We start from the raw sequence: 55,901 nt of genomic DNA on the forward strand, positions 1-55,901 counted from the left end.
CCCACCGATCCCGCCGTCGCCGACCAACGGCCTCGACTTCGCCCGCTGAGGAGGTTGACATGGGTTCTCACACCTTCACGGTCAACGGTGAGAAGGTCACCGTCGACGTCGAGGACGACGTCCGGGTGCTCTGGGTCCTGCGGGACCTGCTGGGGGTGACCGGGCCGAAGTACGGCTGTGGCATCAACGTCTGCAAGGCCTGTACGAGCCACATCAACGGCAAGGCGTTCAACCCGTGCTCGGTACCGGTGGGCGCGCTGTCGGAGTCGGACGAGATCACCACGATCGAAGGTCTGGCCACGGGCGACGAACTGCACCCGATGCAGCAGGCCTGGATCGACAAGGACGTGGCGCAGTGCGGGTACTGCCAGCCCGGCCAGATCATGGCGGCGATCGACCTGGTGAAGCGCTGTTCGGCGGAGGGCCGTTCGATCGACGACGAGGCGCTCGACGGGATCCGCAACATCTGCCGGTGCGGGACCTACCGCCGTATCCGTGAGGCGATCAAGGCCGGCGCCGACGGCATGTGAGGGCACGCGCCCGCCGCACGGAGTCCGGGCGGCGGGCGCGGTCACTTCGGGAGACAGCGGCCTTCGGTTCGGTCGGCGTCGACTGAATCACTCGGACGAGTGGCATCGCCTTCGCTGGAGTAGCCGCATCCTGCGGTCTTTGTGACGGCGAGTCATCCGCATCTGCGGGTAAGGGGACCCTGAACGCCAAGTCGTTGACCTGCGAAACAACGGATGTCCAACAGTCCGGCCCGCGGAGTTCGCACGACATCTGGCGCGCGTGCCGACGCGTAACCGTCGAATCAGGCACGTCGTTGATCGCCCGAATGCCCGCGGACGTCCCCGCTCCCCGCACCGGACGTCGCCGCCGGGTCGTGCACCGCAGCACAGTCGGAGAGGACAACGATGCCCGCTCATAGCGCCACCGCCCCCGAGCGCCCGGCGTCCGGAGACAACCGCAAGAACGTCAGCCGCCGGCGGTTCCTCGGCTATCTCGTCGCCGCCCCCACGCTGGTCGTCGCCGCCGAGATCGGACGCCAGACCTGGCTCCCCGGTGTTCCGCAGGCCAACGCGGCCGCGATCCCGTCGCCGCCCCTGCCCGCCGAGCTCTACGACCTGCTCGACCTCATCCGTGACTCCGCGCGCCCGACCGCGAACCTCATCCGCATCGAGGTCAACCGCGCCGGCACCGTCTCGTTCGCCCTGCCCCGGTCGGACAACGGCCAGGGCATCATCACCTCGACGCAGATGATCATCGCCGAGGAGATGAACCTGGACCCGGACCAGGTGATCGTGACCCTGGCCGACGCCCGCCCGGAGCTGGTGTTCAACCAGCTCACCGGCGGCTCGACGACGACGTTCTCCACCTACACCCCGATCCGGGTCGCGGCGGCGCTCGCGCAGAAGCGGCTGCTCGACGCGGCCGCGAACGAGCTCCGCCAGGACGTCAACGTGCTGCGCAGCCGGCAGGGGCTGATCACCGGCGCCAACGGCGAGGAGCTGCCCTTCGGGGAGCTGACCGAGCTGGCCTCCAGCTCGGTGAACGAGGCGGTCGACGTGGTCCTCAAGGACCGCGAGGAGTTCACCGTCATCGGCACCCCCCGGACCAAGTCCGACGCGCGTGCGATCGTCACCGGCAAGAAGAAGTTCCTCGCCGACCTGCAGATCCCCGACGCCCTCCCGACCGTCATCTGCCGCGGGCCGAACCTCAACTCGGCTCCGCTCGGCGTCAACAACATCGACGAGGTCCGCCGCATGCCCGGCGTCACCGACGTCGAGCAGGTCCCGAGCGGTGTCGCCGTGCGGGCGAAGACCTTCGGCCAGGCCGTCGACGCGGTCAACGCACTCGACGTCGACTGGGACGGCGGAACCGTCGAGGGCGAGAACGACGAGTCGGTGCTGGCGGCGCTGCGCCGTGGCGAGCTGCCGCTGGCCGTCCCGCAGGCGCTCGGTGAGACCGTCGAGGGCGACTTCACCTTCTACTTCCGCAGCAACTCCGCGCTGGAGACCAATTGCGCGATCGCCGACGTCCGTGACGGCTCCGCCGAGATCTGGGGGCCGTCGAAGTCCCCGATCGCCGCGCAGGCCGAGATCGCCAAGAAGCTCGGGATCGCCCAGAACGCGGTGACGGTGCACGTCACCGAGGGCGGTGGCTCGTTCGGCCGCCGGCTGTTCTTCGACGGTCTGGAGGAGGCCGCCGAGTGCTCGAAGGCGTTCGGCAAGCCGGTCAAGCTCATCTGGACCCGCGCCGACGACTCCCGTCAGGGACGGACCCACCCGATGGCCACCTGCCGGGTGCGCGCCCAGGTCAGCGGGGACGCGGTCAGCAGCTTCGAGATCCGGCACACGAGCGTCGCGACGGAGATCAACCCGGGCCTGTCCGAGGCGATCACCGCGGCGGCGAACAAGGCGCCCGGCGGCAACCTGACCGTCTCGGAGAGCATCTACCTCACGACGCAGACCAACCCGTACAACGTGGGCGTCGCGACCTCGCTGCTCAACGAGGTCGACATGCGCTTCAACACCTGCTCCATGCGCAACATCTACTCGCCGGACACGGCGACGGCACGCGAGCTGATGATCGACCAGGTCGCGGCGAAGATGGGCAAGGACCCGTACGAGTTCCGGTCGGCCTACACGAAGCTCACCCGCTGGAAGAACGTCGTCGACCGGGCCGCGAAGGAGGCGGACTGGGGCAAGTCGATGCCGAAGGGCACGGCCCAGGGCATCGCGATGCACGTCGAGTACAAGGGCGTCGCCTGCGCGGTCGTCGAGCTCGACTGCCGGCCGGAGACCGTCGACCGGAAGATCCGTTCGGCCCGCACCGGCCCGCGTGTCACCAAGGTGACCTATGTCGTCGACGGCGGACTGATCATCAACCCGCGTGGCTTCGAGGCCCAGATGATGGGCGGCATCAACGACGGCATCGCGATGACGCTGACCGCGGGCCTGCACCTGGTCGACGGGCACTTCGTCGAGGCGAGCTGGGACAACTACTTCTACACCCGGCAGTGGAACACCCCGCCCGAGATGAACATCGTGCTCATCGAGGACTCGGAGGCCCCCGAGCCCGGCGGTGCCGGCGAGTTCGGCGTCGCCGCGACCTGCGGCGCGATCGCCTGCGCCTACGCGCGCGCCACCGGCACGGTGCCGACGCAGTTCCCGATCCTGCACAACGAGCCGCTGCCGTTCGAGCCCTACCCGACGATCCCGCCCGTGCCGCCGTCGCCGACCAACGGCCTCGCCTTCGCCCGCTGAGGAGACTGACATGCCTTCCCACACCTTCACGGTCAACGGCGAGAAGGTCACCGTCGACGTCGAGGACGACGTCCGGGTCCTCTGGGTCCTGCGGGACCTGCTGGGCGTGACCGGGCCGAAGTACGGCTGCGGGATCAACGTCTGCAAGGCCTGTACGAGCCACATCAACGGCAAGGCCTTCAACCCGTGCTCGGTCCCGGTCGGGGCGATCTCGGAGTCCGACGAGATCACCACGATCGAGGGGATCGCCGACGGCGAGAAGCTGCACCCGATGCAGCAGGCCTGGATCGACCACGACGTCGCCCAGTGCGGGTACTGCCAGCCCGGCCAGATCATGGCGGCGATCGACCTGGTCAAGCGCTGCTCGGCCGAGGGGCGCTCGATCGACGACGAGGCGCTCGACGACATCCGCAACATCTGCCGGTGCGGGACCTACAACCGCATCCGGAAGGCGATCAAGGCCGGCGCCGACAACATGTGACGCCGCCGCGGCGAGTGCCTACGCCGCACCACTCTAGGCCGTTAGTGTGAACGGCCAGCTCCCCACACCGAAGGACGGATTCGATGCAGAACCGGATGCGACGCTCCCTCATCGCCGTCGGCGCGCTCGCCGCGGTGGCCTTCCCGCTGGCCGGGATCGCCTCGGCCGACACGGACACCGACGCCGAGCACGGCTACCCCAGCACGCAGAGCCCGACCCAGGGCCTGGACGCGGTGCTGGAGACCACCGACACCCTCGGTTACGGCTTCTTCGACTCGGCCGACGCCGTCTCGTCGAGCAACCGGCCCGACGGCGTCAACGGCACCGACACCGAGATCCCGCAGGCCGACCCCCGCTTCGTCGAGGGGCCGGCCGGTGGGCTGCTGAAGGACGGACCCTTCGAGTAAGGGGCTCCCACGGCGGCGGGGCCGGTACTCCTCACGGGGTGCCGGCCCCGCCGTCGTTCCCGGGTCGGTGCAGGCCCGTCAGTGCAGGACCTTCAGCCCCACCACACCCGCGACGATCGCGAGCAGGCACAGCAGCCGCGCCGTCGTCGCCGGCTCGCCGAGGGCCGCCATGCCGTAGAGCGCGGTGCCGACCGCGCCGATGCCGACCCACACGGCGTACGCGGTGCCGACGGGCAGGTCGCGCAACGCCAGGGCCAGCCCGGTCATGCTCAGAGCCAGCGCGCCCGCGAACAGCAGCGACGCGCCGAGCCTGCTGAACCCGCGGCTCTGCGACAGCGCCGCGGCCCACACCGTCTCCAGCACACCGGAGACCACGAGGTAGATCCATGCCATGACGAGCTCCCTTCCGGAGGGGATGCGTCGTCTTGGCGTTCCGGGTACGGCGCGTCTCGTCCGGGGAGCCGCCGGGGGGCGGTCCGGTACCAGGATGGCGGAGCGCCGCGCCCGGGTCGAGCGATGGTGACCGGTCGGACCGGGACCTACGCTCGCCGGGTGCGTCTGCTCGCCGTCGTCGCAGGGTTGTGTCTGTTCACCGGCGGGATGATCATGCTGCCTCCGTGGCTCCAGTACGCTCTTCCCGATCCGGACGCCCAGCCCTACGTGTACTACCTCCCGCCCGGGGCCCCCGATCCGCCCGGTCCGGACCTCACGTGGCCGATCCTGGGCTCGGTGCTGTTGGGCGTCGGTCTCCTCTGTGGGGTGACGGCGTTGCTGTGGTGGGTCTTCCGGCTGATCGCCCGTCTGCGCTGACCGCCGGGGCGTCGGGGAGGACGGGCCGACACGGCCACCAGGAGCGGACCCACCGCGCCATCCTGCCCGGGAGCCCGCTGTGGCCTACGGTCGCCGGCATGCTGGTCGTGGGATCGGTCGTCATCCGGGTCGACGATCTGGCGGAGCAGATCCGGTTCTGGACCGCGGCCCTGGACTACGAGCTGCGCACCCCCGTCGACGACGACTTCGCGCTCCTGCGCCCCCGCGACGGCCGCCCCGGCCCGAACGTGTCGCTCGACGTCGCGCCGTCCGAGCGGGTCCTGCCGCCGCGCATCCACCTGGACCTGTACGCCGAGGACCAGCAGGCCGAGGTCAGGCGCCTGGTCGCACTCGGCGCACAGGAGGTCCCGTGGCGCCACCGGCCCGCCGACGCCGACTACGTGATCATGCAGGATCCGGAGGGCAACCGGTTCTGCGTCGTCGACGGCGGGGGCGGGCCCGCGTCGTCGGGAGCCTGATCGGGAAAGGGGTCGACGTCGGTGGCCGGTCGGCGGAGGCTCTCGTCGTGGACCATCGACTGCTCGCCTTCGCCGCCGCCGCGGCGGTCGTCATCGCCATCCCCGGACCCAGCGTCGTGTTCACCGTCGGTCGTGCGCTCGCGGCCGGCCGGTCCGCCGCGCTCGCGACGGTCCTCGGCAACGCCGTCGGTGTCTTCCTGCAGGTGGTCGCGGTGGCCGTCGGCCTCGGGCAGCTCGTCGCACAGTCCGCTGCCGCGTTCACCGTCCTCAAGCTGGTGGGGGCCGCCTACCTCGTGTACCTGGGGATCGCGGCGTTCCGGCACCGGCACGACGTCGTCCGCGCGATGCATCGCTCCGCTGAGGGCCGGCGCATCGGCGCGGCCCGCAGCGTCGTCGACGGCCTGGTGGTGGGTGTGCTGAACCCGAAGTCCGTCGTCTTCTTCGTCGCGTTCCTGCCCCAGTTCGTCGACGTGCGTGGGCCGGTCGGCACGCAGATCCTGCTGCTGGGGGCGCTCTTCGTCGCCATCGGCCTGGTGCTCGACAGCGTGTGGGCCCTCGCCGCGGGATCGGCCAGGGACTGGTTCGCGTCGTCGCCGAGGCGGATCGCGGCGGTGGGCGGTGCCGGTGGGCTCGCGATGATCGGTCTCGGCGTCGGGGTGGCGGCGACGGGGTCGTCGCAGTAGGGCGGCTACCGGCCGAGGCCGACCACGACCCCGAGCACGACCAGCGCGAGACAGATCGCGGCGTTCAGGACCGGGTGCTCGGCCAGGATCGCGACGAACTCGCGCAGGGTGGCGCTGGGCCGGTAGTAGCGGGCGGTCGGCGCGCCGACGACCTGGCCGTTCACCCCGACCCGGCGGGCGGTGAGCGCGGCCCGGAACGCATGGAAGTCGTTGGTGACGATGACGCAGCGATGGTCGGGCAGCCGTTCGGTCATGAGCGCCCGGCTGAACTCGAGGTTCTCCTGCGTCGTCCTCGACCGGTCCTCCCGCAGGATCTTCTCCGACGGCACGCCGCGGGCGACCAGGTAGTCGGCCATCGCGACGGCCTCGGCGACCGGCTCGTCGGGACCGCGGCCACCGGAGGTCACCAGCATCGGGTTCCCGCCCCGCTCCCGCTCCTGGTCCCACAGGGCGGCCCCGCGGTCCAGACGGGCGGCGAGCAGCGGCGGCACCGCACCGCGGATGAGCCCCGACCCGAGCACGACGACGAAGTCGACGCCCGGGCGGACCCCCAGCCGCCCGTAGACGAAGGCGTAGGCCAGCAGGCTGCACAGCAGGAACCCGAGGTAGGCCGCGAGCAGCAGCGCCGCGAAGGTCAGCGCCGTCAGGAACCGGTTCTCGACGCGCACCATGATCGGGACGAGGACGACGACCGCGAGGCAGGCGAGCCCCGCGAGCAGGGACAACAGGTTCGCCGGCCGCCGCCCCTCCCGCCGCATCATCACGACGCCGTTGACGAGCAGGAAGCCCGTCAGCACGAGCACGCCCACGATCAGCAGCGCCGCGACCACCACCGTCACGGGCTCGATGACGCCGATGTCGAGCCGGAGGAGCTGGGCGAACACCGCCATCAGGAGCAGGACCGTCGCCGTCCCGCCGAGCAGCGCGTTGCGGAACCGTCGTCGCTCGACGAGCACCCCGACCACGCACAACGTCGCCGACAGCGCGGCCAGGGTGAACAGGACACCGGCGACCGTCACCGGGCCACCCCCAGCCGCATCCCGTCGGACGGGCGGTCCGTTCTCCGCACGTGCTCCTCGCCGGTCACCGGTCCTCCTCGTCGCGACGGCTCTGCACCCGAGCCGTGGCTCATCCGATCATGACGCCCGGCCGTCCGACTGGAGGGAGCTCCGCGCGTCCGGGTGGCCGCCGTCGGCCTGTGTCATCCGTACCGGGGTCCACCAGGAGATGCTGCGCAGCACCCACTCCACCGGCCCGTACCGGAAGCGCCGCAGCCACCAGCGGCTCGCGACCACCTGGACCACCAGGATCGCCGCGGCGAACGGCAGCAGGACGCGGTAGCCGCCCGGGCCGGAGAACGCCGGGACCATGGTCAGCAGCAGGACCAGCAGTGTCGCCGAGAGGTAGTTCGTCAGCGCGAGCCGCCCGAGCGGGGCGAGGACGGAGGAGACCCACGGCCCGACCGGGGACGCCGTCAGCAGGACGAGGGCGCTCGCGTAGCCGACGGCCATGACGAGCCCGGCGGTCGAGGACACCTGGTCGAAGCCGCTGTTCTCGATCGTGTCGACCTGGATGCTCAGCAACGGCACCGCAGCGACGACGGCCCCGGCCAGCACAGCCGTCCACGCGGCCCGGTTCGGTGCCGCGATCTGGCGGTGCAGGCCGTAGCGGGCGGCGGCGAGGCCGAGCAGGAACAGGCCGGGGATGAGTAGCAACCCACCGCTGGTGAACGTGAGCGCCACGCCGATCGCGACGGCTCCGCCGAGCGCGATCACCGGCCGCGGCAGCCAGGAGGCCGGGAGGAGCACGACGAGGCCGACGATCGCGTACGGGAGCAGTGCCTCACCGGGCTGCAGGAGCTGGTGTGCGGCGCCCAGCACACCGAGCGCGAGCAGCCGGCGCAGCAGCACGAGCCACGGCCGGGCGGTCCGCCCGGCCGCTCCGTCCAGGATCAGGGCGGTGCTGAGTCCGAACAGGAACGAGAACAGCGGGAAGAAGCGTTGGTGCGCCGTGACCTCGAGCCACTGGGGCAACGCGCCCTGCCAGGAGCCCGGAAGGGACGGCAGCCCGGCGATCGCGATCATGTTGACGGGGAGGATTCCGCACAGGGCCAGCCCGCGGAGGGCGTCGAGGGCCTCGACCCGGTCGGTCGAGGTCGGGGGTGCTGGGGCGCTCAGGTCTGGTCGGTGCACCCGTCCAGCATGGCGACCGCGCGACGCGGGCGGATCGGCCCGGAGACCGGTTCCGCCCGCGGGGAATCGTCCTTTCGGCCGGGTCACTGCGGTGGGAGCCTCGGACGATGTCGGCATCCCGCGTTCCGCTCCTGCGCTGGCAGTTCGACCTGACGTGGGTCCTGTTCGAGTACCACCTCGAGCGGCTCGACGACGACGAGACCCTGTGGCGGCCGGCGCGTGTCTGCTGGACGGTGCACCCGTCCGACGACGGGACGTGGCGGCCCGACTGGGCGGACTCCGAACCCGACCCGATCCCCGTCCCGACGATCGCGTGGCTCACCTGGCACATCGGCTGGTGGTGGTCGGTGACGACGGACCATCTGCGTGGTCGCACGCCGCCCGACCGCGCCGACGTGGTGTGGCCGGGTGACGCCGCCGCCACCGTCACCTGGATGCGCGCTCTGCGTGACGAGTGGACGCAGGTCCTGGACGGACTGTCCGACGACGACCTGGCCGCGGAGGCCCCGTTCCCGTGGCAGGGGGATCCGGCGATGACGGTCGGTCACACGCTGGCCTGGGTGAACACCGAGCTCGCGAAGAACGCCGCGGAGATCGGGCAGCTGCGGCTGGTGCGCGCGGCCGGCCGCTGAGGCGATCCGTGCGGTCAGGCCCTGCGGCCGCGGAATCGTGCCGACGTCGGCCCGTGTTCATCACAGCGGTGCCTGGTGGCCGGTAACGGGCAATGAGGTGTTCTCAGTAGCGGGGTGGCAGGTCGTGGCGACACGCCGAGGGTGGTGAGATGAGCGGGAACGGGGCAGGACCCCGGTAGATCGGTTCGGTCCAGCACAGATCGACACCGTCACCGAGGTCCTGCATGTCTGATCCTGTCACCTACACCGCTGTCCTCCCGATCGGGGAGCGCACCGTGGCCTATCTGGCGCGGCTCCTGGTCCTTCAACGCCGTCGACGTGGCACCCGGCGGCGGGCGTTGACCCCGTTCGCCCAGGCAGTGCTGGTGATCCGCTGGTTCTGTGATGCTACCCGGGTCCGATGTTCGGCCGGTGACAACGCGATCAGCACTGCAACGGCCTACCGTTACCTGCACGAAGGCATCGACGTCCTCGCCGCGGCCGCACCCGGCCTGCACGGAGCCCTGCTCGCCGCCCGCACAGCCGGGCACACCCACGTGAATCTCGACGGCACCCTGATCGCCACCGACCGGTGCCGCGCGCTCGGCCTCACCCCCGGGGTCGACCTGTGGTGGTCGGGCAAGCACCGCCGCCACGGCGGGAACATCCAGGTCCTCACCGCACCTGATGGATGGCCGCTATGGACCAGCGACGTGCGGCCGGGCCGCGAGCACGACACCCGCTGCGCCCGTACCCACCCCGGGCTGCTCGAGGGCCTGGCCGCGTTCACCGACGACACCCACGCCGCGCTGGGCGATCTGGGCTACGAAGGCGAAGCCGACCGGCTCACCGTGCCCATCAAACTCGCCCCCGGCCGCGGGCAGACGGTCAACCAGCGCACCGTCAACACCCTGCACTCAGCCCTTCGTGCTCTGGCCGAACGCGGAAACGCCCTGCTCAAGACCACCTTCGCCGCGTTGCGGCGAGTCACGCTATGTCCCTGGCGCACCGGCGCGATCACCGCAGCTGCGCTCGTACTACTCCACACCGAGTACGACCGCACGACATGATCAACCCGCTACTGAGAACACCTCACTGTCCTCCACGCACCCGGCCCGCTGGTGATCTCCTCGCGGCGCAGGCTCGTCCCTGCCGGGCCGAGGGGTGGGGTGCAAGGTACGGGGTCCAGCCTTGCACCCCACCCCTCGGGCTGGCTGCCGTCTCGGTGCGCCGCGAGGAGATCACCAGCCCCGCCGCCCCCCCCTGATCTCCGAGCGGTGCCGGGTTCGGGCGGAGCCCGGCCGCCGGAGGCGCTGTCTGGGGTCACTCCTGGATGTAGCCGGTTTCGGGGTCGATCATGCTGAGGAAGCCGCGGATGGCGTCGTGGAGTTCCTCGGTCGTCGCTGGTCTGCGCCCCGATCCGAACTGGGAGAAGCCGTAGTCCGGGTTCGGTCCGGTCTCCCAGGCGAAGTCGTAGGTGCCTGGCGCGGCGGGGCGTGGTCGGACGGTGAACCGCTCGCCGTCGACGACGAGGGCCCTCGGTCGCTCCTGCTCCCAGATCCGTCGAGCGTCTGCGTCTGTCATGACCGGATCGTCTCGGATAGGCGCTGCTCGGTGGGGAGGGGCCGGGTAGCCGAGCCACGGCGCCGCGAACGGGCCGGAGGTGTAGTGAGCGAGCGACGGGGCCGGCGTGGCCGGCCCCGCGCCGCCGGAGGCGGCGCCTTGATCCCCTAAAGGCAAATTCGGCAGTCGAGGTGTGCGGTTGCGAGTCGAGGTGACCGTGATGCCTCCCGAGTGGTTACCGGCAGGCCGAACCCTCGCTTGCCGCACTTTGAATGATAGGCAGTACCATAGGTCCTAGATGGTCTGCAAGAGTGGAGGCCCAGGGCTCCTGGCGGGGACAGGGTCTCTGTCAACTTCGCGGGAGGTGTTGGATGCTTGGTCTGATAGTGCGCTTTAACTTGAAGGATGCCGAGGCCGCGCAAAAGTTTGATGCCCTGGTGGCGGAAATAAGCAGACAGGTCGAGTCCTCGGAGCCGGGCACTCTGCTCTACGTGGTCAACACCGTAGAAGGCGCACCTCTCTCGCGCATCTTTTACGAGGTGTACGCAGACGGCGACGCGTTCGAAGCGCATGAGGCGACCGAGCACATCAAGTATTTTCTCAACGAGCGGGAGCGGTACATTACAGACTTGCGGGTGGAATTCGTCACTCCGGTGAGCGGAAAGAATCGTCCCGATGTCCGGTGAAGAATCTAAGAGTTTTGGACGCCGGGTTGCCTTTCTTCGCAAGAAGCTCGGCTATTCGCAGTTGGAGTTCGCCCGGAAGGTGGATCGATCGGAGACCTGGCTGAGCCAGGTTGAGCGGGGCGTGCGACAGATCGACCGCCTGTCGGTGCTGGAACGGCTCGCGGCCGCCCTAGAAGTCTCAGTGGCGGAGTTGGCGCCGGAGAAACCGGCTGTGACTGCCGTCGCCGAGAAGTCCTCGGCTGCATCCACACTGGCTTTGACACTTGCTTCCAGCCCCGCGCTGCGCGCGATGGTTAACCTGCCAGGCATAGTGGACCTGGCTGAGGTCGAGCGGCGAGCGGCGCAGGCGTGGGAGCTGACTCACGCTGCGAGGTATGATGCGTTAGCTGATCTGCTCAGTGGCTTGGTGGCGGATGTTGAGGCTGTCGAGAGACAGACTGCGGGCGACGAGCTGGCGCGTGCCCGTCGGACACGGACGCGAGTTTACCTCGCTGCCGGTGGTGCGTTGGTCAAGCTCGGCGAATTCGGGGCCGCTTGGGTAGCGATTGACCGTGCCGCGACGGCGGCGGGCCTGGCCGGGGACCTTCTCCTTCTCGTGGAATGCAGGTTTCGCCTCGCTATCGCTTTCCTGGCTGCGCGACGTTTCGATATGGCCTTCCAGGTCGCGGACACAGCAATCACCGCCTTGTCGGACCGTGTGGCCGTTGACACCCCCGACGTTGCCGCGCTCTCTTTGTTGGGAGCTCTGCACCTCCAGCTAGCGGTGACTGCAGCCCGGACCGGCGATGGTGACAGCGCGTACAGCTACCTGACCGTCGCTCGTGCGACGGCGGAGCGCGTCGGGGAGGGACGCAACGACTACAACACGGAGTTCAGCCCGACGAACGTCGAGCTACACGAGGTTGCCGTGGCCGTTGAGCTAGGAGACGCGGGCCGCGCGTTGAGAGCGGCAAGCGGACTTGACGCTACTTGTCTCTCGGTCGAGCGCCAGGGGCGACTCTTGATCGATGTCGCCGCGGCGAACGCACAGCTTCGCCGCCCCGACGCCGTGATAGCGGCCCTGATGCAGGGCCTTGCGGTCTCGCCCGAACAGGTTTCATCGCATGCCCGTGCACGGACCCTGGTGGCTGACCTCCTGCGCGATCACGGCAATAACTCCAGCGTGAAGGCCTTGGCGAGGCAGATCACCGCGAGCTGACCCAAACCCCGACAGCGACCCGCACTTAAGGTGTTGACTCGTACTATTAGTGTCGGTACCGTGTGCCTGGTGACGGGAGATGCCTGTCATCCTGACGAGGGAGCCCGACATGGCACGGAGTAACAGGTTTGTGGTGGCGATGGGTGATGTGTTCCCGCGCGGCGCGTTCGTTGTGTCGGAGGTGGAGGCGGTGCGGGACTTCGACAAGTCTTCGCCGGGGCGTCCGGTGCAGCAGGTGGATCGGGAGTCGGGGTTGCCGGTGTGGTCTGTGTCGGTGCTGGATGCTGATCCGGAGGCGCGGCGGTCGGAGAAGACGGTGGTGGTGAAGATCGCGGCGGCGCATCAGCCGGTGCCGCCGGAGGCGGCTGGGGGGTTGCCGTTCCGGCCGGTGGAGTTCGACGGCCTGACGGTGACTCCGTATGTGCAGGAGTCGGGTGGTCGTCCGGGTGTGGCCTACAGCTTCCGCGCGGCGGGGATGCGTTCCCCTGGTCCGCAGCGTGGGCAGGCGGGCAAGAACCAGGACGCGGCCTGACCGGGTGTGGTGTGGAGGAGCCCGTTAGTGGCGGGCTCCTCCACGAGGTCTTCCTCGTCTCATGTTGTGGCCGTAGCAGGCACTCGATCGACTCGGAAGGACACCGAGCATAGATGAACGTTGAGTTTTCTCCATCCCCTGCCGTTCGGCTCGGGGGTGTGACCGGTGCTGGCGAACGCAGCTGGGTTGCTGGGGCGGCGTGTCGGGGGATGGACACGGGGTTGTTCTTCCCCGTCGATGATCGTCCGGGGGCTGCCGAGTCTGCGTTGGCGGTGTGCCGTCGCTGCCGGGTTCGTGGGATCTGTCTGGTGGAGGCGTTGCTGGTGGAGGACCCGGCCCGCCGTTTCGGTGTGGTTGGTGCCACGACTCCGGCGGAGCGGGATCGTCTGCATCGCACCGCACGTGTCGCCGCCCGCCGCGAGGCTGCCGCTGTCACCTCGATGTCGGGGAGGGCTGCGGCATGAGCCCCGACGCGACCACGGAGATCGATGGCGGGGAGCGTGCGGTGTGGTGTGAGGTGTGTCTGACCCCGCTGGGCGAGGTGTCTCCGGAGAGCGGGCGGCGGTGTGGTGATCATCGCGGGCAGCTCGCGTTGGTCCCGGCGCCGGTGGTGTGTGGGCCGCGTCGTTCCCCGGGGTGGGACGGGGACCGGCGATGACAACGACGACGGCGGGTGCTCTGGTCCTGGCCGGGTTGGTGGCGCTGGTGGCGCTGGCTGGTCTGCACTGGTTGGGGCAGTTCTTCGGTCGGATCGCTGAGGGGGTGGCGACGATCGCGGTCGTGTTCGTCACCGTGTGGCTGGTGGGCAAGGCCACGGTGATCGTCGCGGTGTGGGTGGTCCGGCATTGGCGTACCACGATCACGACGGTCGGGGTCGTCGGGTGGTGCTGGTTGTGGGGCTGGCCGTCGCTGCTGGTCAGCTGTGTTGCGGCGGTGCTGGTGCTGTCGGTGTGGTGGTGGGTCTCGGTGGTGTCGTTCGACCGCGGGGCCGGACGCCACCTGCGGGCGTGGTGGCTGCGCTGGGCGGTCTATGCCCCTCGGATGCCCCGCTGGCTGCGTTCGTGCAACCTCACGGTCCCTGATCGGGTGGGGCCGGCGGTGGCGCAGGTGAATCCGTTGCGTCGGAATCCGTTGCGTCGGACCCCGGTGGTGTCGCGGTCGCGGCCGGTGGCTGATCAGCTCCCCCGGATCGTGGGGGTCCGGTCGGGGCCGTCGTGGGACGAGGTCCGGGTCCGGCTGGTGGCGGGGCAGACCCCCGAAGAGTTCGACACCGCGACCCGCGCTCTGGCGGTGGCCCGGGGTGTGCGCCGCTGCCAGGTCCGGGAGGTCGCCCCGAATGTGGTGTCGATCGATTTCCAACGCCGCAACCTCCTCGATGTCCTGGTTCGTTCGCCAGGGGTCGAGACGCTGTCCGGGATCGACGGGGCTGCGGTTGATCTGGGGAAGGTCTGGTCGGGGCGCACCGAGTACGGCACGGATTGGTGGCAGTCGTTGATCGGCGGTCACACCCTGGTTGCGGGGGCTACGGGGGCGGGGAAGGGGTCGTTGATGTGGGCGCCGCTGGTCTCGGTCGCCCCCGCGATCCGTGACGGTCTGGTGCGGGTCAACGGGATCGACCCCAAGGGGATGGAGCTGGCCTACGGACGCGGGGTGTTCCACCGCTACGCGGTCACCTCGAAAGACGCACTCGCCCTGCTCGATGACCTCGTCGAGCAGATGGAAGCCCGTAAACGCGCCTACGCCGGTGCGACCCGCCTGGTCCCGATCACGACGGAGACGCCGTTGGAGATTGTAGAGTTCGACGAGATCGGTGCGCTGCTGCGTTACGGCGGGGACCGCAAGACCCGCGAGGCGATCACCGACCGCGTCGCCCTGTTGACGACCCAAGGCCGCGCTCTGGGGTTCACGGTGCGCGGGTATGTGCAGGAACCGACGAAGGACACCGTCCCGGTGCGGGAGTTGTTCCCCCGCCGGATCTGCCTGCGCGTGGCGTCGAAGTCCCACGTGTCGATGGTGCTGGGGGACCAGGCCTACGAGCGGGGTGCGTGGGCGAACCGGATCGGTGAAGACGAACCCGGCGTGGGTTATCTGTTCGGCGACGGCATCCGTGAACCCCTTCGTGTCCGGGCCGGGTGGGTGTCCGACGGCGCGGTGAAAGACCTCGAAACGTTCGTCACCCGCACCGCCCCGCCCGCAGATATGGCGGCACCGGCGCTCACCCTGCCCGCGCCCACCGACACCCTGCCCGATGCCCGCCGCAAGATCGGAGACGCCGCATGACCCCCACCGACACGGCGAGCCGGGAGCCGGTCGATCAGGACACGCTCAGCCGGGCGCAGAAGGCGATGCTCGCGCTGTCCGACGATGTCGCGGTCCAGCTCGCCGCAGACCACGGGGTGTGTGTCCGTCCTCTGGCGATGCGGCGGATCGACCAGTCCAGCGGCCGGGTCGAGGTCGTCCCGGTGCCGTGTGGCTCGACCCGGGAAGACCAGTGTGGACCGTGCGCGGACAAAGCCCGACGGCTACGCATGGTCCAGTGCCGCGAAGGCTGGCACCTCGACAACGAACCCATCGTGAAACCGGCCGACCCGACCGACACGCAGAAAGAGTTGATGGCCGCCCGCGCGGACTTCCACGCCGCCTACACCGACTGTCTCGCCGCAGGTGCCGAAGCCGAGTGCGCTGAGATCCGCGAGATCGTCGAGGACATCGACACCGAACTCCGCGCTCTCGGTGTCCGGGGCCGCCTCGCCCCGCTCGACCCGACACCCCAGACCGTGCGCCGCTCCACCCGCCGCCGCCAGGACGCACCCAACCTCCCACGCCGCCCGGTGGAGGACCGCACCGTGGGCCGGGTGTTCGGCGGGAAGTACCGGCCCTCCACGTTCCTCACCCTCACCCTCGACACCTACGGCCGCGTCGACGGCCACGGCGCCGCCCTCGACCCGGACTCCTATGACTACCGCCGCGCCGCCCGCGACGCGATCCACTTCCCGAAGCTGCTGGACCGGTTCTGGCAGAACACCCGCCGTTGCGTGGGTTGGGACGTGCAGTACTTCGGCACCGTCGAACCACAGAAGCGCGGGGCACCGCACTTCCACGCCGCCATCCGCGGCACCATCCCCCGCTCCGAACTCCGAGCGATCACCGCTGCGACCTATCACCAGGTGTGGTGGCCGGCCCACGACGAGATCGTCTACAGCGGGGACCGGCTTCCCCGCTGGGACCACCACCACAAAGCGTTCGTCGACCCCGACACCCGGGCACCGCTGCCGACCTGGGACGAGGCCACCGACCCCGACGCCCTCGCGGCTCCGGCGCACACGGTGGTGTTCGGGCCGCAGGTCCACGTCAAGGGCATCCTCGGCGGTTCTGAGGAGGCCGGGCGCCACATCGGCTACCTGACCAAGTACCTCACCAAGTCCGTCGGGCAGGCCGCCGGCCTCGACGACACCGCCACGTCACGGCAGCGCGAGCACGCCCGCCGCCTCGCCGCCGAACTCGCGATCACGCCGTGCTCGCCGCGCTGCCCGATCTGGCTGCTCTACGGGATCGAACCCAAGGGCGCCCGGCCGGGGACGACGCCAGGGCATTGCAAGGGCAAGGCACACAAGCCCGAGCACCTCGGGATCGCCGGGCGCCGCGTCCTCGTCTCCCGCAAGTGGTCCAACAAGTCCCTGTCCGACCACCGCGCGGAACGGACGGCGTTCGTTCGGCAACTGCTCGACCGGGCCGGGGTGCAGCCCGCCTACGCCGTTGACGACGGCCCGTTCACCTGGGAGGCCACCAAGCCCGGGGACTCGGACGTGCCACCCCGCACCGTGCTGCTGCTCCATGCGATCAACCAACGCTCCCGATGGCGCGCCGACTACGACGCCGCCGTCCTGGCCACCACCGACGCACCACCCGACGCACCACCCGACGACCGTTCGGTAACCGAGGGAGCAGCGGCATGACGAAGATCAGCGAGGCTCGGATCGTGCTGACCGTCGAGGAGGCCGCCGAACTGCTGGGCATCGGCCGGACGCTCATGTACGCCTTGGTCGCTGCCGGGGAGGTCGAGTCGGTCCGGATCGGGCGGCTCCGGCGCATCCCGCGCGACGCCCTGGTCGTCTATGTCGAGGGACTGCGGGGGCGTGTCGCGTGACGGAGAAGAAGCGCACCCGACAGCCGAACGGCACGTCGAGCGTCTACGAGGGCAAGGACGGCTACTGGCACGGTCGGGTCACCGTCGGGGTTCGTGACGACGGCAAGTCAGACCGCCGTCACGTCATGCGGAAGTCCAAGGCGGACGCCATCCGCGCGGTCCGCAAGCTCGAACGCGACCGCGATTCGGCAACCGTCCAGGCGCTTGGCCGGGTCGGCACGGTGGGGGAGTGGTTGGAGCACTGGGTGGAGAACATCGCCGCCGCCGTGGTCCGGGAGAACACGCTCGCCGGGTACCGGGTCGCGATCCGCACGCACCTGATCCCTGGGATCGGCGCCCACCGGCTCGACCGGCTGCAGCCCGAGCACCTGGAGAAGCTCTACGCGCGGATGATCCGCAACGGCAGCTCGCCCGGTACCGCCCACCAGGCGCACCGCACCCTCCGGACCGCACTTGGTGAGGCCGAACGACGCGGACGGATCACCAGGAACCCGGCCGCGCTCGCGAAGGCGCCCCGGGTCAGCGAGTCGGAGGTGGAGCCGTACTCGGTCGACGAGGTCCGACGGCTGCTTACCACCGCCGCCGAGGGGCGGAACCACGCCCGCTGGGCCATCGCCCTCGCGCTCGGGCTCCGTCAGGGGGAGGTCCTGGGGCTGCGCTGGACCGACGTCGATCTGGACACCGGGACGCTCCTCGTCCGCCGGGGGCGACTACGTCCTCGCTACCGGCACGGCTGCGGCGGCTCGTGCGGCAAGAAGGCCGGCTACTGCCCGAACCGGGTCGCGGACCGGCCGGAGACCGACGAGACGAAGTCGCGCGCCGGACGCCGAGCCATCGGCCTCCCCGACGAGCTGGTCGCGCTCCTGAAGTCCCACCGCGAGGAGCAGGACTGTGAGCGAGACACGGCTGCGCAGCTCTGGCGGGACTCCGGCTACGTCTTCACCGATGAGCGCGGTGAACCGCTCAACCCGAACACCGACTACCACCACTGGAAGAAGCTCCTGTGCGACGCCGGGGTCCGTGACGGACGACTGCACGACGCCCGCCACACCGCCGCGACGGTGCTGCTGATCCTCGGCGTCCCGGAGCGCGCGGTCATGGGACTGATGGGCTGGTCGACGACCGCGATGGCGGCCCGCTACCAGCACGTCACCGGGGTCGTGCGCACCGACGTCGCCCAGCGTGTGGGTGGTCTGATCTGGGGCCGACCGGATGACAAGTGAGACTGGAAATGAGACTGAACGCCGAACGCCGGGGGCTCCGCGTGGGAGCCGCCCGGCGTTCTGCCTGTTCAGGCTGGCGGAGGATACGGGATTTGAACCCGTGAGGGATTGCTCCCAACACGCTTTCCAAGCGTGCGCCCTAGGCCACTAGGCGAATCCTCCGCGAAGAAGGTTACGCGACGCCCTCGGCGATCCGACGCGGCCCCCTCGTCGCCCGACGGCGCCGTCCGTGGCACACTGTCCGCGGACCCCGTGCGGCGTCCATCCTGTGAACTCCCCCAGGGCCGGAAGGCAGCAAGGGTCAACAGGCTCTGGCGGGTGCGCGGGGTCCCCTTCTGTCTCCGAGCGGGTCCCCGAAGTGTCGGACCCCCTGGGTAGCCTTCCCCTCGTGGCTCTGGCTCTGTACCGCAAGTACCGCCCGGCCAAGCTGGCCGACGTCGTGGGGCAGGAGCACGTCACCGAGCCCCTGGCCACCGCCCTCACCGCGGGGCGGATCAACCACGCGTACCTGTTCTCGGGGCCGCGGGGCTGTGGCAAGACGTCCTCGGCCCGCATCCTGGCGCGGTCGCTGAACTGCGAGCAGGGGCCGACCCCGGACCCGTGCGGCGTCTGCAACTCGTGCATCGCGCTCGCCCCCGAGGGATCGGGCAGCATCGACGTCGTCGAGCTCGACGCGGCGTCCCACGGTGGTGTGGAGGACGCGCGCGAGCTGCGTGACCGGGCGTTCTACGCGCCGGCCGAGTCGCGCTACCGCGTGTTCGTCGTCGACGAGGCGCACATGGTCACCACCCAGGGCTTCAACGCGTTGCTCAAGATCGTCGAAGAGCCCCCGGAGCACCTGGTCTTCGTGTTCGCGACGACGGAGCCGGAGAAGGTGCTCCCGACGATCCGGTCGCGGACCCACCACTACCCGTTCCGGCTGATCCCGCCCGGGACGATGCGCTCGCTGCTGGAGAAGATCTGCGGCGAGGAGCAGGTGACCGTCGCGCCGCCGGTGTTCCCGCTGGTCATCCGGGCCGGGGGTGGTTCGGCCCGGGACACGCTGTCGGTGCTGGACCAGCTGCTCGCCGGCGCCGGGCCGCAGGGCGTCACCTACGAGCGCGCGGTCGCGTTGCTCGGGGTGACCGACTCCGGCCTGATCGACGACACCGTCGACGCGCTCGCCGCGGCCGACGGCGCCGCCGTCTACGGCGCGGTCGACCGGCTCGTCGAGGCCGGGCACGACCCGCGGCGTTTCGCCTCGGACCTGCTGCAGCGCTTCCGTGACCTGATGCTCGTGCAGGCCGTGCCGGACGCCGCGGAGCAGGGCCTGGTCGACGGCGCCGAGGACGAGCTGGCCCGGATGGCGGACCAGGCCGCCCGGCTCGGTCCGGCGACCCTGACCCGCTACGGCGAGATCCTGCACCAGGGCCTGATCGAGATGCGCGGGGCCACCGCGCCGCGGCTGCTGCTGGAACTGCTGGTCGCCCGGATGCTGCTCCCCGCGGCCACGACCTCCGACGGCGGCCTGCTCGAACGCCTGGAGCGCATCGAGCGGCGCAACGCGATCGCCCCCGACCCCGCCGGCCCGTCCGACGACGGCGCCGCCAAGCGGTTCGTGCGGCCCAGCGAGCGCCCGCCGGCGCCCACCTCCGACGGCGCCGCCCCGGGTGCGGGCGGCGGCGCGCCGGCGCGTTCCGCGGAACGCGACGCCGGGGCCCCGGCCGCCGTGCCCGCCCCGGCGCCGGCGCGACCGGACGAGCCGGCACCGCGGCCCGCGGTGACCAGGGCTGCGGACGTGCCGCGTTCCGCGGAACGCGACGACGAGGACGGCTCCGCGGCCACGCCGGCCGCCGGTCCGGCCGCACCGGCACGCTCCGGAGACCGGGCCGAGGCCGACCCGCGTTCCGCGGAACGCGCTCCGGCCTCCGTCCCCGATGCCCCTGTGCCTGATGTCCCTGTGCCCGACGACTCCGTCCCCGACGCGTCCGTCCCCGCCGTGTCGGCGCCTGCCGAGTCCGACCCTGTCGCCCCCGGGGCGGGCGACGGCCCGGTCCCGGCGGACGGCCCCGCAGCGGACGCTCCCGCCACCGGTACCGGGCACACGGACGGCGAGCCCGCCCGGCAGGCCGACGGCCCCGGTGACGGCGCCCGGCGGGCGGACGATCCCGGCCCGGGCGGCGCTGGTGCCGAAGACATCGAGGAACCGGCAGGGCAGGCGGCTCCGTCCCGGAGCCCCGCTCCGCCCCGCGACGGCGCGCCCCCCGACGCCGTGCCGCCGGAGTCGGCGCAGCCGGTGTCGTCGGCGTCGTCGCTGGACGCGACCGCGGTCCGCCGGGTCTGGCCGGAGATCCTCGCCGCCGTCCGTCAGCGCAGCCGCAGCACGGAGGCACTGCTGGTCAACGCCACCGTCCGGGCGGTCGACGGCGACACCCTGGTCCTCGCGATCGGCGCTCCGCCGCTGGCCCGGCGACTGTCCGAGGCACGCAACACCGACGTGATCGCCGACGCCCTGCGCGCCGTCCTCGGGGTCCAGTGGCGGGTCCACTGCGACACCGGGGAGGCCGCGACCGCGCGTCGCGCCGCCGCACCGGACCGCGCCCAGCGGGCGGTACCGCAACGTCCCTCGCAGCGTGACGCACCGCAGCGTGAGCAGGGCGGGCGCCCCGCTCGCCGACCTGCGGGGGACTCCGACGTCCCGCTGCCGCCGGAACCGCCGCCGGAGGATGCACCGCCGGACCCTCGTGATGCCGGACCGCAGGGGGGCGACGGTCCGGGCGCACGACCGGCCCCGGTGCGGAACCAGGCCGCCGAGGAGGAGGACATGCTCGCCGAGGCCGCGGCCGAGGCGGCGTCGCCGGGCGCCCGTCGCGACCCCGAGGCCGCCGCGCTGGAGATCCTCACCTCGCACCTGGGAGCACGCAAACTCGACCCACGCTGACCCCGGCCCGGACGGAGCGCGGTCAGCGGCGCAGCTGTGCCAGCACCGCCTCGGCCACCGCCGCCGCGATCCGGTCCCGCCCGGCCGGGTCGGTCAGCACGGCGGCGTCGCCGGCGTTGCGCATGTTGCCTGCCTCCACCAGCGCCGTCGGGACTGTCGAGGAGTTCAGGCCGGCCAGGTCCGGGCGGCCGTCGAGCCCGTCGCGGCCGATGTAGCCGGCCGGGGCGAACCCGGCCGAGCGCAGCGCGTCCCGCAGCCCGGTGGCCAGGCGCAGCGACGCCGGTCCCGTCCCGTGCACGGCGGGCTCGGCGTAGGCGACGTGGAACCCGTGGGCCGAGGCCGCCGCGCCGTCCGCGTGCAGCGACACGGCCAGCGCCGCGCCGGCCCGGCCGCCCGCCGCCCCACGGGCGTCGACACACGGGCCGACGCCGACGTCGTCGGAACGGGTGAGGACCACCCGCACACCGGCGGCCTCCAGCCGGGACCGCACGCGCCCGGCCAGGTCCCAGGTGAAGGCGTGCTCGGCGTAGCCGGCGTTCGTGGAGGTGCCGGTCGTGTTGCACGGTTTGGTCCCGCCGCGCCCGTCGGGGACCGGCCGGTTCACCGCGGCCTTGTTCGCGGCGTTGCCGCCGTTGTGACCGGGGTCGAGCAGCACGACCGGGCGGGGGACCGGTGCCGGCGTGGTGGGCGGCGGTGCCGGCGTGGTCGGCAGCGAACGGGTCGTCGCGGCCGGTCGCGGGGCCGCGTCGACGGGAGGCGGGACCGGCGCCGGCGCACCGCAGCCGGCGCACACCAATGCGACGACGAGCGGGAGGACGGCCGTGGCGGAACGGATCAGGGCGCGCACGGTCGGTCAGCCTGACACGTCTACCCTGGAGAACGACACGTCCGCGCCGGTTGCGCCGGGGAAGCCCCCGATCGCGCGAGCCGGACCCGACAGCGAGGGGTACGCGTGCAACCCGGTCAGCCCGACATGCAGATGATCCTGCAGCAGGCCCAGAAGATGCAGCAGCAGCTCCAGCAGGCGCAGGCCGAGCTCGCGACCGCCGAGGTCACCGGCCAGGCCGGGAACGGGCTCGTCGAGGTCACCGTCACCGCGGGTCTGGAGCCGCGCTCGGTGCGGATCGATCCGAAGGTCGTCGACCCCGACGACGTCGAGACCCTGCAGGACCTCGTCGCCGGCGCGCTCGCCGACGCGGTCCGCCGTGCGCAGGAGCTGCAGCAGGAGAAGATGGGCCCGCTCGCCGGAGGCCTCGACATGGGCGGCCTGGGCCTCCCGGGCGCCTGAGGTGTTCGAAGGACCGGTCCAGGACCTGATCGACGAGCTGGGACGCCTGCCCGGGGTCGGTCCGAAGAGCGCCCAGCGCATCGCGTTCCACCTGCTCGCCGCGGACCCGGCCGACATCAACCGGCTCCAGGAGGTCCTGCAGACGGTCAAGCAGGGCGTCGCGTTCTGCGACGTGTGCGGCAACGTCGCGTCGGACACCCGCTGCCGCTACTGCTCCGACGCACGGCGCGACCCGACGCTGGTGTGCGTGGTCGAGGAGCCCAAGGACGTCCTGGCCGTCGAGCGGACCCGGGAGTTCAAGGGCCGCTACCACGTGCTCGGCGGTGCGCTCGACCCGCTGGCCGGGATCGGCCCGGACAGTCTGCGGATCCGTGAGCTGCTCGCCCGCCTCGGCGGCACCGGTCCGGCGACCGACGAGACCGAGATCTCCGAGGTCATCATCGCGACCGACCCCAACACCGAGGGTGAGGCCACCGCGACCTACCTGGTGCGGCTGCTGCGCGACTTCCCCGGTCTGAGCGTCACGCGACTCGCGTCCGGCCTGCCGATGGGTGGCGACCTGGAGTTCGCCGACGAGATGACGCTCGGCCGCGCGCTCGCCGGCCGACGGGCCCTGTAGGCCCGGACACGGAACGGCCGGTCCGTACCGGGCGCGACGCCCCGGTCGTGACCGGCCACCCGGCGCAGCAACCCCCCGCCGCTGCGCCTCCTTCCTGGTGAGATCCCGACTGCGGAGCCCCAGTGGGGCTGATGCTCCTTCGGCGAGCCTCAGCGGGGCTGATGCTCCTTCGGCGAGCCTCAGCGGGGCTGATGCTCCTTCGGCGAGCCTCAGTCGGTGTCCTCGTCGCCCCACGCGTCCACGTGGTGCGACCGGCCGTGGAGCTGGCGCTGCCTGCGCTCCCACTCCCGGCGGCGCTGCTCGGCGATCCGACGCCACGCCTCGCTCTGGCGCCGGTCGGTCACCCCGATCACGATCGCCGAGAGGACCAGCGTGGCCAGCCCGGCCAGGGCCACCGCCACCAGCGCGATCACGGCGACCACCGCCCGGTACGGGCGCGGTGGTACGTGCCTGCGTGCGGCACCTGCGTCCTGCGGATCATGTCCATCTCCCTTCGTGTGTCGCGGTCGGTCCGTGGTCCCCGTCCGCCACGGTCGGTGTGGCTGCCGTCACGTCCGGGTGATGTCAGCATGCCCGATGGAGCGCTCCCGTGCAATTGCAGACTCAGGGAATTGCACGGAGCTGTAGATTGCACGGCAGGACCGGGGAGGAGTGCGGGGTGGAGCAGGAGCCGACCGGCGCACGACGACGGCTGGGTGCCGAGCTGCGCCGGCTGCGCGTCAACGCCGGGCTGAAGCTGGAGGACGCCGCGGCCGGGGTGGGCTGCTCGGCGTCGAAGATCAGCAGGCTGGAGAACGGCAAGGGGGTGCCGCGCCCGGCCGACGTCGCCGCGCTGGTCGAGGTCTACGGCGGGGTCGCCGGGGTCGAGGCGGAGATGCTTGAACGGCTGGTCACCGAGAGCCGTACCCGTGGCTGGTGGGAGCCGTTCACCGAGGGCCTGCGCACCGACCCGCACTTCCTGCCGTCGCCGGGTCGGTACGCGGCCGCCGAGACCGACGCGACCGCCGTCGCCGCGTTCGACCTGACCGTGCTGCACGGGCTGCTCCAGACGCCCGCCTACGCCCACGCCGCGCTGCGCGCCCGGCTCCCGGGTCGCCCGGACTGGGAGATCGACCAGCTCGTGCGGCTGCGCGGTCGTCGCCACGAGGCGCTCACCGCGACACCGCCGCTGGTGCTCGACGTGGTCGTCGACGAGGCCGTGCTCGTCCGCGCGACCGGCGGTCCCGCGGTGATGGCCGAGCAGCTCGACCGGCTGCTCACGCTGTCGGAGCTGCCCGACGTGACGCTGCGTGTACTCCCGTTCGGCGCCGGGCCGCAGCGTGCGCACGCCGGCCGATTCGCGATCCTGACCGTCCCCGACGCACTCGGGCCCGACGTCGTCCACACCGAGGGGCACGCGGGGGAGTCGTTCCTGGAGTCGCCCGCCGACCTGCGCACCTACCGTGAGGTCTTCGACGAGGTCCGGGCCGCCGCGCTCGACGAGGACGCCTCGCGGGCCGCGGTCGCGAACCACCGGGACGCGCACCGGGCCGCCGCCGTCGAGGCGTCGAGCGAACGGGACGTGCGTACCAGTTCGTAGCACTATCGTGACGCAAGGGACTACCGGTTGGTAACGGACCGCTATAGGTTTCCCCGTCATCAGGTGTCCTCACGCACACATCGGGTGGACGCCTCTGCTGACGAGGGGACCGGAATGCGCAGACGGTGGATGACGGCGGTCATGGCGGGCGTGCTCGCAGTGGGCATGACCGCCTGCGCGAGCTCGGAGCGCGGAGCGGGCGGCGACGCCGCAGGAGGGACCTTCGTCTTCGGCGCCGCCGGCGCGCCGAAGAACTTCGACCCGATCTTCAACGACGACGGCGAGAGCTTCCGCCCGGCGCGGCAGATGTTCGACACGCTGATCACCCACAAGCCCGGGACCACCGAGCTCGCGCCCGGCCTGGCCACCGAGTGGAAGTCCACTCCGGACGGCAAGACCTGGACGTTCACCCTCCGCGAGGGCGTCACGTTCCACGACGGCACGCCGTTCGACGCGACCGCGGTCTGCGCGAACTTCGACCGCTGGTTCCAGATGAAGGGAGCCGCGGCCCAGAGCCAGATGATCTACTACGGCGATGTCTTCGGGGGCTTCGCCAAGAACGAGGGTGACGCCTCGGGCGCACCGCTCTACAAGTCCTGCACGGCGCAGAGCCCGAACACCGCCGTCCTGGCGCTGAACAAGTTCAAGGGCGCGTTCCCGGCCGCCTTCGCCCTCCCGTCGTTCTCGATCTCCAGCCCGACGGCGCTCAAGCAGTACGACGCCGACGCCGTCACCCAGAGCGGTGACTCCTTCACCTGCCCCGCCTACGCGAACGAGCACCCGACGGGCACCGGCCCGTTCAAGTTCGAGAGTTTCGACAAGGCGAACAACACGATCACCCTGGTCCGCAACGACCAGTACTGGGGTGAGAAGGCCAAGCTCGACCGGCTCATCTTCAAGATCATCCCGGACGAGAACGCCCGCAAGCAGGAGCTGGCCGCCGGCACCATCGACGGCTACGACTACCCGTCGCCCGCGGACTACCAGACCCTGAAGGACCAGGGCGACCAGGTGCTGATCCGCCAGCCGTTCTCGCTGCTCTACATGGGCATCAACACGAAGAACAACCCCAAGCTCAAGGACCTTCGGGTCCGTCAGGCGCTCGCCTACGCGATCGACCGCGAGTCGCTGGTCCGCACGAAGATGCCGGAGGGTTCCGCGGTCGCGAAGGAGTTCGTGCCGCCGACCGTCGCGGGCTACGCCGACGACGTCACCGAGTACCCGTACGACCCGGAGAAGGCCAAGCAGCTGCTCGCGGAGGCCGGCGCGCAGAACCTGACGCTGAACTTCTACTACCCGACCGAGATCACCCGGCCCTACATGCCGAACCCGGCGGACCTGTTCTCGGCGATGTCGGCGAACCTGAAGGCCGTCGGCATCACGGTCAACCCGGTCGCGCGGCCGTGGAACGGCGGCTACAAGGACGACGTCCAGAAGGCCGGCAAGCACGACCTGCACCTGCTCGGCTGGACCGGCGACTACAACGACGCCGGCAACTTCGTCGGCACGTTCTTCGGCCGGGAGAAGGCCGAGTTCGGGCCGCAGGACCCGGCGATGTTCGCCGAGCTGGCCAAGGCCGACGCCATCCCGGACCCGGCCGGCCACGCCGCGGCGTACCAGCAGGCCAACAAGGACATCATGGCCAAGTACCTGCCGGCCGTGCCGATCCTGACCACCGGACCGGCGATCGTCGTCGGACCGAACGTGCAGGGCCTCGTCCCGTCGCCGCTGACCGACGAGCGCTTCGTCTCCGTCAGCAAGAACTGACCGTGCCCCGGGCGCCGCGGAGACCCCGCGGCGCCCGGCCGCGTGTCCCGCCTCCCACCACTGAGGACATCCACGCATGCTGCGCTTCGTCGCGCGCCGCCTGCTCCAGGTCGTCCCGACGCTGCTCATCCTGTCCGTGCTGTTGTTCGCCTGGCTGCGCTCGCTGCCCGGTGGACCGGCCGGTGCGCTGCTCGGAGACAAGGCGACCCCGGAGTCGATCGCCGCACTCAACAAGACACTGGGCCTGGACCAACCCATCCCGATCCAGTACCTGCACTACCTCGGCCGGGCGCTGACCGGCGACTTCGGCGCCTCCCTCGTCACCGGAGACCCGGTGATCACCGAGCTCGGCCGCGCGCTGCCGGGCACGATCGAGCTCTCCCTGGCGGCGCTGCTGCTCGCCGTCGCCCTCGGGATCCCGCTCGGCTACCTCGCCGCCCGCCACCGCGGCGGGATCTGGGACAACCTGACCATCGTCGGAACGCTGGTCGGTGTCGCCGTGCCGGTGTTCTTCCTCGGCTACGTGCTCAAGCAGTTCCTGGCCGTCGACCTCGGTCTGTTCCCGCCGTCCGGGCTGCAGTCGACCGGCATCGACGCCACCTCGGTGACCGGCTTCCCCACCCTCGACGGCCTGCTCACCCGCGAGTTCGACGCCAGCTGGGACTCGCTGATGCACCTCGTGCTGCCGGCCGTCACGCTGGCGACGATCCCGCTCGCCGTCATCGTGCGGATCACCCGGGCCTCGGTGCTCGACGTGCTGGAGTCCGACTTCGTCCGCACCGCCAACGCCAAGGGCCTCGCGCCGGGCACCGTCCGCGGCCGGCACGTCCTGCGCAACGCGCTGCTGCCGGTCTCCACGACGATCGGCCTGCAGACCGGCCTGCTCCTCGCCGGCGCGGTGCTGACCGAGAAGGTGTTCAACCGGCCCGGCATCGGCACCCTGATCGCCGAGGGCATCGAGCGCCGCGACTACCCGCGGCTGCAGGCCGTGGTGCTGCTCGGCGCACTGATCTACGTGCTGGTCAACCTGCTCGTCGACCTGTCCTACGCCGTGATCGACCCGAGGGTGAGGCTGCGATGAGCGCACCGACCACCTGGGCGCAACGGCGCAGGGACCGGATCGACGACACCGCGGGCCGCAGCCTGTCCGCCGACGCGCTGCGCCGGCTGCGTCGCAGCCCCACCGCGATCGTCGGTGCGGTGATCATCGGGCTGTTCGTGCTGGTCTCGGTGTTCGCGCCGCTGCTGGCCCCGCACGACCCGGCCCAGGCCTTCCCGCAGCTGCTCGACCAGCTGCGTCCCGGCTCGATCCCCGGACCGCAGCCGGGCTTCCCGCTCGGCAGCGACCAGAACGGCCGCGACGAGTTCTCCCGGATGATCCTGGCGTCGCGCCAGACCCTGCTGGTCGGCGTGCTCGCCACCGTGTTCGGGCTCGCGGTGGGTCTGGTCATCGGCGTGGTCGCCGGGGCCTTCGGCGGCTGGATCGACACCGTCCTCATGCGGGTCACCGACGTGCTGCTGTCGATCCCGTCGCTGCTGCTCGCCATCTCCGTCGCGGCGCTGGCCGCCCGGCCCAGCCAGACCACGGTCATCATCGCCGTCGCGCTGGTGAACGTGCCGATCTTCGCCCGGCTGCTGCGCGGGTCGATGCTCGCCCAGCGCGACTCCGACCACGTCCTCGCGGCCACCGCGCTCGGCGTGAAGCGACGGGCGGTGGTGCTGCGGCACATGCTGCCCAACGCGATCGGCCCGGTGATCGTGCAGGCCACGCTGACCCTGGCGACGGCGATCCTCGACGCGGCCGCGCTGTCCTTCCTCGGCCTCGGCGACGCCGACCCGGCCCGCGCTGAGTGGGGCCTCATGCTCGCCTCCGCGCAGCCCTACCTCGACGTCCGGCCCGGGCTGGCGGTCTACCCGGCGATCGCGATCATCGTCGTCGCGCTCGGGTTCACGCTGCTCGGCGAGTCGCTGCGCGAGGCCATCGACCCGAAAGGCCGGAGATGACCACACCTCCGATGAACCCGCTGTTGCAGGTCCAGGACCTGTCCGTGCGCTTCGTCCGCAAGGGCGAGGCCGACGTCGTCGCCGTCGACGGGGTGTCGTTCGACGTCCGCCCCGGCGAGGTCGTCGGCCTGGTCGGCGAGTCCGGCTGCGGCAAGTCCGTGACCTCCCTGGCGATCATGGGACTGCTGCCGGGCCGCACCCCCCGGGTGGGCGGCTCGGTGCTGTTCTCCTCCGGGGACGAGTCCGTCGACCTGCTCACCCTGTCCGACGCCGCGCTGCGCGAGCGGCGCGGCCGCGACATCGGGATGGTCTTCCAGGACCCGCTGTCGTCGCTGAACCCGGTCGTCCCGGTGGGTGTCCAGATCACCGAGGCGCTCGTCCGGCACCGCGGGATGTCCAAGGACGAGGCGCGCCGGGAGGCGGTGTCGCTCCTGGAGCGGGTCGGTATCCCCGACCCGGCACGACGCGTGTCGGCCTACCCGCACCAGATGTCGGGCGGGATGCGCCAGCGGGCGCTGATCGCGATCGCGCTGGCCTGTCGGCCGAAGCTGCTCATCGCCGACGAGCCGACCACCGCCCTCGACGTCACCATCCAGGCCCAGATCCTGGAGCTGCTGCGCGAGCTGGTCGCCGAGACGGGGACGGCACTGATCATGATCACGCACGACCTCGGCGTCGTCGCGGGGCTCTGCGACCGGGTCAACGTCCTCTACGGCGGCCGGGTCGTGGAGCGCGCGGAGCGGCACGCACTGTTCGGGGGGCCGCGCCACCCGTACACCTCCGGTCTGATCCGGTCGATCCCGCGGCTGGACTCCGACCCCGCCGACGAGCTGCCCGCGATCACCGGGTCGGTGTCGGACAACCTGCCGTGGGACCACGCGTGCGCGTTCGCGCCGCGCTGCCCACGGGCGCTGGAGACCTGCACCTCGGTCACCCCGGCGGCCGACGACGAGGCGGGCCGGCTGCTGCGCTGCCACAACCCCGAGCCGATCGGAGCGACGGCATGAGCCCGCTGCTGGAGGTCTCCGACCTGCAGGTGCACTTCCCGATCACCCAGGGGGTGCTCGTCCAGCGCACCGTCGGGCACGTCAAGGCCGTCGACGGCGTCTCGCTGCGGATCGAGCGCGGCGAGACCTACGGCCTGGTCGGTGAGTCCGGCTGCGGCAAGTCCACGCTCGGCCGGGCGGTCCTCAAGCTCACCGAGCCGACCGCGGGGACGGTCTCCTTCGACGGCACCGACGTCGCCGCGCTGAAGGGGGAGCCGCTGCGCCGGATGCGCCGGCGGTTCCAGATGGTCTTCCAGGACCCGATGTCGAGCCTCGACCCGCGCCAGTCGGTCGGGTCGCTGCTGCGCGAGGGGCTGGCCGCACACGGCATCGAGGCCGGTCCGGACCGGCTCGCCGAGCTGATGCGCGCGGTCGGTCTGCCCGAGTCGGCCCTGCGCCGCTACCCGCACGAGTTCTCCGGCGGGCAGCGCCAGCGCATCGGCATCGCCCGTGCGCTCTGCGTGGAGCCCGACCTGGTCGTCGCCGACGAGCCGGTGTCCGCGCTGGACGTGTCGGTGCAGGCCCAGGTGCTGAACCTGCTGCGGTCGCTGCAACGCGAGCTGGGTCTGACCTACCTGGTCATCGCGCACGACCTGGCCGTCGTGCGGCACGTGTCCGACCGGGTCGGGGTGATGTACCTCGGGTCGATCGTGGAGGAGGCGCCGGCCCGCGCGCTCTACGACGGCCCGCTGCATCCCTACACCCGGGCGCTGCTCTCGGCGGTGCCCCAGCCGGACCCGACGGTGGAGGACACCCGCGAGCGGATCCTGCTGTCCGGGGACCTGCCGTCGCCGGCCGCGCCGCCCGCCGGGTGCCGGTTCCACACCCGCTGCCCGTGGCGTCAGGAGGACCGGTGCTCCACCGAGCGCCCGCAGCTCCGGACGCTCGACGGCGACACCACCGGGCACCGGGTCGCCTGCCACCACGCCGAGGCCATCCGCGACGGGGTCATCACCCCGCACGAGGTGACCGCGGAGGAGGCCGACGCCGCCGTCGGCCCGGGCAGCGGCCCGGAGGTACCCGGCCAGCAGATCACCCTCGGCGACGCGATCGGCCGCTGACCGGCCCACCGGTCACCCGTGACCGGGCCGTCCGTACGAGACCTCTCGTGCGGACGGCCCGTTTCGCGCGGCGGTGGAGGGCGTCAGCGCAGGGCGCGGTTGATCGCGCTCACGACGCCCTTGAGGCTGGCGCTGGTGATCGAGCTGTCGATCCCGACGCCCCAGAACACCTTCTCCTCGACGGCGCACTCGACGTAGGCCGCGGCGCGGGCGTCGTCACCGCCGCCCATCGCGTGCTCGTGGTAGTCGAGGACCCGGACGTCGAACCCGATCCCGGCCAGCGCGTCCACGAACGCCGCGATCGGCCCGTTCCCGGAGCCGGCGATCTCGTGCAGGTCGGACTCGACGCGCACCGTCGCCACGATCTCGTCGCGGCCCTCGCCGTCGCTGTGGACGCGGTGGCGCACCAGCTTGAGCGGGGTCTCGCGGCCCAGGTACTCGACGTCGAACGCGTCGCGCATCGCCTTGGGCTCGACCTCGCCGCCCTCGGTGTCGGTGAAGGCCTGGATGACGTGGCTGAACTCGATCTGCAGCCGTCGCGGCAGGTCGAGCTGGTGCTCGGTCTTCATGATGTAGGCGATGCCGCCCTTGCCGGACTGGCTGTTGACCCGGATGACGGCCTCGTAGGTGCGGCCGATGTCCTTCGGGTCCACGGGCAGGTACGGGACCTCCCAGGTGTGGTCGGCGACCGGGTGCCCGGCCTCGGCGGCGTCGGCCTCCATCGCGGCGAAGCCCTTGTTGATCGCGTCCTGGTGGGAGCCGGAGAACGCGGTGTAGACCAGGTCGCCGCCCCACGGGTGGCGCTCGTGCACCGGCAGCTGGTTGCAGTACTCGACGGTGCGGCGGATCTCGTCGATGTCGGAGAAGTCGATCTGCGGGTCGACGCCCTGGGTGAACATGTTCATGCCCAGCGCGACCAGGTCGACGTTGCCGGTGCGCTCGCCGTTGCCGAACAGGCAGCCCTCGATGCGGTCGGCGCCGGCCTGGTAGCCGAGCTCGGCGGCGGCGATGCCGGTACCGCGGTCGTTGTGCGGGTGCAGCGACAGGATCAGCGCGTCGCGACGGGCCAGGTTGCGGTGCATCCACTCGATGGAGTCCGCGTAGACGTTCGGCGTCGCCATCTCGACCGTCGCCGGCAGGTTGACGATCATCGGGTGCTCGGGCGTCGGCTGCCAGATCGCGCTCACCGCGTTGGTGATCTCGACGGCGTACTCCAGCTCGGTGCCGGTGTAGGACTCCGGCGAGTACTGGAAGGTCCAGTCGGTCGCCGGGTACTTCTCGGCGAACTTCGCGACCTCCTCCGCGCCGTCGGTGGCGATCTTGGTGATGCCCGCGCGGTCGGAGCGGAAGACGACCCGGCGCTGCAGGATCGAGGTCGAGTTGTAGAGGTGGACGATCGCCGAGTGCGCGCCCTCGCAGGCCTCGAAGGTTCGCTGGATCAGCTCCGGCCGGGCCTGGGTCAGGACCTGGATCTGCACGTCGGACGGGATCGCCTCGTCCTCGATGATCTCGCGGACGAAGTCGAAGTCGGTCTGGCTCGCCGCCGGGAAGCCGACCTCGATCTGCTTGTAGCCCATGCGTACCAGCAGGTCGAACATGCGCCGCTTGCGCAGCGGGCTCATCGGGTCGATCAGCGCCTGGTTGCCGTCACGCAGGTCGACCGCGCACCACAGCGGCGCGGTGTCGATGACCTTGTCCGGCCACGTGCGGTCCGGCAGCGAGACCGGCTCGACCAGCTGATGGAACGGCTTGTACCGGTGCACCGGCATCTGCGAGCCGCGCTGGCGGTTCCAGGCCGGCTGGGTCGCGTGCGGCGCGCCCTCGGGGGTGCGGACGTTGCTGCGGGCGCGGGCCTCGTAGGCGTCGGGAGAGGTGGTCACGGGAACTGCTCCTGATGTCGGACGGTCGTGGCGACCGGCGGACACGCGAAACCCCGCGACGAGGGGCCGGTCGGTTCAGACCCCGCCGCGGCGGCGAAGGAGCAGGCGCGCCATGCTCCCACCGTAGACCCGACCCCCCGTTGTACGGCAACCCGCTGTCCCGGACCGGCGTTGGTGTCACCCGGACGACGGCACGCAACGAAGTGATCACAACCGAGAGCGTTCTTCCTCGTTGTGGGGGCAGTGAGGGCACGGCGGTGCGACCATGACGCCGTCGGAGACAAAGGGGTGTGTGATGGCGGCAACCGTGGGTACGACCGTGCGGCAGGGCGTGGGCATCATCGCGACGATCGTGCGGATCGTGGGCCTGGTGATCGTGGCCATCCTGGTCGCGCACATCGTGCTGACCCTGCTCGACGCCAACCCGGCGAACTTCCTCACCGAGTACATCTCGTCGTGGGCGGCCCAGCTGAACCTCGGCCTCGGTGACCTGTTCACCCCGGCCCAGCCGAAGATGGCCGTCACGCTGAACTACGGGGTCGCGGCGATCCTCTGGCTGATCATCACCACGGTCGTCGTCAGGCTGCTGCGCCGCGTCTGAGGACCGTCCGCTCCGCCAGCCGGGTGAGCGCCTTCGGGAAGATCTCGGCCGGCGGGGTGACGAGCCCGGCCCCGACCTGCCCGACGCCCGCGACCCGTCCGGCCATACCCGTGTTGATCTGCGGGAGGATGCCCGTCCGGCAGACTCGGGTGACGTCGATGCCGCTGGGGACACCGGCGAACTCCAGGATCGGGACGGTCCACCGCCGGCTCTCCCCGAGCGTGATCTCGCGCATCCGGCGGGTGGTGGCCAGTGCGTCCGGCACGGTCCCGCCGACGAACCGCACGATCGCCGGGGCGGTCGCCATGGCGAAGCCACCGATCCCGGCCGTCTCGGTGATCGCCGAGTCGCCGATGTCGGGGTTGGCGTCGGCCGGGCCGTAGTCGCCCAGGAACAGGCCGTCGGCCAGCTGGGCCGGGCCGGTGAACCACTCGTCGCCGGTGCCGGAGACCTGGATGCCGAAGTCGGTTCCGTTGCGCGCCATCGCCACCACCATGGTGGAGCCGTCGACGTCCCGGGCGGCGTCCAGGGCCAGCTTGCACGCGGGCATGGCGAGGTTCAGGAAGAAGTGGTCGTTGCCCCCGACGAACCGCAGCGCCTCCGCGACGTCGGCGCTCGGGACACCGGCGGCGGCCGCCGTCGCGACGAGGTCCGGGCCCAGGTCCCGCAGCAGCATCAGGGTCCCCGCCCGGTTGCGGTTGTGCGCCTCGTCGCCCATCTGCAGCATCTGGGTCAGCACGCCGGTCACGTCGACCGGCTCACCCGCGTCCCGCCGGGCCCGGACGGCGCCGCGCAGCAGCGGGCCCAGCACGTCGCCCATCCAGCGCAGCCGCCGGATCACCTCCGGGCCGTAGGCGCCGTAGCGCAGGACCTTGCCCAGCCCCTCGTTCAGCGAGCAGTGGGCACGGCGGCCGGTGGCCGGGTCCTCGAGCACGAACATCCACATGCCCGGGGTGACGACGCCGGCCATCGGGCCGACCGCCCCGCGGTGGTGGCACGGCTCCAGCGAGACCGAGGAGCCCGACGCGAACAGCGCTGCGGCGTCCTCCGGGTCGGTGACCAGGCCCTCCAGCGCGGCGCCGCCCATCAGGGCGCCGCGGAGCGGGCCTGATGCGCGCTCCCAGGTGATCGGTGGCCCGGCGTGCAGGAACTCTCCCGGGGTGAGGCCGAGGACCTCCGAGGCCGGGGCGACGTCGACGAGCGTCGCGGTGACGTCGAGCATCGCGGCGAGGGCGCGCTCGTTCGCCGCCCGGCGCAGCGGGTCGGTGGCGACGGTCGCCAGATCGGCCGCGGTGCCGTCCATCGGCGGGCGCCAGTCGACCCGGGTGACCGGGACGGCCTGGTCGGCGGCGGCGTCGGCGAGCAGGTCGGTGCCGGTGCTCACCAGCGAGGGGGTGGTCATCGGGCGGCTCCGGTCGTCGTGTCGGCGGGAAGGAGTGCGAGTGCCCGGCGCGTGGCGCCGGCGTGCGAGAGGTGGACCTCCGCGCCGGCCGCGACCAGCGCGTCGATCTGCGCGGCCAGGTCCTGCGGGTCGGCGCCGGTCCCGACGACCGAGACGACGGCCGGCACCCGGGACCCGGCGATCGCGGGGGCCAGCACGGAGGCCGGGTCCGGCTCGGCGCCGTGCCCCAGCACCAGGTCGAGCAGGACGACGGCGGTCTCCGGGTCGGCCAGCGCGGCCGCGAGGTGCTCCAGGCGCAACGTCGGGTCGATCATCGGGTGGGCGCGGCCACGGGTCCACTCGTCGTCGCCGAAGTCGACGAAGGTGTGGCCGGCCCGGGCAGCGTCCTCGCCCGCGATCTGCGCGGACTCGGTGGCGAGCGTGCCGCCGACGAACAGGCCGCGCAGCCGGTGCCCGCCGGGCGCCGGCCGCGCGGTGCCGTGCACCGGCCAGTCCGGGACGGGTCGGCCCAGCCGGACCAGGGCGGCCTCGGTCGCCGCGGTCAGGTCGGGCCTGCCCGGCCCGAGCAGCGCGTACTCGACCGGCGTCGTGAGCGTCGCGACCAGCCGGTCGATCCGTTCGGCGACCTCGGGGGCGGGGGGCTTGGACACCAGCACGATCAGCTCGACGGCCGGGTCCGCGTCGAGGCGGCGCAGGGCCTCCCGGGTGGCGAGGCCGCCGACCGGAGCGGACAGGTCCCGCCCGCCGACGCCGAGCGCGGCGCGCACACCGACCCCGGCGTGGTCGAGCAGCGCCATCACCTGCTGGCACCCGGTCCCGGACGCGGCGACGAGCCCCACCGGACCGGGCTCGACGACGTTGGCGAATCCCAGGCCGAGCCCGTCCAGCACGGCCGTCCCGCAGTCCGGGCCCATGACCAGCAGGGACCGCTGCGCGGCGGCCTGCTTGAGCGCCACCTCCTGCTCCACCGGCACGTTGTCGCTGAAGATCATGACGTCGCTGCCGGCGTCGAGGGCGTCCATCGCCTCGACGGTGGCGTGCGGCCCGGGCACCGACACGAGCACGACCGAGCCCGGTGCCCTGTCCAGCGCCGTGGCGGTGGTGCGCGGCGGCGCGACCGCACCGGCCCCGCCGTCCGGTGCCGGTCTGCCCGCCTCGGCGAGCGCTTGGTCGACACCCGCCACGGCGGCGGACAGCGCGTCGTCACCGGTCAGGTGCAGGGCGACGACCAGGTCGTTCGCGCCGGTCCCGGCGGGGACGGAGAACCCCATGCCGGTCAGGACGTCGACGTTGAGCGGGGTGGCCATGGCGACCTGCGCGGCGACCACCCCGTCGAGCTGCTGGGCGGTGCGGCTGACCCGGAGCAGCGTGACCGAGTCGGCGTAGGCGCCGGGCCGGACCTCGACGTGCGTCGTCGTCATGCGGCGACTCCTTCGGTGTGCAGGGCGGACAGGGCGAGCGCGGCGCCGTGGACCATCGCGGCCCCGGAGGTGTGCCCGACGACGGTGAGCGCGGCGCGGGCCGCGGGCTCGGCCGCCGTGCCGAGCGCGGTGACCAGCGCGGCGAACTGCGGCACGACCTCGCCGCGCAGGGCACACCGCAGGAGCTCGGCGGACAGCAGCGTGGTGCGGTGCAGGTGGGCCAGGACGGCGGCGTCCACCTCGGGGGTGGCGACGCCGGCGGCCCGGTGCAGGGCGAGCCAGCCGCACAGGACGTCGTCGCCGAGCGGGGTGAGCCCCTCGCCGCGTCCGACGAGCCCGGCGACGGCGGCCGGGGTCACCTCGGCCGGCAGGCCGGGGGCCGGCCGGAGCCCGGTGCGGGGCAGCGGGGACCGCGCGGGCACCCGGGTGTCGACCAGCCGCCGGACGACGACCGGCTCGTCGTCGAGGTGCAGGACCCCGCCGTGCACGGCGGCGGTGCCGACGGCGAGCGAGGGGAGCCGGGACCGCAGTCCGCAGGGCACCGGCACCGCCTCCGCGCCGAGGACGCCGACGCAGGTCTCGCGACCGTCGTCGTGGACGGCGAGGTAGACGGCGTCGGAGCCGCGGTGCACGACCCGGACCGGTCCGTCCGCGGCCCGCCGCAGCAGGTCGCGGACCCGGACGGGTGCGCTGACTCCGATCACGGACCGAAACTAGCCTGGGCAGCAGCGTCCGCCGATGTTAACTTGTGCCACCTTCGGACCGAAGGGGCGGCAACAGTTGCTGACGGAGGAGACCGGGGACCCGGAGTTCCCGGCCCGCGAGGCGCTGGCCCGGCTCGATGCGCTGCACACCGGGCTGACCCGGATCGCGCTGGAGGGCGGGGACCTCGCGGGGATCGCGGCCGAGGTCGGGCGGGTGCTCGACGTGGGCGTCGCGGTCACCTCCACCGACGGGCGGGAGCGGGCGTCGGCGCTGTCGGAGGACCAGCTCCGGATGCTGACCGAGCACGACCTCGTCGACCCGACGGGCCGGCTGCGCGTCGAGCGGATGGGGATCGACGGCGTCCCGGTCGCGGGCGGGGAGGCCCGCACCCTGCGGGTCGCGGCCGGTGGGCAGAACCTCGCCCGGCTGGTCTGCGTGCGCCTGACCGCCCGGCTCGCCCCGGACGACGTGCAGGCGCTGGAGCGCGCCGCCGCGGTGGCCGCGCTGCTGATCACCCGCGAGGAGGCGGTCACCGCCGTCGAGACCAAGTACCAGGGCGACTTCCTGCGGGACCTGCTGCTGCGCCGCACCGCCGACCCCGCCTACGTCGCCGAGCACGCGGACACCCTCGGCTGGGACCTGCGCCGCCCGATGGTCGTGCTGACCGCCGAGCTCGACCCGATCGACGCGCGGGTCCCGGCCGAGCAGTGGCGCGCCTGGCAGAAGCGGTTCTCGGCGGGGTGGCGCCAGGTCTGCTCCGGGCTGGGGGAGGGCATCCCCACCGTCGACTTCTCCTCCGAGGTCGTGACCCTGCTGCCGGTCGACGCGGACCCCGGTCCACCCCCCGGCCGCGACATCGTGCGGCGGGCCGTCACCGCGGTCGCCGGGGACAAGGGCGGCGGGCGACGGCAGTTCTCGGCGGGGGTCAGCCGCCCGGTGCCCGACATCGACGCCCTGCCCGGCGCCTACGCCCAGGCACGGCGGGCGGTCGAGGTGGGCCGCCGGATCTCCGGCGGCGGCAGCACGACGTTCTTCGACCAGCTCGGCCTGCACCGGCTGCTCGCGCTCGTCCCGGACCCGGCGGAGCTGGACTCCTTCGTCCGCGACGCGCTGGGCCCGCTCGCCGAGCCCACCACCGAGGCCGCCGAGCTGCGCGAGACCCTGCAGGTCCTGCTCGACACGAACTTCACCGTGGCCGAGGCGGCCCGGGTGCAGTTCTTCCACTACAACACGATGCGCTACCGCGTCGCCAAGCTGGAACGGCTCCTCGGCCCGCTGTCGACGGACCCGAACCTGCGGCTCGACGTCGCCGTCGCGCTGCAGGCGCTGCGCATCGTCGGCCGACCGGGCGGAACGTGAACGACATCCAGCGGAAACCGCACGGCCCGACGCATGCAGGCATCGTGCTGGCGTCATCAATTCGTGCCAGTGGATCCACCGGTCAATCGGCAGTAGTAGCCGTCGAGGTGCGACCTGGGTCTCATTAGCTTGAGTCGGGTCTCCGGTGCCGTGTGAAGGGATCGCCATGTCGATGTTCAGGTGGGAAGTGGTCGATCCGGGGCCGGGGGAGGCGGTCGCACCCCGCCAGCGGCTCCCCTGGGGGAAGACGGTCGGGCTGGGGATGCAGCACGTCGTCGCGATGTTCGGGGCGACCTTCGTGTTCCCCGTGGTGATGGGGCTGGACCCCAACCTCGCGATCCTGTTCTCGGGCCTGTGCACCGTCCTGTTCCTGGTCGTCTGCAAGAACATGGTGCCCAGCTACCTCGGCACCAGCGCCGCCTTCGTCGGCGGGGTCGCGGCGATCCGGGCGGCCGGCGGCGACTCCGCCGCCGTGACCGGGGCGATCATGGTCTCCGGCCTGGTGCTGCTCGCGATCGGTGTGTTCGTGCACCTCGCGGGCGCCCGGCTCGTGCACCGGGTGCTACCGCCCGCGGTGACCGGTGCGGTCGTCATGCTGATCGGGTTCAACCTGGCCCCGGTCGTCGCGTCGGTGTACTGGCCGGTGGACCAGTGGACCGCGCTGCTCACCGCGACGTTCCTGGTCTGCGCCGCCGTCCTGTTCCGCGGCTTCTGGGGACGGATCGCGGTGTTCCTCGCGCTCGTCTTCGGGTTCGTGCTCTCCTGGCTGCTCGACCTCCTGAGCGGCCCGATCACCTCCTGCGGCGGTGCGGACTGCACCCCGGAGCCGCACTCGCGCGTCTCCTTCGAGGGCCTGGCCGACGCCGCCTGGTTCGGACTGCCCAGCGGGACCCTGGACGACGGCGTCCCGGCCGTGCACGCGCCCAGCTTCTCGCTGATGTTCGTGCTGCTGGTGCTCCCCGGCGTCATCGCGCTGGTCGCCGAGAACCTGGGGCACGTCAAGGCGGTCGCCGAGATGACCGGCGACGACCTCGACCCCTACCTGGGCCGGGCGCTGGGCGCCGACGGCGCCGCCACCGCGCTGGCCAGCCTGTTCGGCGGGTCCCCGACGACGACCTACGCCGAGAACATCGGCGTCATGGGTGCGACCAGGGTGTACTCCACCGCGGCCTACTACGTCGCGGCCGCCGTGGCGATCCTGCTCGGCCTGTGCCCCAAGTTCGGCGTGCTGGTCGGGGCGATCCCCGGCGGTGTGCTCGGCGGGATCACGCTCGTGCTCTACGGGATGATCGCGCTGGTCGGCGCCAAGATCTGGGTGGAGAACGGGGTCGACTTCGGCGAACCCCGCAACCTCGTCGGCCTCGCGGCGGGCATGGTCGCCGGCATCGGCGGCGTCGCGCTGGACCTGGGCAACGGGTTCGAGCTGGGCGGCATCGCGCTCGGCACCATCCTGGTGATCGTCTACTTCCACGCCGTCGCGCTGCGCGACCGCCGGTCCGGGACGTCCGGCCCGTCCGGCGCGTCCGGGACGCCCGCCGGGACGATGGTGACCAGGGTCGACGACGGGGAGGCGAAGGACAGCCCGTGAAGCCCGCACCCTTCGACTACGTCCGCCCGACGGACCTGGCCGGGGCCGTCGCCGCGCTCGCGGCGCCGGACTCGAAGGTGCTGGCCGGTGGACAGAGTCTCGTGCCGCTGCTGTCCATGCGGCTGGTCGCACCGTCCCTGGTCGTCGACATCAACGGCGTACCCGGCCTGGACACGATCACCGAGGTCGAAGGGGGTGTCCGGGTCGGCGCGCTGGCCCGGCACACCGCGGTCCTGGAGTCACCGCTGCTCGCCAGGGTCCAGCCGCTGGTGCCGGCCGCGCTGGCCCACGTCGCGCACCCCACGATCCGCAACCGCGGCACGACCGTCGGGTCCCTCGTGCACGCCGACGCCGCCGCCGAGATGCCGGTGGTGCTGCGGCTGCTGGAGGGGGCGCTCGACGTCGAGGGGCCCGCCGGGCGCCGCACGATCGGAGCGCGTGAGCTGTTCGTCGGCCCGCTGGAGTCGGCGGTCGGCCCGGACGAGATCGCCGTCTCGGCGTTCTTTCCCGCCCTGCCGGCGGGCGCGGGCGTCGCCTTCGACGAGGTCGCCCGCCGGCACGGCGACTACGCCCTGGTCGGCGCGGGGGCGGTCGTCGACGGCGACCGGGTCCGGGTCGGCTACCTGTCGGTGAGCGACGTCCCCGTGGTCGTCGACCTGACCGGCGTCGCCCCGGCCGACCGGGCCGACGCCGCCCTCGAACACCTGGACCCGGCCACCGACATCCACGCCACGGCGGCCTACCGGCGACAGCTGGTCCGGGTCCTGACCGACCGGGTGGTGGCCGCGGCGACCCGGAACGCGACCGCGCAGGGAGGCGGGCGATGAGCGAGACGCTCCACGACATCCGGCTGACGGTGAACGACGTCGTCCACGACCTGCGGGTCCCGGCACGGCGGCTGCTGTCCGACGCGCTGCGCCACGACCTCGGCCTGACCGGAACCCACGTCGGCTGCGAGCACGGGGTCTGCGGGGCCTGCACGATCCTGCTCGACGGCGAGCCGGCGCGGGCCTGTCTGATGCTCGCCGTCGCCGCGCAGTCCTGCGCGATCACCACCGTCGAGGGGCTGACCGAGCCGGACGGGTCGTTGTCCCCGGTGCAGCAGGCCTTCGCCGAGTGCCACGGTCTGCAGTGCGGCTTCTGCACCCCCGGCTTCCTGACGACGATCACCGCCGGGCTGCGCCGCGACCCCTGCCCCACCCGCGAGCGGGCCCGCGACATGATCGGCGGGAACCTCTGCCGCTGCACCGGCTACCAGAACATCGTCACGGCGGTCGAGCGGGCCGCCGAGATCGGGGCCGCCCGGTGACCACCAAGCTCATGGGCCAGCGCGTCCAGCGGGTCGAGGACCAGCGCTTCCTGCGCGGCGGCGGCCGCTACCTCGACGACGTCGACCCCGGACCCGGCGTGCTGCACGCCGCGGTGCTGCGCTCCCCGCACGCGCACGCCCGCATCCGCGACATCGACGTGTCCGGCGTCCTCGACGTGCCGGGCGTGCACGCGGTCTACACCCACGACGACCTGACCGGCCCGATGGCGGAGCCGCTGCCCGTGCTCATCCCGCACCCCGCGCTGACCCACGGCCGCACCCAGTTCGCGCTGGCCGGCGACGAGGTCAACCACGTCGGGGAGGCGGTCGCGTTCGTCGTCGCCGAGGACCGCTACCTCGCCGAGGACGCCGTCGACCGGATCGTCGTCGACTACGAGGTGCTGCCCGCCGTCGTCGGGATCGCGGCGGCCCGCACGGCCGAGCGGCTCGTGCACGACGACGTGCCCGGCAACGTCGGCGCCCGGATGGAGCAGGCCGTCGGCGACGCCCCGGCCGCCATCGCCGCGGCGCCGCACCGCCTGGAACTGGACCTGGAGATCGAGCGCAGCGCGTGCATGCCGCTGGAGGGCCGCGGCACCGTCGCCCGCTGGGACCCCGCCCTCGGCCGGCTCGTCCTGTGGACCTCCACCCAGAGCTCCACCGGGGTCCGCGCCGCCGTCGCGGCACGGCTGGGCCTCGACATCGGGCGGGTCGACGTGATCACCCCGGACGTCGGCGGCGGCTTCGGCGTCAAGATCGTCCACCCGTGGCCGGAGGAGCTGCTGGTCCCGATGGCCGCCCGCGCCCTGGGCCGGCCGGTGAAGTTCGTGGAGGACCGGCGCGAGCACTTCGTCTCCTCCGCGCACGAGCGCGGCCAGGTCCAGCACGTCGAGGTCGGCTTCGACGACGACGGCAGGCTGCTCGGCCTCGACGTCGAGTTCTGGCACGACCACGGCGCCTACACCCCGTACGGCCTGATCGTCCCGATCATCACCTCGACCCAGCTGCTCGGCCCGTACAAGCCGGGCGCCTACCGGGTCGCCTTCTCCTCGCTCTACACCAACACCGTGATCGTGACGCCGTACCGCGGCGCCGGGCGCCCCCAGGGCTGCTTCGCCATGGAGCGCACGATGGACGCGATCGCGGGCTACCTGGGCCGCGACCGCGCCGAGGTCCGCGCGGTGAACTTCATCCAGCCGCACGAGTTCCCCTACGACCACGGCCTGATCTTCCAGGACGGCAGGCCGCTGGAGTACGACTCGGGCGACTACCCGGCCCTGCTGGAGAAGCTGCGCACGCTGATCGACTGGGACGGGTTCGCGGCCTTCCGCCGCGCGTGCGCCGAGCAGGGCCGGACCGTCGGGATCGGGCTGGCCTGCTACGTCGAGGGCACCGGCGTCGGCCCCTACGAGGGCGCGCACGTGCACGTCGCGACGACCGGCCGGGTCACGGTCGCGACCGGGCTCACCACCCAGGGCCAGAGCCACGAGACCGCGTTCGCCCAGATCGTCGCCGACGAGCTGGGGGTGCGGTTCTCCGACGTCGAGGTCGTCACCGGCGACACCCGGCGGATGCCCTACGCGGTCGGCACGTTCGCCTCCCGGGCCGCGGTCATGTCCGGCTCGGCGGTCCTCAAGGCCGCCCGGCGGACGAAGGAGAAGGCCCTGCGGCTGGCCGCCGACGCGCTCGAGGCCGACGTCGCGGACCTGGAGATCGTCGACGGCGTGGTGGGGGTGCGGGGCACCGAGCGGTCGATCCCGTTGGGCACGCTGTCGGTGCTGTCCAACCCGCTGCGCTACGCCTTCGACGAGGCCTCGAAGGCCGCCACCCAGTTCTCGGTCGGGGACACCGCTGACCACACTGCGTTGCCGGTCCCCGACGGGGAGCAACCGGGTCTGGAGGGCACCGACTTCCACAGCACGCCGCGCGCGACCTACGCCTCCGGGATGCACGCCGCGATCGTCGAGACCGACCCGGACACCGCCGAGATCCGGATCCTGCGTTACGCCGTCGTCCACGACTGCGGCCACCTGATCAACCCGATGGTCGTCGAGGGACAGATCCACGGCGGCGTCGCCCAGGGCGTCGGCGGCGCGCTGTACGAGCGGATGGCCTACGACGAGTCCGGCCAGCTGCTCAACGCGTCCTTCATGGACTTCCTGATGCCGTACGTGTCCGAGGTCCCCGACGGGATCGAGATCGACCACCTGGAGACGCCCTCGCCGCTCAACCCCCTCGGCATCAAGGGGGCGGGCGAGGCCGGTGTCATCCCGGTCTCGGCGGTGATCGCCGCCGCGGTCTCCGACGCCGAGGGCTTCCCGGTCACCGCGATGCCGATCTCGCCGTCGGACCTGTTCAGCCTGCGTGAGGAGCACCGCTCGTGAAGATCAGTGGCAGCAACGTCGTCGAGCACCCGGTCGAGCGGGTCTGGGAGGCGCTGCTCGACCCCCGGGTGCTGGTCGCGACCATCCCCGGCTGCGAACGGCTGGAGCCGACCGGCGAGAACGCCTACGCGATGACGGTGACCGCCGGGGTCGCCGCGATCAGGGGCACCTACACCGGCAGCTGCGCGCTGTCGAAGCTGGAACCGCACGAGTCGCTGGTCATGACCCTGAACGGGGCGGGCGGGCCGGGCACGGTCGACGCCGTCGTCGACGTCACCTTCGACGACCTCGGCGCGGGCGGCACCCGGATCGGCTACACCGCCGACGCGACGGTCGGCGGCATGGTCGGCGGCGTCGGCCAGCGGATGCTCGCCAGCGTGTCCACCCGGATGGCGGACCGGTTCTTCGACGCCGTCGGCGCGGCGATCGGCGCAGGTGGTGTGGGCGCCGTGCCCCCCGTGCCCCCTGCGCGCGGGACCCCTGTGCCCGCTGTCCCCGTGCCGGCCGTAGCGGTGGCGGAGCCAGCACCGCTCGTCGGCGCCCCGGCCTACGCCGAGCCGCTGACGGGCGCGCAGGTGTTCACGTCCGCGCCCGCCGCCGGGGGCCCGGGCAGCGGTGAGCTCACCCGCGGCATCGGGATCGGCGCGGCCGTCGCGCTGCTGGGCGTGCTGGTCGGCGCCGTGATCGGGCGTCGCCGGTGAGCGCCGACATCACGGTCGCGACCCCGGCCCGCGAGCAGGCCGCCGCGGTCAGGGCCAAGGAGATCTCCGCCCGCGAGCTGCTCGACCTGCACCTGGAGCGGATCGCGCTGCGCAACCCGCGGCTCAACGCGATCGTCTCCCTCGACGAGGAGCGCGCCCGGGCCGGGGCCGAGGCCGCCGACCGCGCACTGGCCGCCGGGACGGAGCCCGGTCCGCTGCACGGGCTGCCGTTCGCGTTCAAGGACACCCACGCCGTCGCCGGCTGGCGGACCACCTACGGCTCCCCGCTGTTCGCCGAGCACGTCCCGGACACCGACGATCTGCTGGTGGAGCGGGTGCGGGCGGCCGGTGCGGTGACGATCGGCAAGACCAACGTCCCCGAGTTCGCGGCCGGCTCGCACACCTTCAACCGGGTGTTCGGCACCACGCTCAACCCGCACGACCCGACCCGGTCCGCCGGCGGGTCCTCGGGCGGGGCGGCGTGCGCGCTGGCGACCGGGATGGTGCCCTTGGCCGAGGGCTCGGACATGGGCGGCTCGCTGCGCAACCCGGCGTCGTTCTGCGGGGTCGTCGGACTGCGGCCGTCCTGGGGGCGGGTGCCGGAGTGGCCGTCGGCGAACATGTGGGAGCCCACCTCGACCGGTGGGCCGATGGCCCGCACCGTCGACGACCTGGCGCTGCTGCTGTCGGTGCTGGCCGGGCCGGACCCGCGGGCGCCGCATGCGCTCGGCGACCCCGGCGCGGCCTTCGGGGCACCGGTCGTCCCGGCGTCGCTTGCCGGGCTGCGGGTGGGGTTGTCCGCAGACCTGGACGGGGCTTTCGCCGTCGACCGGAGCGTCCGGGCGGTCGTCGAGGCGGCCGGGGTGGCACTGGCCGGGGCCGGCGCGGCGGTGACCGGCTCGATCCCGGACCTCACCGGCGCCGACGAGTGCTTCCGCACCCTGCGTGCGTGGCACTTCCAGGCCCGGTTCGGTCTGCAGCTGGCCGTGCACCCCACCGAGTTCAAGTCCTCGCTGGCCGCGAACATCCGGGCGGGGGAGTCGCTGACCGGCGCGGACGTCGCCGTCGCGTTCCAGCGGCGCACCACGCTGGCGCACCGGATGCGGGAGTACTTCGCCGACCACGACGTGCTGGTGCTGCCGGTGTCGCAGGTCCCGCCGTTCCCAGCCGACCGGGAGTTCCCGGACACCGTCGACGGGATGCCGATGGACTCCTACCTGGACTGGATGCGTTCGGCCTACCTGATCACCGTGACCGGCTGCCCCGCCGTCTCGGTGCCGTTCGGGACCACTCCCGACGGGCTCCCGGTGGGGGTCCAGATCGTGGCCCGCCACGGCGCCGACCGGTACCTCCTGGAGGTCGCGGCCGCGGTCGAGGCACTGGCGAAGAGTGCCACTCGAACGGTGCTTTGACGGCAGAAGTCGCCATGTCCCACCGCTCGGTCGGTGAGTTCAATCGACATCACCGACCCCAGGCAGGAAGGACCCCGATGAGCCGGCGCATCCGGATCGGCATCGACACCGGTGGCACGTTCACCGACGTCGTCGCCTTCGACGAACGGTCGGGCGAGCTCGTCACGACCAAGACGCCCTCCACCCCGGCCAACCCGGCCGACGGCTTCCTCGCCGGCATCGACAAGGTCCTGGAGCTGCTGGGTGCGGGCCAGAGGAGCGCAGGCGGAACGAGCATCAGAACAGCCGCCGAGATCGAGGCCGTCAGCCACGGCACGACCGTCGCCACCAACCTCCTGCTCGAGGGGAAGGTCGGCCGGCTCGGTTTCGTGACCACCGCCGGCTACGAGGCCATGCTGGAGATCGCCCGCCAGTCAGTGCCGGACGGCTACGGCAACTCCTACTTCTGGGTCAAGCCGAACCGGATCGTGCCCCGGGACCTGGTCCGCGGAGTGGAGGGCCGGCTCGACTTCACCGGCGCCGAGGTCCGCCCGTTCGACGAGGCCGGGGCCCGCGCGACCGCCCGCTGGTTCCGCGACCACGGCGTCGACACCCTGGGCGTCTGCTTCCTGCACGCCTACGCCGACCCCACCCACGAGCAGCGGATGCGGGAGGTCCTCGCCGAGGAGCACCCGGCCGCCGTCGTGTCGCTGTCCAGCGAGGTCCTGCGCGAGTACCGCGAGTTCGAGCGGGCCACGACGGTCCTCGTCGACGCCGCGGTGAAGCCGCGGCTGTCGGCCTACGTCGCCAACATCACCGAGCGGCTCACCGAGTACGACGGCCGCGCGATCCCGTTCTACGTCATGAAGTCCAACGGCGGCGTCCTGTCCGCCGACGAGGTCGTCCACCAGCCGATCACGACCGTCCTGTCCGGACCTGCCGCCGGGGCGCTCGGTGCCGCGCTGATCGCGCAGGAGGCCGGCTACGACAAGGTCCTCACCTCCGACGGCGGCGGCACCTCCACCGACGTCAGCGTCGTCATCGGGGGCGAGCCGACGCTCACCACCGAGGGCACGGTCGGGCGGTTCCCGTCCAAGATCCCGATGATCGACGTCGTGACCGTCGGCGCCGGCGGTGGCTCGATCGCCTGGATCTCGCCGGAGGGCACCCTCAAGGTCGGCCCGCACTCGGCCGGCGCCGACCCCGGTCCGCTCTGCTACGGCAGGGGCGGCACCGAGGTGACCGTCACCGACGCGCACGTCGTCCTCGGCCGCATCCCCCCGCACCTGCTCGGCGGGGAGATCCCGCTCGATGTCGACGCCGCCCGCGCCGGCATCGAGCGCCTGGCCAAGGAGCTCGACCTGACCCCGGAGGCCTGTGCCACCGGCGTCCTGGAGATCTCCGCCTGGAACCAGGCCAACGCGTTGCGCCAGGTCACCGTCAAGCGCGGCCTCGACGTGCGCGACTTCGCCCTCACCACCTTCGGCGGGTCCGGGTCCCTGCTGCTGTGCCGGCTCGTCGACGTGCTCGGCGTCCCGACCGTCCTGGTCCCGCCGAACCCCGGCAACGTGTCCGCGTTCGGCCTGCTCACCGTGGACGTGAAGAACGACTACGTGCAGACCCACGTCGCGCTGGCCGACGGGCTCGACCCGGCCGAGGTCTCCCGCGTCGTCGACGACCTCACCGCGCAGGCCGCGGCCGCGCTGGGCCGGGAGGGGTTCCGGGCCGCGCAGCACGCCTTCGTCCGCACCGCCGACCTGCGCTACTTCGGGCAGGCCTTCGAGGTGCGCGTCCCGGTGCCGGACGGACCCGTCACCCCGGACACCCTGGCCGCGGTCGCCGACGCCTTCCACGCCGCGCACCGGGCCCTCTACGGCTACGACTTCGCGGGCGACCCCGGCCAGCAGGTCGAGTGGGTCAACATCCGCGTCTCGGGCATCGGCCCGATCCGCCGCCCGGAGATCGCCACCCACGACCTCGTCGCCGACCCGGTCGTCGCCGCGGCGGGCCGGCGCCCGGTCTGCTTCGACGCCGCGCAGGGCTACCTCGACACCCCGGTGTACCGGCGGACCGACCTCGTCCCCGGCGCGGTCGTCGACGGCCCGGCCGTCGTCGAGGAGTTCGGCTCCACCGTCCCGCTGCACCCGGGCTTCACCGCCCGCGTCGACAGCCGCCTGAACATCATCGTGACCCGGAGGGCCGCCCAGTGACCCCAGCGACCCCAGCGACGACCGACCGCCCGGCCGACACCGGCTCGCGTCGCGCCCCCACGGCGTTTCCCTTCGGCCCACTGACCGAGGACGCCGGTGCGAGCGCCGACCCGGTCCTCGTCGAGATCGTGCAGGGCTCGCTGACCAGTGTGGAGTCCGAGGTCGAGACGGCTATCGCCCGCACCAGCCGCAGCCCGATGATCCGCGACGCGCACGACTTCCGGGCCGGCATCCACGACCGGAGGCTGCGCAAGCTCACCGGCCGCTCCTACTCCGCGCTCGTGCACCCGATCGCCCGGGAGTTCCCGCTGGACCAGATGCGCGAGGGCGACGTCTTCTTCCACAACGACGTCTACCGCTCCGAGGGCGGCATCGGTCACCTGCCCGACCTGTGCGTCACCGTCCCGGTGTTCGCGGGTCCCGCGGAGGACCGGCGGGTGGTCGCGTTCGTGCAGGCCTTCGGCCACCACGACGACATCGGCGGGGCGGTCCCCGGCTCGATGCCCTCGAACGCCACGAGTGTGTTCGAGGAGGGACTGATGGTCCCGCCGATCCGGCTGTGGGACGCGGGCGTCCCGAACCGGGCCGCCCTGGCGATCATGACGCGCAACTCCCGGATGCCCGACTCGCTCGCCGCCGACCTCGACGCCGAGTGCTCGGCCTGCCTGATGGGTGCCCGTCGCCTCGGCGAGCTCTTCGACCGCTACGGCACCGACACCGTCGAGTCCTGCTTCGACGCGATCATCTCCCGCACCACCGAGACCTACCGCCGCGAGATCCTCGGCCGGATCCCGGTGGGGACCTGGACCTGGGAGGACTACGCCGAGCACGACGGCGTCGACGAGCCCCGCCTGCACGCCCAGCGGATCACGCTCACCCGCACCGGCCCCGACGACCCCGACGGCGAGCGGCTGATCCTCGACTTCGCCGGCACCTCCCCGCAGGCCAAGGGGCCGATCAACCACTGCGGCGACTACTCCGACGGCGTCTTCCTCAAGAAGTGGCTCGCGCCGATCCTGCGCAACCTCGCCGACTCCCCGGAGCGGATGGCCGAGCTCGACGTCAACGAGGGGGTCGTCCCGCTCATCGAGATGCGGTTCCCGCCGCCCGGGACGCTGCTGACCCCGGTGTTCCCCGCGCCGACCAACGCGCGCACCTTCGTCATCCTGCGGCTGCTCGGGGTGCTCGCCGGTGTCGTCGCCAAGGCCGTCGACGGCCGGATGCCCGCCGACCAGGAGACGATCCGCTACACCGGCGTCTACGGCGAGGACCTCGAGGGCCGCCCGTACCTCATGCGCGAGGTGCTGGGCGGTGGCTCCGGCGGCCGCTACTACGCCGACGGCGAGGACACCATCCACGTCGTCCCCGACTCGCGGAACCTGCCTACCGAGTTCACCGAGGCCCGCTTCCCGTTCCGGGTCGAGTCGCTGTCGCTGGCCACCGACTCCGGCGGCGCCGGGGAGTTCCGTGGTGGCCTCGGCTACGAGAAGCACGTCCGGATGCTCAAGGACGCGCACTTCATGTCGATCGCGGACCGGTCGATCCTGGCCTGCTGGGGGGTCCGCGGCGGGAAGGCGGGGCGGCCCTTCGAGGTCGTGATCGACCCGGGCGGGCCGCGCGAGCGGGTGGTCGACGCGCTGGCCGACGCCGAGCCGGTCCGGGCCGGTGAGGTGATCCGGATCCGCACCACCGGGGGCGGCGGCTGGGGCGACCCGCTGCGCCGCGACCCGGCGGCCGTCGTGCGGGACGTGCTGTGGCGCAAGGTGTCCGCCGCGGCGGCGCTGGCCGACTACGGCGTCGTCCTGACCGGGGACCTCGACGACGGCACCCTCGGCTTCGACGCGGGCGCCACCACGGCCGAGCGCGCGGATCGCGCCGCGTGGTCCCGCGACGACGACGCGTTCTTCGACCGCGGCCCCGGCTACGCGACGCTGGCCGGCGGGGCCGCGTACGCCGACGTCGACCGGCTCTGAGGTCGCCGTGCGGGTCGTGATCTGCGGGGGCCACGGCAAGACCGGGCGGGCGGTGGCGGCCGCGCTGCGGGCGCGGGGCGCCACCGCCGTCCCGCTGGGGCGCGCGGACGACGTCGCCGGGGCCGCGGCCGGCGCCGACGCCGCCTACCTGATCGCCCCGAACCTGCACCCGGACGAGCCCGCGCTGGTCGCGGGCTGGCTCGACGGGCTCCGCACCGCGGGCGTCACCCGGGTCGGCTACCACTCGGTGGCCGCGCCGTACGCCCCGGACATGCCGCACCACCTGGGCAAGGCCAGGGCCGAGGACGTCGTCCGCCGGTCCGGGCTGCGCTGGACGATCCTGCAGCCCGGCGCCTACCTGCAGAACCTGGACCTGACCGGGCCGGTCCGGGTGCCCTACGACGTGCACGCCGTCTTCGGGTTCGCCGACCTCGACGAGGTCGGGGCGGCCGCCGCGACCGTCCTGACCGAACCCGGCCACGAGGGCGCCACCTACGAGCTCGCGACGCGCACCGCGACCGTCGCCGAGCTGGCGGCGGAGGCGGGCACGACCGCCGAGCGGGTCCCCGGGCCGTCCGGCCTCGGCCCGGTTCTCGACGCGATGTTCGCCTACTACGACCGGTACGGCCTGCCCGTGGGCACCCGCCCGCTCGCCCATCTCCTCGGGAAGGAGCACCCATGATCGTCGGTGACCCCTGCCGGCGAGCAGGCCCGGTCTCCGCCGCCGGTGCCACGGCGAGCGGCACGGCGGCCACCCCGCTCCCGGGGGCGTCGTCGTGAGGGTCCTGCTGGCACTGGGCGGCAACGCGATGACCGCCGCCGACGGCAGCGCGCGGCCGGAGGACCAGATCGCCGCGGCGCGCGTCGCCGCCGGGGCGGTGGCCGGGCTGCTGGCCCGCGACCACGACATCGTCATCACCCACGGCAACGGCCCGCAGGTCGGGAACCTGCTGGTCAAGAACGAGCTGGCGGCCGCCGTCGTCCCACCGGTCGGGCTGGACTGGTGCGGCGCGCAGACCCAGGGGACGCTCGGCTTCGTCCTCACCACGGCGCTCGACGCGGCGCTGGCGGCGGCCGGGGTCGACCGGCGCACCGCCGCCGTGGTGACCCGCACCCGGGTCGCGGCCGACGACCCGGGCCTGCTCCGGCCGTCGAAGCCGGTCGGGCGCCACCTCCCTGCCGACGAGGCCGCCGTGCTGGTCGCACACGGCCAGACCTGGCAGGACCGTGGCGAGCGGGGATGGCGCCGGATGGTCGCCTCGCCCGAGCCGCTCGAGATCGTCGACGGCCCGGCGATCCGGGCCCTGGTCGACGCCGGGTTCGTCGTCGTCGGCAACGGCGGCGGCGGGATCCCGGTCGTGCGGCTGCCCGGCGGCGAGCTGGCCGGCGTCGAGGCCGTCATCGACAAGGACCTCGGTGCCGCGCTGTTCGCCCGCACGGTCGGCGCGGACGTGCTCGTCATCGGCACCGACGTACCGCACGCGGTGCTGCACTTCGGGACCCCGGCCGCCGAGCCGCTCGGCACGATCGGTGTCGAGAAGCTGCGTGCCCACGCCGCCGACGGTCACTTCGCCGGCGGCTCGATGGGCCCCAAGGTCGACGCGGCCTGCCGCTTCGTCGAGAACGGCGGCACCCGCGCCGTCATCACCGACCTCGCCCACATCACCGAGGCCGTCACCGGCGACGCCGGAACCGTCGTCGTCCCGTCCTGAGACCGCTGGAGAAGGAGAGTCCGTCATGCCCGACGCCATCGAGGTGCGCAAGGTCCCGATCCACTCCGTGGCCGACGCGAGCGAGCTCGCGTCGCTGATCGACGACGGGGTCCTGCACGCCGACCGGGTCGTCGCGATCATCGGCAAGACCGAGGGGAACGGCGGGGTCAACGACTACACCCGCATCATCGCCGACCGTGCCTTCCGCGAGGTGCTGGTCGAGAAGGGCGCCCTGGCCGAGCAGGTCCGGGAGGTCCCGATCGTCTGGTCCGGCGGCACCGACGGCGTGATCAGCCCGCACGCGACGATCTTCGCGACCGTCCCGCCGGAGGACGTCGTGCCCTCCGACGAGCCCCGTCTGACCGTCGGCTTCGCGATGAGCGAGCAGCTGGCACCGGAGGACATCGGCCGCACGCCGATGATCACCAAGGTGGCCGACGCGGTGCAGGCCGCGATGAAGAAGGCCGGCATCACCGACCCCGCCGACGTGCACTACGTCCAGACCAAGACCCCGCTGCTGACCATCCACACCATCCGTGACGCCAAGTCCCGCGGGAAGACCGTGTGGACCGAGCACACCCACGAGTCGATGGATCTGTCCAACGGCTGCACCGCGCTCGGCGTCGCCGTGGCGCTCGGCGAGATCGAGATGCCGTCCGACGCCGACGTCATGCACGACCGCGGGCTCTACTCGGCGGTGGCGTCCTGCTCGTCGGGCGTCGAGCTGGACCGGGCCCAGGTCGTCGTGGTCGGGAACGCGACCGGGGTCGGCGGCCGCTACCGGATCGGGCACTCGGTGATGACCGACGCCCTTGACGCCGACGGCATCTGGAAGGCGATCCGCGACGCGGGCCTGGACCTGCCGGAGCGGCCGCACACCTCGGACCTGGACGGTCGCCTGGTCAACGTGTTCCTCAAGTGCGAGGCGTCGCAGGACGGCACCGTCCGCGGCCGGCGCAACGCCATGCTCGACGACTCCGACGTGCACTGGCACCGCCAGATCAAGGCCTGCGTCGGCGGGGTCACCGCCGCCGTCACCGGCGACCCCGCGGTGTTCGTGTCCGTGTCCGCGGCCCACCAGGGCCCCGAGGGAGGCGGGCCGGTCGCCGCCATCGTCGACCTGGGGTGAGCGCGCCCCGGACCGCTGCTCACCGGAGCGCGCGGTCCCGCCCGGCACTGGCCGCCACGGTGGCGGTGCCGGGCGCGGCGAGCCGGATGCGCCAGGCCCCGCACCGGCAGCGTTGGTAGCTCACCACGCCGTCGGAGGTGCGGTGCCGGGACGCGGTGCGCCATTCGTGGTCCAGGGGTGTGCTCACGACGACCACGCTGCTGTAATGGTTCAGTGCATATCAACCCTTACGGTCAGGATCCGGTCCTGCTCGCGGCCGACCTGGTGAACGTGCCGCCGTCCTCGACCGAGGAGCTGGTGGAGCGTTGCCTCGCCGCCGGGGTGTCCCGTGACTGGGAGCCGGTCGGGTCCGACCTGCCCGCGGTGCGGGACTTCCTGCGCCGGTGGGAGGAGGTCGTCGACGCCGGACCCGGCGCGGAGCGGGCACGGCTGCTCAACGCCCTGCTCGCCGAGTCGACCGGGCCACCGCGGCTCACCGACCACGACGGGCACTGGCACCTGCACCACCGCGACGACGGCCTGGGCCTGGCCGGTGTGCTGCGTGCCCTGCTCGCGACCGGCACCGCCACCCACCTGGCGACCCGGGGGATGGACCGGCTCGGCCGGTGCGCCGCGCAGGGCTGCACCCGCGTCTACGCCGACGTCTCCCGCAACGGCAGGCAGCGCTACTGCAGCGCACGCTGCGGCAACACCGACGCGGTCCGTCGGCACCGCCGTCGTACGACGGTCGGGTGAGGGGCGGCTCATACCCGAGCGCCGGTCCGTGGGCGAGCCCGTGTGGTCTGGGTCATCGGTGACCGTCCAGATCCTGAAAACGGGCGGTGCTCGCCGGTACTGTTCCGTTCCGACCAGCGCCGCCGATGCGTCACCTGCGCATCACGGCGGTCGAAGTGTGCACCCGACGGCTCCCACGCGGAGTCAGGATTGGAGGTCGGCGTGGCCCTCGTCGTGCAGAAGTACGGCGGTTCGTCGGTCGAGAACGCGGAGCGCATCAAGAAGGTCGCCGAGCGCATCGTCCGCACCCGCAAGGAGGGCCACGATGTCGTCGTCGTCGTGTCCGCCATGGGTGACACCACCGACGAGCTGACCGATCTCGCCGAGCAGATCTCCCCGAAGCCGCCGCTGCGGGAGATGGACATGCTGCTCACCGCGGGGGAGCGCATCTCGAACGCGCTCGTCGCGATGGCGATCCACTCCCTCGGCGCCGAGGCCCGGTCGTTCACCGGCTCGCAGGCGGGGATGCTCACCACGTCCAAGCACGGTGACGCCCGCATCACCGAGGTGAACCCGTGGCGCCTGCGCGAGGCCCTCGACGAGGGGTACATCGTGCTCGTCGCCGGCTTCCAGGGCATGAGCGCGGACTCCCGCGACATCACCACGCTGGGCCGCGGCGGGTCGGACACCACCGCCGTCGCGCTGGCCGCCGCGCTGAACGCCGACGTCTGCGAGATCTACTCCGACGTCGACGGCGTCTACACCGCCGACCCGCGGATCGTCTCCAAGGCCAGCCTGCTCGAGACGGTCACCTACGAGGAGATGCTCGAGCTGGCCGCGTCCGGCGCGAAGGTGCTGCACCTGCGCGCCGTCGAGTACGCCCGCCGCTACGGCGTCCCGCTGCGGGTGCGCAGTTCCTACAACGACAAGCCGGGCACTCTGGTCTCCGGCTCGATCGAGGAGATCCCGTTGGAGAATCCGATCATCACCGGCGTCGCCCACGACCGGTCCGAGGGCAAGATCACCGTCACCGGCGTGCCGGACACCCCCGGGATGGCGGCGAAGATCTTCCGCACGGTCGCCGACGCGGAGATCAACATCGACATGGTGCTGCAGAACATCTCCAACGTCTCGGACAAGAAGACCGACATCACCTTCTCGCTGCCCCGCACCGACGGTGACACCGCCGTCGCGGCGCTGGAGCGCGCGAAGGCCGAGATCGGGTTCGCCGAGCTGATCTACGACAACGACATCGGCAAGGTCTCCCTGGTCGGCGCCGGCATGCGCAACCACCCCGGCGTCACCGCCAAGTTCTGCGAGGCGCTGTCCGACGCCGGGATCAACATCGAGACCATGAACACCTCGGAGATCCGGATCTCGGTGATCTGCCGCTCCGACCAGCTCGACGACGCGGTGCAGGCGCTGCACGTGGCGTTCGAGCTCGGCGCCGAGGACGACGCGGTGGTCGCCGCCGGAACGGGCCGGTGAGCGGGATGGCCATGGACAAGCCCGTTCTGGCGCTCGTCGGCGCGACCGGTGCCGTCGGCACCACCATGATCGAGATCATCGACGCGCGCGAGTCGGTGCCGTGGGGCGAGATCCGGCTGATCGCGTCCGCGCGCAGCGCCGGCAAGGTGCTGACGGTCCGCGGCCAGGACATCACCGTCCTGGAGCTCGCGCCCGAGGTCTTCGACGGCGTCGACATCGCGATGTTCGACGTGCCGGACGAGGTCTCCGCCGAGTGGGCGCCGATCGCCGCCTCCCGCGGCGCGATCGCCGTCGACAACTCCGGTGCGTTCCGGATGGACCCCGAGGTCCCGCTCGTGGTGCCCGAGGTCAACCCGGAGAAGGTGACCGAGCGCCCCAAGGGCATCATCGCCAACCCGAACTGCACGACGCTGTCGATGATGGCGGCGATGGGTGCGCTGCACCGCGAGTTCGGTCTCGAGGCGCTGGTGGTGTCGTCGTACCAGGCGGCGTCGGGCGCCGGTCAGCCCGGCATCGACCAGCTGCAGGCCGAGATCTCCGCGCTGGCGGGCAAGGACGCCGGCAAGGTCTCCGGCGACGTCGCCGCGGTGCTCACCGAGGCCGGGATCCCGGTCGGGGACGGCTCGCCGTTCCCCGCCCCGCTGGCGCTCAACGTCGTGCCGTGGGCGGGCTCGCTCAAGGAGGACGGCTGGTCGTCGGAGGAGCTGAAGGTCCGCAACGAGTCCCGCAAGATCCTCGGGATCCCGGAGCTCAAGGTCTCCGCGACCTGCGTGCGCGTCCCGGTCGTCACCACGCACGCGCTGGCGATCCACGCGACCTTCTCCTCGGAGGTCTCGGTGGACGCGGCCCGCAAGGTGCTCGGCGCGCAGCCGACCATCGTGGTGAAGGACGACCCGGCCGCCGGTGAGTGGCCGACCCCGGCCGACGCCGTCGGCGGGGACCCGACCGTGGTGGGCCGGATCCGGCAGTCGCTGGACTTCCCGAACACCCTGGAGCTGTTCGTGTGCGGGGACAACCTGCGCAAGGGCGCCGCGCTGAACACCTACGAGGTGGCGGAGACGGTCGCTGCGGCCGGCTGATACCTCCCTTCCACGACGACGGCCGCCGTCCCGGACATCCGGGGCGGCGGCCGTCGGTCGTGGAGGGTCTACGGCAGGCGCAGCGTCGAGACGATCGCGCGGTGGTCGGTGCCCGGCACCAGGTGCGTCGAGAAGGACTCCGCGCTGATACCGCCGGTGTAGACGATGTGGTCGATCTGCGGCCCCAGCCACGCCGGTGCCCAGGTCGGCCAGGTCCCGGCCAGCCCGTTGCCGGTCTGCGACCCGGCGTCGCCACAGCCCCTGATGGCGTCGCGGAACACCGAGTGGTCGAG

At 72.3% G+C, this 55,901-nt stretch carries 55 protein-coding genes, 1 tRNA gene, 1 other RNA gene and 1 riboswitch (2 of these 58 running past the window's edge); of the genes, 44 read left to right on the forward strand and 13 right to left on the reverse strand.

The features are described from left to right. The 5 genes from Ae505Ps2_RS08620 to Ae505Ps2_RS08640 all read left to right on the forward strand — a co-directional run. On the forward strand, positions 1-49 hold the 3' portion of the coding sequence (locus tag Ae505Ps2_RS08620) for a molybdopterin cofactor-binding domain-containing protein (RefSeq protein ID WP_075308908.1). 2,276 nt of this gene lie to the left of the window's left edge; the window shows 49 of its 2,325 coding nt (coding positions 2,277-2,325); its start codon lies beyond the left edge, outside the window; it ends in the stop codon at positions 47-49. A 10-nt stretch (positions 50-59) separates the two neighbouring features. Next, positions 60-530, forward strand: coding sequence for a (2Fe-2S)-binding protein (locus tag Ae505Ps2_RS08625; protein WP_075553547.1), 471 nt, complete (start codon positions 60-62; stop codon positions 528-530). 384 nt (positions 531-914) lie between these two features. Continuing rightward, positions 915-3,266, forward strand: a complete 2,352-nt coding sequence (locus tag Ae505Ps2_RS08630) for a molybdopterin cofactor-binding domain-containing protein (RefSeq protein ID WP_075553548.1) — start codon at positions 915-917, stop codon at positions 3,264-3,266. 10 nt (positions 3,267-3,276) lie between these two features. Next, complete coding sequence (locus tag Ae505Ps2_RS08635) at positions 3,277-3,747, forward strand: (2Fe-2S)-binding protein (RefSeq protein WP_020623427.1); 471 nt, start codon at positions 3,277-3,279, stop codon at positions 3,745-3,747. A 95-nt stretch (positions 3,748-3,842) separates the two neighbouring features. Then, positions 3,843-4,154: a hypothetical protein gene (locus Ae505Ps2_RS08640; protein ID WP_139318857.1), complete on the forward strand. Its 312-nt coding sequence runs from the start codon at positions 3,843-3,845 to the stop codon at positions 4,152-4,154. 78 nt (positions 4,155-4,232) lie between these two features. Here Ae505Ps2_RS08640 and Ae505Ps2_RS08645 read toward each other — a convergent pair whose 3' ends face one another. Continuing rightward, the gene (locus Ae505Ps2_RS08645; RefSeq protein WP_075308904.1) at positions 4,233-4,547 is read right to left on the reverse strand and encodes a multidrug efflux SMR transporter; all 315 of its coding nucleotides are present in this window, start codon (positions 4,545-4,547) and stop codon (positions 4,233-4,235) included. Between the two features lie 21 nt (positions 4,548-4,568). Further along, a riboswitch (guanidine-III (ykkC-III) riboswitch) is annotated at positions 4,569-4,634 on the reverse strand. A gap of 72 nt (positions 4,635-4,706) precedes the next feature. On the opposite strand from Ae505Ps2_RS08645, the gene Ae505Ps2_RS08650 reads away from it, so the two are divergent. From Ae505Ps2_RS08650 to Ae505Ps2_RS08660, 3 genes are all read left to right on the forward strand, one after another. Further along, positions 4,707-4,964, forward strand: coding sequence for a hypothetical protein (locus Ae505Ps2_RS08650; RefSeq protein WP_139318856.1), 258 nt, complete (start codon positions 4,707-4,709; stop codon positions 4,962-4,964). Positions 4,965-5,062: 98 nt separating this feature from the next. Then, positions 5,063-5,443, forward strand: coding sequence for a VOC family protein (locus Ae505Ps2_RS08655; protein ID WP_075308900.1), 381 nt, complete (start codon positions 5,063-5,065; stop codon positions 5,441-5,443). A gap of 47 nt (positions 5,444-5,490) precedes the next feature. Beyond that, the gene (locus tag Ae505Ps2_RS08660) at positions 5,491-6,126 is read left to right on the forward strand and encodes a LysE family translocator (RefSeq protein ID WP_075308898.1); all 636 of its coding nucleotides are present in this window, start codon (positions 5,491-5,493) and stop codon (positions 6,124-6,126) included. 5 nt (positions 6,127-6,131) lie between these two features. Here Ae505Ps2_RS08660 and Ae505Ps2_RS08665 read toward each other — a convergent pair whose 3' ends face one another. Together Ae505Ps2_RS08665 and Ae505Ps2_RS08670 are read right to left on the reverse strand one after the other, a co-directional pair. After that, positions 6,132-7,145 (reverse strand): YdcF family protein, encoded by a 1,014-nt coding sequence (locus tag Ae505Ps2_RS08665; protein WP_075308896.1) that lies wholly within the window; start codon positions 7,143-7,145, stop codon positions 6,132-6,134. Between the two features lie 117 nt (positions 7,146-7,262). Continuing rightward, positions 7,263-8,318 (reverse strand): DUF418 domain-containing protein, encoded by a 1,056-nt coding sequence (locus Ae505Ps2_RS08670; protein WP_212567619.1) that lies wholly within the window; start codon positions 8,316-8,318, stop codon positions 7,263-7,265. 107 nt (positions 8,319-8,425) lie between these two features. On the opposite strand from Ae505Ps2_RS08670, the gene Ae505Ps2_RS08675 reads away from it, so the two are divergent. Then, on the forward strand, positions 8,426-8,950 hold the full coding sequence (locus Ae505Ps2_RS08675; RefSeq protein WP_075308894.1) for a DinB family protein: 525 nt from the start codon (positions 8,426-8,428) through the stop codon (positions 8,948-8,950). 224 nt (positions 8,951-9,174) lie between these two features. Beyond that, positions 9,175-9,999 carry a transposase family protein gene (locus Ae505Ps2_RS08680; RefSeq protein WP_075553319.1) on the forward strand — a complete coding sequence of 275 codons (825 nt, stop codon included), beginning with the start codon at positions 9,175-9,177 and terminating at the stop codon, positions 9,997-9,999. A 253-nt stretch (positions 10,000-10,252) separates the two neighbouring features. Here Ae505Ps2_RS08680 and Ae505Ps2_RS08685 read toward each other — a convergent pair whose 3' ends face one another. Beyond that, a complete protein-coding gene (locus Ae505Ps2_RS08685; protein ID WP_075334099.1) occupies positions 10,253-10,513 on the reverse strand; it encodes a hypothetical protein in 261 nt (86 codons plus the stop codon). A 350-nt stretch (positions 10,514-10,863) separates the two neighbouring features. On the opposite strand from Ae505Ps2_RS08685, the gene Ae505Ps2_RS08690 reads away from it, so the two are divergent. The 8 genes from Ae505Ps2_RS08690 to Ae505Ps2_RS08725 all read left to right on the forward strand — a co-directional run bounded on the left by Ae505Ps2_RS08690 (position 10,864) and on the right by Ae505Ps2_RS08725 (position 18,278). Continuing rightward, positions 10,864-11,178 (forward strand): antibiotic biosynthesis monooxygenase, encoded by a 315-nt coding sequence (locus Ae505Ps2_RS08690; protein WP_075334100.1) that lies wholly within the window; start codon positions 10,864-10,866, stop codon positions 11,176-11,178. Further along, the gene (locus Ae505Ps2_RS08695; protein ID WP_075553549.1) at positions 11,168-12,376 is read left to right on the forward strand and encodes a helix-turn-helix transcriptional regulator; all 1,209 of its coding nucleotides are present in this window, start codon (positions 11,168-11,170) and stop codon (positions 12,374-12,376) included. Before Ae505Ps2_RS08690 ends, Ae505Ps2_RS08695 begins: the two co-directional genes overlap by 11 nt. Positions 12,377-12,485: 109 nt before the next feature. Beyond that, positions 12,486-12,908, forward strand: coding sequence for a plasmid replication, integration and excision activator (locus tag Ae505Ps2_RS08700; RefSeq protein WP_075554205.1), 423 nt, complete (start codon positions 12,486-12,488; stop codon positions 12,906-12,908). 113 nt (positions 12,909-13,021) lie between these two features. Continuing rightward, entirely contained in the window at positions 13,022-13,372 is a 351-nt protein-coding gene (locus Ae505Ps2_RS08705; RefSeq protein WP_084786236.1) for a WhiB family transcriptional regulator, read from the forward strand. 190 nt (positions 13,373-13,562) lie between these two features. Next, on the forward strand, positions 13,563-15,188 hold the full coding sequence (locus Ae505Ps2_RS08710) for an FtsK/SpoIIIE domain-containing protein (protein WP_075553551.1): 1,626 nt from the start codon (positions 13,563-13,565) through the stop codon (positions 15,186-15,188). 65 nt (positions 15,189-15,253) lie between these two features. Further along, a complete protein-coding gene (locus Ae505Ps2_RS08715) occupies positions 15,254-16,864 on the forward strand; it encodes a helitron helicase-like domain-containing protein (RefSeq protein ID WP_249265377.1) in 1,611 nt (536 codons plus the stop codon). Next, positions 16,861-17,055 (forward strand): helix-turn-helix domain-containing protein, encoded by a 195-nt coding sequence (locus tag Ae505Ps2_RS08720; RefSeq protein ID WP_075308882.1) that lies wholly within the window; start codon positions 16,861-16,863, stop codon positions 17,053-17,055. Before Ae505Ps2_RS08715 ends, Ae505Ps2_RS08720 begins: the two co-directional genes overlap by 4 nt. Next, a complete protein-coding gene (locus Ae505Ps2_RS08725; protein WP_075308880.1) occupies positions 17,052-18,278 on the forward strand; it encodes a site-specific integrase in 1,227 nt (408 codons plus the stop codon). Before Ae505Ps2_RS08720 ends, Ae505Ps2_RS08725 begins: the two co-directional genes overlap by 4 nt. 74 nt (positions 18,279-18,352) lie before the next feature. Here Ae505Ps2_RS08725 and Ae505Ps2_RS08730 read toward each other — a convergent pair. Beyond that, positions 18,353-18,440 (reverse strand) — tRNA-Ser (locus Ae505Ps2_RS08730). 80 nt (positions 18,441-18,520) lie between these two features. Here Ae505Ps2_RS08730 and ffs point away from each other — a divergent pair. Both ffs and Ae505Ps2_RS08740 read left to right on the forward strand, forming a co-directional pair. Next, positions 18,521-18,615, forward strand: an RNA gene (ffs, locus tag Ae505Ps2_RS08735) — signal recognition particle sRNA small type. A gap of 51 nt (positions 18,616-18,666) precedes the next feature. Continuing rightward, entirely contained in the window at positions 18,667-21,198 is a 2,532-nt protein-coding gene (locus Ae505Ps2_RS08740) for a DNA polymerase III subunit gamma and tau (RefSeq protein ID WP_212567620.1), read from the forward strand. Between the two features lie 22 nt (positions 21,199-21,220). Here the strand turns inward: Ae505Ps2_RS08740 and Ae505Ps2_RS08745 are convergent, their stop codons facing one another. Next, positions 21,221-22,045, reverse strand: coding sequence for an N-acetylmuramoyl-L-alanine amidase (locus Ae505Ps2_RS08745; protein WP_233147706.1), 825 nt, complete (start codon positions 22,043-22,045; stop codon positions 21,221-21,223). Positions 22,046-22,171: 126 nt separating this feature from the next. On the opposite strand from Ae505Ps2_RS08745, the gene Ae505Ps2_RS08750 reads away from it, so the two are divergent. Together Ae505Ps2_RS08750 and recR are read left to right on the forward strand one after the other, a co-directional pair. Next, entirely contained in the window at positions 22,172-22,486 is a 315-nt protein-coding gene (locus tag Ae505Ps2_RS08750; RefSeq protein WP_020624775.1) for a YbaB/EbfC family nucleoid-associated protein, read from the forward strand. Position 22,487: 1 nt separating this feature from the next. Further along, positions 22,488-23,105, forward strand: coding sequence for a recombination mediator RecR (gene recR / locus Ae505Ps2_RS08755; protein ID WP_020624774.1), 618 nt, complete (start codon positions 22,488-22,490; stop codon positions 23,103-23,105). 209 nt (positions 23,106-23,314) lie between these two features. On the opposite strand, the gene Ae505Ps2_RS08760 is transcribed toward recR, so the two are convergent. After that, entirely contained in the window at positions 23,315-23,518 is a 204-nt protein-coding gene (locus tag Ae505Ps2_RS08760) for a hypothetical protein (protein WP_139318855.1), read from the reverse strand. A gap of 245 nt (positions 23,519-23,763) precedes the next feature. On the opposite strand from Ae505Ps2_RS08760, the gene Ae505Ps2_RS08765 reads away from it, so the two are divergent. The 6 genes from Ae505Ps2_RS08765 to Ae505Ps2_RS08790 all read left to right on the forward strand — a co-directional run bounded on the left by Ae505Ps2_RS08765 (position 23,764) and on the right by Ae505Ps2_RS08790 (position 30,562). After that, entirely contained in the window at positions 23,764-24,684 is a 921-nt protein-coding gene (locus Ae505Ps2_RS08765) for a helix-turn-helix transcriptional regulator (protein ID WP_075308876.1), read from the forward strand. 129 nt (positions 24,685-24,813) lie between these two features. Beyond that, entirely contained in the window at positions 24,814-26,451 is a 1,638-nt protein-coding gene (locus Ae505Ps2_RS08770) for an ABC transporter substrate-binding protein (RefSeq protein WP_075553553.1), read from the forward strand. A 76-nt stretch (positions 26,452-26,527) separates the two neighbouring features. Continuing rightward, positions 26,528-27,532 carry an ABC transporter permease gene (locus tag Ae505Ps2_RS08775; RefSeq protein ID WP_060713643.1) on the forward strand — a complete coding sequence of 335 codons (1,005 nt, stop codon included), beginning with the start codon at positions 26,528-26,530 and terminating at the stop codon, positions 27,530-27,532. Next, positions 27,529-28,455: an ABC transporter permease gene (locus tag Ae505Ps2_RS08780; RefSeq protein WP_075334106.1), complete on the forward strand. Its 927-nt coding sequence runs from the start codon at positions 27,529-27,531 to the stop codon at positions 28,453-28,455. Before Ae505Ps2_RS08775 ends, Ae505Ps2_RS08780 begins: the two co-directional genes overlap by 4 nt. Next, positions 28,452-29,462, forward strand: coding sequence for an ABC transporter ATP-binding protein (locus Ae505Ps2_RS08785; protein WP_283160349.1), 1,011 nt, complete (start codon positions 28,452-28,454; stop codon positions 29,460-29,462). Before Ae505Ps2_RS08780 ends, Ae505Ps2_RS08785 begins: the two co-directional genes overlap by 4 nt. Beyond that, entirely contained in the window at positions 29,459-30,562 is a 1,104-nt protein-coding gene (locus Ae505Ps2_RS08790; protein WP_075334107.1) for an oligopeptide/dipeptide ABC transporter ATP-binding protein, read from the forward strand. Before Ae505Ps2_RS08785 ends, Ae505Ps2_RS08790 begins: the two co-directional genes overlap by 4 nt. An 83-nt stretch (positions 30,563-30,645) precedes the next feature. On the opposite strand, the gene leuA is transcribed toward Ae505Ps2_RS08790, so the two are convergent. Next, complete coding sequence (leuA, locus tag Ae505Ps2_RS08795; protein WP_075308866.1) at positions 30,646-32,442, reverse strand: 2-isopropylmalate synthase; 1,797 nt, start codon at positions 32,440-32,442, stop codon at positions 30,646-30,648. 295 nt (positions 32,443-32,737) lie between these two features. On the opposite strand from leuA, the gene Ae505Ps2_RS08800 reads away from it, so the two are divergent. After that, positions 32,738-33,043: a hypothetical protein gene (locus Ae505Ps2_RS08800; protein ID WP_075308864.1), complete on the forward strand. Its 306-nt coding sequence runs from the start codon at positions 32,738-32,740 to the stop codon at positions 33,041-33,043. Here Ae505Ps2_RS08800 and Ae505Ps2_RS08805 read toward each other — a convergent pair. From Ae505Ps2_RS08805 to Ae505Ps2_RS08815, 3 genes are read right to left on the reverse strand one after another with little or no spacing between them, the layout of a single operon-like run. Further along, on the reverse strand, positions 33,021-34,445 hold the full coding sequence (locus Ae505Ps2_RS08805; protein WP_075308862.1) for a DUF1116 domain-containing protein: 1,425 nt from the start codon (positions 34,443-34,445) through the stop codon (positions 33,021-33,023). The two genes, Ae505Ps2_RS08800 and Ae505Ps2_RS08805, sit on opposite strands and share 23 nt — an antisense overlap. Continuing rightward, the gene (locus Ae505Ps2_RS08810) at positions 34,442-35,866 is read right to left on the reverse strand and encodes an FdrA family protein (RefSeq protein WP_075553554.1); all 1,425 of its coding nucleotides are present in this window, start codon (positions 35,864-35,866) and stop codon (positions 34,442-34,444) included. Before Ae505Ps2_RS08810 ends, Ae505Ps2_RS08805 begins: the two co-directional genes overlap by 4 nt. Then, entirely contained in the window at positions 35,863-36,570 is a 708-nt protein-coding gene (locus Ae505Ps2_RS08815) for a DUF2877 domain-containing protein (RefSeq protein WP_075334109.1), read from the reverse strand. The genes Ae505Ps2_RS08810 and Ae505Ps2_RS08815 overlap by 4 nt, the downstream gene beginning before the upstream one ends. 76 nt (positions 36,571-36,646) lie before the next feature. On the opposite strand from Ae505Ps2_RS08815, the gene Ae505Ps2_RS08820 reads away from it, so the two are divergent. The 12 genes from Ae505Ps2_RS08820 (at position 36,647) to Ae505Ps2_RS08875 (ending at position 52,327) form a co-directional block, all read left to right on the forward strand. Further along, on the forward strand, positions 36,647-37,930 hold the full coding sequence (locus tag Ae505Ps2_RS08820) for a helix-turn-helix domain-containing protein (RefSeq protein ID WP_075334110.1): 1,284 nt from the start codon (positions 36,647-36,649) through the stop codon (positions 37,928-37,930). Between the two features lie 172 nt (positions 37,931-38,102). Continuing rightward, positions 38,103-39,518 carry a solute carrier family 23 protein gene (locus Ae505Ps2_RS08825; protein ID WP_083702604.1) on the forward strand — a complete coding sequence of 472 codons (1,416 nt, stop codon included), beginning with the start codon at positions 38,103-38,105 and terminating at the stop codon, positions 39,516-39,518. Beyond that, a complete protein-coding gene (locus tag Ae505Ps2_RS08830) occupies positions 39,515-40,345 on the forward strand; it encodes an FAD binding domain-containing protein (protein WP_075553555.1) in 831 nt (276 codons plus the stop codon). Before Ae505Ps2_RS08825 ends, Ae505Ps2_RS08830 begins: the two co-directional genes overlap by 4 nt. Next, positions 40,342-40,827, forward strand: coding sequence for a (2Fe-2S)-binding protein (locus Ae505Ps2_RS08835; protein ID WP_020623355.1), 486 nt, complete (start codon positions 40,342-40,344; stop codon positions 40,825-40,827). Before Ae505Ps2_RS08830 ends, Ae505Ps2_RS08835 begins: the two co-directional genes overlap by 4 nt. After that, entirely contained in the window at positions 40,824-43,211 is a 2,388-nt protein-coding gene (cutA, locus tag Ae505Ps2_RS08840) for an aerobic carbon-monoxide dehydrogenase large subunit (RefSeq protein WP_075308854.1), read from the forward strand. The genes Ae505Ps2_RS08835 and cutA overlap by 4 nt, the downstream gene beginning before the upstream one ends. Further along, positions 43,208-43,912, forward strand: a complete 705-nt coding sequence (locus Ae505Ps2_RS08845) for a carbon monoxide dehydrogenase subunit G (RefSeq protein ID WP_075308852.1) — start codon at positions 43,208-43,210, stop codon at positions 43,910-43,912. The genes cutA and Ae505Ps2_RS08845 overlap by 4 nt, the downstream gene beginning before the upstream one ends. After that, positions 43,909-45,324 (forward strand): amidase family protein, encoded by a 1,416-nt coding sequence (locus tag Ae505Ps2_RS08850; RefSeq protein WP_083695489.1) that lies wholly within the window; start codon positions 43,909-43,911, stop codon positions 45,322-45,324. Before Ae505Ps2_RS08845 ends, Ae505Ps2_RS08850 begins: the two co-directional genes overlap by 4 nt. 77 nt (positions 45,325-45,401) lie before the next feature. Next, positions 45,402-47,513 carry a hydantoinase/oxoprolinase family protein gene (locus Ae505Ps2_RS08855; RefSeq protein WP_075553556.1) on the forward strand — a complete coding sequence of 704 codons (2,112 nt, stop codon included), beginning with the start codon at positions 45,402-45,404 and terminating at the stop codon, positions 47,511-47,513. Next, complete coding sequence (locus Ae505Ps2_RS08860) at positions 47,510-49,486, forward strand: hydantoinase B/oxoprolinase family protein (protein ID WP_083702526.1); 1,977 nt, start codon at positions 47,510-47,512, stop codon at positions 49,484-49,486. The genes Ae505Ps2_RS08855 and Ae505Ps2_RS08860 overlap by 4 nt, the downstream gene beginning before the upstream one ends. A gap of 7 nt (positions 49,487-49,493) precedes the next feature. Further along, positions 49,494-50,168 carry an NAD(P)H-binding protein gene (locus Ae505Ps2_RS08865; RefSeq protein WP_075308848.1) on the forward strand — a complete coding sequence of 225 codons (675 nt, stop codon included), beginning with the start codon at positions 49,494-49,496 and terminating at the stop codon, positions 50,166-50,168. 94 nt (positions 50,169-50,262) lie between these two features. Further along, positions 50,263-51,198: a carbamate kinase gene (locus tag Ae505Ps2_RS08870; RefSeq protein ID WP_075308846.1), complete on the forward strand. Its 936-nt coding sequence runs from the start codon at positions 50,263-50,265 to the stop codon at positions 51,196-51,198. Positions 51,199-51,223: 25 nt separating this feature from the next. Next, positions 51,224-52,327, forward strand: a complete 1,104-nt coding sequence (locus Ae505Ps2_RS08875; RefSeq protein ID WP_075553557.1) for a ring-opening amidohydrolase — start codon at positions 51,224-51,226, stop codon at positions 52,325-52,327. A gap of 19 nt (positions 52,328-52,346) precedes the next feature. On the opposite strand, the gene Ae505Ps2_RS31850 is transcribed toward Ae505Ps2_RS08875, so the two are convergent. Beyond that, positions 52,347-52,514, reverse strand: coding sequence for a hypothetical protein (locus Ae505Ps2_RS31850; protein WP_158071558.1), 168 nt, complete (start codon positions 52,512-52,514; stop codon positions 52,347-52,349). Between the two features lie 26 nt (positions 52,515-52,540). Here Ae505Ps2_RS31850 and Ae505Ps2_RS08880 point away from each other — a divergent pair, with 26 nt between their 5' ends. The 3 genes from Ae505Ps2_RS08880 (at position 52,541) to Ae505Ps2_RS08890 (ending at position 55,608) form a co-directional block, all read left to right on the forward strand. Then, positions 52,541-53,062: a CGNR zinc finger domain-containing protein gene (locus Ae505Ps2_RS08880; protein WP_075308842.1), complete on the forward strand. Its 522-nt coding sequence runs from the start codon at positions 52,541-52,543 to the stop codon at positions 53,060-53,062. Between the two features lie 201 nt (positions 53,063-53,263). Beyond that, positions 53,264-54,529 (forward strand): aspartate kinase, encoded by a 1,266-nt coding sequence (locus Ae505Ps2_RS08885; protein WP_075334404.1) that lies wholly within the window; start codon positions 53,264-53,266, stop codon positions 54,527-54,529. Between the two features lie 5 nt (positions 54,530-54,534). After that, on the forward strand, positions 54,535-55,608 hold the full coding sequence (locus Ae505Ps2_RS08890) for an aspartate-semialdehyde dehydrogenase (protein WP_075312495.1): 1,074 nt from the start codon (positions 54,535-54,537) through the stop codon (positions 55,606-55,608). Positions 55,609-55,676: 68 nt separating this feature from the next. Here Ae505Ps2_RS08890 and Ae505Ps2_RS08895 read toward each other — a convergent pair whose 3' ends face one another. Beyond that, positions 55,677-55,901: the end of an endonuclease/exonuclease/phosphatase family protein gene (locus Ae505Ps2_RS08895; protein WP_139320149.1), read on the reverse strand. Its footprint extends 795 nt past the window's final position; the window shows 225 of its 1,020 coding nt (coding positions 796-1,020); its start codon lies beyond the right edge, outside the window; its stop codon occupies positions 55,677-55,679.

The sequence above is a fragment of the Pseudonocardia sp. Ae505_Ps2 genome, assembly GCF_001932425.1.
Lineage (GTDB): Bacteria > Actinomycetota > Actinomycetes > Mycobacteriales > Pseudonocardiaceae > Pseudonocardia.

What these genes read in the sequence shown, in the direction of transcription:
- Ae505Ps2_RS08625 (WP_075553547.1), top strand. Translation starts at nt 60, where the DNA reads ATGGGTTCTCACACCTTCACGGTCAACGGTGAGAAGGTCACCGTCGAC.
- Ae505Ps2_RS08630 (WP_075553548.1), top strand. Translation starts at nt 915, where the DNA reads ATGCCCGCTCATAGCGCCACCGCCCCCGAGCGCCCGGCGTCCGGAGAC.
- Ae505Ps2_RS08635 (WP_020623427.1), top strand. Translation starts at nt 3,277, where the DNA reads ATGCCTTCCCACACCTTCACGGTCAACGGCGAGAAGGTCACCGTCGAC.
- Ae505Ps2_RS08640 (WP_139318857.1), top strand. Translation starts at nt 3,843, where the DNA reads ATGCGACGCTCCCTCATCGCCGTCGGCGCGCTCGCCGCGGTGGCCTTC.
- Ae505Ps2_RS08645 (WP_075308904.1), bottom strand. Translation starts at nt 4,547, where the DNA reads ATGGCATGGATCTACCTCGTGGTCTCCGGTGTGCTGGAGACGGTGTGG.
- Ae505Ps2_RS08655 (WP_075308900.1), top strand. Translation starts at nt 5,063, where the DNA reads ATGCTGGTCGTGGGATCGGTCGTCATCCGGGTCGACGATCTGGCGGAG.
- Ae505Ps2_RS08675 (WP_075308894.1), top strand. Translation starts at nt 8,426, where the DNA reads ATGTCGGCATCCCGCGTTCCGCTCCTGCGCTGGCAGTTCGACCTGACG.
- Ae505Ps2_RS08680 (WP_075553319.1), top strand. Translation starts at nt 9,175, where the DNA reads ATGTCTGATCCTGTCACCTACACCGCTGTCCTCCCGATCGGGGAGCGC.
- Ae505Ps2_RS08685 (WP_075334099.1), bottom strand. Translation starts at nt 10,513, where the DNA reads ATGACAGACGCAGACGCTCGACGGATCTGGGAGCAGGAGCGACCGAGG.
- Ae505Ps2_RS08690 (WP_075334100.1), top strand. Translation starts at nt 10,864, where the DNA reads ATGCTTGGTCTGATAGTGCGCTTTAACTTGAAGGATGCCGAGGCCGCG.
- Ae505Ps2_RS08695 (WP_075553549.1), top strand. Translation starts at nt 11,168, where the DNA reads ATGTCCGGTGAAGAATCTAAGAGTTTTGGACGCCGGGTTGCCTTTCTT.
- Ae505Ps2_RS08700 (WP_075554205.1), top strand. Translation starts at nt 12,486, where the DNA reads ATGGCACGGAGTAACAGGTTTGTGGTGGCGATGGGTGATGTGTTCCCG.
- Ae505Ps2_RS08705 (WP_084786236.1), top strand. Translation starts at nt 13,022, where the DNA reads ATGAACGTTGAGTTTTCTCCATCCCCTGCCGTTCGGCTCGGGGGTGTG.
- Ae505Ps2_RS08710 (WP_075553551.1), top strand. Translation starts at nt 13,563, where the DNA reads ATGACAACGACGACGGCGGGTGCTCTGGTCCTGGCCGGGTTGGTGGCG.
- Ae505Ps2_RS08715 (WP_249265377.1), top strand. Translation starts at nt 15,254, where the DNA reads ATGCTCGCGCTGTCCGACGATGTCGCGGTCCAGCTCGCCGCAGACCAC.
- Ae505Ps2_RS08720 (WP_075308882.1), top strand. Translation starts at nt 16,861, where the DNA reads ATGACGAAGATCAGCGAGGCTCGGATCGTGCTGACCGTCGAGGAGGCC.
- Ae505Ps2_RS08750 (WP_020624775.1), top strand. Translation starts at nt 22,172, where the DNA reads ATGCAGATGATCCTGCAGCAGGCCCAGAAGATGCAGCAGCAGCTCCAG.
- Ae505Ps2_RS08770 (WP_075553553.1), top strand. Translation starts at nt 24,814, where the DNA reads ATGACGGCGGTCATGGCGGGCGTGCTCGCAGTGGGCATGACCGCCTGC.
- Ae505Ps2_RS08775 (WP_060713643.1), top strand. Translation starts at nt 26,528, where the DNA reads ATGCTGCGCTTCGTCGCGCGCCGCCTGCTCCAGGTCGTCCCGACGCTG.
- Ae505Ps2_RS08780 (WP_075334106.1), top strand. Translation starts at nt 27,529, where the DNA reads ATGAGCGCACCGACCACCTGGGCGCAACGGCGCAGGGACCGGATCGAC.
- Ae505Ps2_RS08785 (WP_283160349.1), top strand. Translation starts at nt 28,452, where the DNA reads ATGACCACACCTCCGATGAACCCGCTGTTGCAGGTCCAGGACCTGTCC.
- Ae505Ps2_RS08790 (WP_075334107.1), top strand. Translation starts at nt 29,459, where the DNA reads ATGAGCCCGCTGCTGGAGGTCTCCGACCTGCAGGTGCACTTCCCGATC.
- Ae505Ps2_RS08800 (WP_075308864.1), top strand. Translation starts at nt 32,738, where the DNA reads ATGGCGGCAACCGTGGGTACGACCGTGCGGCAGGGCGTGGGCATCATC.
- Ae505Ps2_RS08805 (WP_075308862.1), bottom strand. Translation starts at nt 34,445, where the DNA reads ATGACCACCCCCTCGCTGGTGAGCACCGGCACCGACCTGCTCGCCGAC.
- Ae505Ps2_RS08810 (WP_075553554.1), bottom strand. Translation starts at nt 35,866, where the DNA reads ATGACGACGACGCACGTCGAGGTCCGGCCCGGCGCCTACGCCGACTCG.
- Ae505Ps2_RS08825 (WP_083702604.1), top strand. Translation starts at nt 38,103, where the DNA reads ATGTTCAGGTGGGAAGTGGTCGATCCGGGGCCGGGGGAGGCGGTCGCA.
- Ae505Ps2_RS08835 (WP_020623355.1), top strand. Translation starts at nt 40,342, where the DNA reads ATGAGCGAGACGCTCCACGACATCCGGCTGACGGTGAACGACGTCGTC.
- Ae505Ps2_RS08855 (WP_075553556.1), top strand. Translation starts at nt 45,402, where the DNA reads ATGAGCCGGCGCATCCGGATCGGCATCGACACCGGTGGCACGTTCACC.
- Ae505Ps2_RS08875 (WP_075553557.1), top strand. Translation starts at nt 51,224, where the DNA reads ATGCCCGACGCCATCGAGGTGCGCAAGGTCCCGATCCACTCCGTGGCC.
- Ae505Ps2_RS08890 (WP_075312495.1), top strand. Translation starts at nt 54,535, where the DNA reads ATGGCCATGGACAAGCCCGTTCTGGCGCTCGTCGGCGCGACCGGTGCC.